This window comes from Bradyrhizobium sp. BR 10289 (assembly GCF_019455385.1).
Taxonomy (GTDB): domain Bacteria; phylum Pseudomonadota; class Alphaproteobacteria; order Rhizobiales; family Xanthobacteraceae; genus Bradyrhizobium.
Window position 1 is genome coordinate 1 of the sequence record NZ_JACOFR010000021.1, and the last position, 55,837, is coordinate 55,837.

General features: G+C 64.7%; 55 protein-coding genes and 1 tRNA gene (1 of these 56 cut by a window edge). 30 read left to right on the forward strand and 26 right to left on the reverse strand.

Annotated elements, in window-relative coordinates; translation table 11 throughout:
• A partial coding sequence (locus HYH08_RS27850; RefSeq protein ID WP_220013151.1) for an MFS transporter occupies window positions 1-702 on the reverse strand: 702 nt, incomplete at its 3' end.
• A 148-nt stretch (window positions 703-850) separates the two neighbouring features.
• On the opposite strand from HYH08_RS27850, the gene sthA reads away from it, so the two are divergent.
• The 3 genes from sthA (at window position 851) to HYH08_RS27865 (ending at window position 5,173) form a co-directional block, all read left to right on the forward strand.
• Window positions 851-2,242 (forward strand): Si-specific NAD(P)(+) transhydrogenase, encoded by a 1,392-nt coding sequence (gene sthA / locus HYH08_RS27855; protein WP_220013152.1) that lies wholly within the window; start codon window positions 851-853, stop codon window positions 2,240-2,242.
• Window positions 2,243-2,422: 180 nt separating this feature from the next.
• A complete protein-coding gene (locus tag HYH08_RS27860) occupies window positions 2,423-3,658 on the forward strand; it encodes an LLM class flavin-dependent oxidoreductase (RefSeq protein ID WP_220013031.1) in 1,236 nt (411 codons plus the stop codon).
• Window positions 3,659-3,799: 141 nt separating this feature from the next.
• Window positions 3,800-5,173 (forward strand): cytochrome P450, encoded by a 1,374-nt coding sequence (locus tag HYH08_RS27865; protein WP_220013032.1) that lies wholly within the window; start codon window positions 3,800-3,802, stop codon window positions 5,171-5,173.
• A 157-nt stretch (window positions 5,174-5,330) separates the two neighbouring features.
• Here HYH08_RS27865 and HYH08_RS27870 read toward each other — a convergent pair whose 3' ends face one another.
• Window positions 5,331-6,167, reverse strand: a complete 837-nt coding sequence (locus tag HYH08_RS27870; protein ID WP_220013033.1) for an SDR family NAD(P)-dependent oxidoreductase — start codon at window positions 6,165-6,167, stop codon at window positions 5,331-5,333.
• Between the two features lie 179 nt (window positions 6,168-6,346).
• Here HYH08_RS27870 and HYH08_RS27875 point away from each other — a divergent pair, with 179 nt between their 5' ends.
• The 10 genes from HYH08_RS27875 (at window position 6,347) to HYH08_RS27920 (ending at window position 19,219) form a co-directional block, all read left to right on the forward strand.
• Window positions 6,347-7,312 carry a sensor histidine kinase gene (locus tag HYH08_RS27875; protein ID WP_220013034.1) on the forward strand — a complete coding sequence of 322 codons (966 nt, stop codon included), beginning with the start codon at window positions 6,347-6,349 and terminating at the stop codon, window positions 7,310-7,312.
• 413 nt (window positions 7,313-7,725) lie between these two features.
• The gene (locus HYH08_RS27880) at window positions 7,726-9,462 is read left to right on the forward strand and encodes a putative bifunctional diguanylate cyclase/phosphodiesterase (protein ID WP_220013035.1); all 1,737 of its coding nucleotides are present in this window, start codon (window positions 7,726-7,728) and stop codon (window positions 9,460-9,462) included.
• 350 nt (window positions 9,463-9,812) lie between these two features.
• A complete protein-coding gene (locus tag HYH08_RS27885; RefSeq protein ID WP_220013036.1) occupies window positions 9,813-10,997 on the forward strand; it encodes a substrate-binding domain-containing protein in 1,185 nt (394 codons plus the stop codon).
• 158 nt (window positions 10,998-11,155) lie between these two features.
• Window positions 11,156-11,932: an ABC transporter ATP-binding protein gene (locus tag HYH08_RS27890; protein ID WP_220013037.1), complete on the forward strand. Its 777-nt coding sequence runs from the start codon at window positions 11,156-11,158 to the stop codon at window positions 11,930-11,932.
• Window positions 11,929-12,651, forward strand: a complete 723-nt coding sequence (locus HYH08_RS27895; protein WP_220013038.1) for an ABC transporter ATP-binding protein — start codon at window positions 11,929-11,931, stop codon at window positions 12,649-12,651. The genes HYH08_RS27890 and HYH08_RS27895 overlap by 4 nt, the downstream gene beginning before the upstream one ends.
• Window positions 12,648-13,658, forward strand: a complete 1,011-nt coding sequence (locus HYH08_RS27900) for a branched-chain amino acid ABC transporter permease (protein ID WP_220013039.1) — start codon at window positions 12,648-12,650, stop codon at window positions 13,656-13,658. Before HYH08_RS27895 ends, HYH08_RS27900 begins: the two co-directional genes overlap by 4 nt.
• Window positions 13,655-14,740 carry a branched-chain amino acid ABC transporter permease gene (locus HYH08_RS27905; protein ID WP_220013040.1) on the forward strand — a complete coding sequence of 362 codons (1,086 nt, stop codon included), beginning with the start codon at window positions 13,655-13,657 and terminating at the stop codon, window positions 14,738-14,740. Before HYH08_RS27900 ends, HYH08_RS27905 begins: the two co-directional genes overlap by 4 nt.
• A gap of 207 nt (window positions 14,741-14,947) precedes the next feature.
• Complete coding sequence (locus HYH08_RS27910) at window positions 14,948-18,025, forward strand: bifunctional diguanylate cyclase/phosphodiesterase (RefSeq protein WP_502788932.1); 3,078 nt, start codon at window positions 14,948-14,950, stop codon at window positions 18,023-18,025.
• 1 nt (window position 18,026) lies between these two features.
• A complete protein-coding gene (locus tag HYH08_RS27915) occupies window positions 18,027-19,082 on the forward strand; it encodes a sensor domain-containing diguanylate cyclase (RefSeq protein WP_220013042.1) in 1,056 nt (351 codons plus the stop codon).
• A 60-nt stretch (window positions 19,083-19,142) separates the two neighbouring features.
• Window positions 19,143-19,219, forward strand: a tRNA-Arg gene (locus HYH08_RS27920).
• A 93-nt stretch (window positions 19,220-19,312) separates the two neighbouring features.
• Here HYH08_RS27920 and HYH08_RS27925 read toward each other — a convergent pair.
• Window positions 19,313-20,611: a multicopper oxidase family protein gene (locus HYH08_RS27925; RefSeq protein ID WP_228748108.1), complete on the reverse strand. Its 1,299-nt coding sequence runs from the start codon at window positions 20,609-20,611 to the stop codon at window positions 19,313-19,315.
• A gap of 338 nt (window positions 20,612-20,949) precedes the next feature.
• Here HYH08_RS27925 and HYH08_RS27930 point away from each other — a divergent pair, with 338 nt between their 5' ends.
• Window positions 20,950-21,441, forward strand: coding sequence for a DUF305 domain-containing protein (locus tag HYH08_RS27930; RefSeq protein WP_220013044.1), 492 nt, complete (start codon window positions 20,950-20,952; stop codon window positions 21,439-21,441).
• A gap of 52 nt (window positions 21,442-21,493) precedes the next feature.
• Here HYH08_RS27930 and HYH08_RS27935 read toward each other — a convergent pair whose 3' ends face one another.
• From HYH08_RS27935 to HYH08_RS27960, 6 genes are all read right to left on the reverse strand, one after another.
• Window positions 21,494-24,667 (reverse strand): efflux RND transporter permease subunit, encoded by a 3,174-nt coding sequence (locus HYH08_RS27935; protein WP_220013045.1) that lies wholly within the window; start codon window positions 24,665-24,667, stop codon window positions 21,494-21,496.
• Window positions 24,664-26,091: an efflux RND transporter periplasmic adaptor subunit gene (locus HYH08_RS27940; protein ID WP_220013046.1), complete on the reverse strand. Its 1,428-nt coding sequence runs from the start codon at window positions 26,089-26,091 to the stop codon at window positions 24,664-24,666. The genes HYH08_RS27935 and HYH08_RS27940 overlap by 4 nt, the downstream gene beginning before the upstream one ends.
• An 82-nt stretch (window positions 26,092-26,173) precedes the next feature.
• Window positions 26,174-26,566 (reverse strand): FixH family protein, encoded by a 393-nt coding sequence (locus tag HYH08_RS27945; RefSeq protein ID WP_220013047.1) that lies wholly within the window; start codon window positions 26,564-26,566, stop codon window positions 26,174-26,176.
• Window positions 26,567-26,665: 99 nt separating this feature from the next.
• Window positions 26,666-27,034, reverse strand: a complete 369-nt coding sequence (locus HYH08_RS27950) for a hypothetical protein (protein ID WP_220013048.1) — start codon at window positions 27,032-27,034, stop codon at window positions 26,666-26,668.
• Between the two features lie 422 nt (window positions 27,035-27,456).
• Window positions 27,457-27,666: a hypothetical protein gene (locus HYH08_RS27955; protein WP_220013049.1), complete on the reverse strand. Its 210-nt coding sequence runs from the start codon at window positions 27,664-27,666 to the stop codon at window positions 27,457-27,459.
• Window positions 27,667-27,760: 94 nt separating this feature from the next.
• Window positions 27,761-28,204: a TspO/MBR family protein gene (locus HYH08_RS27960; protein ID WP_220013050.1), complete on the reverse strand. Its 444-nt coding sequence runs from the start codon at window positions 28,202-28,204 to the stop codon at window positions 27,761-27,763.
• Window positions 28,205-28,247: 43 nt separating this feature from the next.
• Between HYH08_RS27960 and dinB the strand changes: the two genes are divergently transcribed.
• Complete coding sequence (gene dinB, locus HYH08_RS27965) at window positions 28,248-29,348, forward strand: DNA polymerase IV (protein WP_220013051.1); 1,101 nt, start codon at window positions 28,248-28,250, stop codon at window positions 29,346-29,348.
• 57 nt (window positions 29,349-29,405) lie between these two features.
• Here dinB and HYH08_RS27970 read toward each other — a convergent pair whose 3' ends face one another.
• The 3 genes from HYH08_RS27970 to HYH08_RS27980 form a co-directional block, all read right to left on the reverse strand.
• Entirely contained in the window at window positions 29,406-29,699 is a 294-nt protein-coding gene (locus tag HYH08_RS27970; protein ID WP_220013052.1) for a hypothetical protein, read from the reverse strand.
• A 194-nt stretch (window positions 29,700-29,893) separates the two neighbouring features.
• Window positions 29,894-30,187 carry a DUF1330 domain-containing protein gene (locus HYH08_RS27975; RefSeq protein ID WP_220013053.1) on the reverse strand — a complete coding sequence of 98 codons (294 nt, stop codon included), beginning with the start codon at window positions 30,185-30,187 and terminating at the stop codon, window positions 29,894-29,896.
• Between the two features lie 20 nt (window positions 30,188-30,207).
• Window positions 30,208-30,900: a DNA-3-methyladenine glycosylase I gene (locus HYH08_RS27980; RefSeq protein WP_220013054.1), complete on the reverse strand. Its 693-nt coding sequence runs from the start codon at window positions 30,898-30,900 to the stop codon at window positions 30,208-30,210.
• A 208-nt stretch (window positions 30,901-31,108) separates the two neighbouring features.
• Between HYH08_RS27980 and HYH08_RS27985 the strand changes: the two genes are divergently transcribed.
• Complete coding sequence (locus HYH08_RS27985) at window positions 31,109-31,936, forward strand: metallophosphoesterase family protein (protein ID WP_220013055.1); 828 nt, start codon at window positions 31,109-31,111, stop codon at window positions 31,934-31,936.
• Here the strand turns inward: HYH08_RS27985 and HYH08_RS27990 are convergent.
• The 5 genes from HYH08_RS27990 to HYH08_RS28010 all read right to left on the reverse strand — a co-directional run bounded on the left by HYH08_RS27990 (window position 31,875) and on the right by HYH08_RS28010 (window position 34,835).
• Window positions 31,875-32,360, reverse strand: coding sequence for a Crp/Fnr family transcriptional regulator (locus HYH08_RS27990; protein ID WP_220013056.1), 486 nt, complete (start codon window positions 32,358-32,360; stop codon window positions 31,875-31,877). The genes HYH08_RS27985 and HYH08_RS27990 overlap by 62 nt on opposite strands.
• A gap of 82 nt (window positions 32,361-32,442) precedes the next feature.
• Complete coding sequence (locus HYH08_RS27995; RefSeq protein WP_220013057.1) at window positions 32,443-32,967, reverse strand: GNAT family N-acetyltransferase; 525 nt, start codon at window positions 32,965-32,967, stop codon at window positions 32,443-32,445.
• 118 nt (window positions 32,968-33,085) lie between these two features.
• Window positions 33,086-33,826 carry a di-trans,poly-cis-decaprenylcistransferase gene (locus HYH08_RS28000; protein ID WP_220013058.1) on the reverse strand — a complete coding sequence of 247 codons (741 nt, stop codon included), beginning with the start codon at window positions 33,824-33,826 and terminating at the stop codon, window positions 33,086-33,088.
• Window positions 33,827-33,856: 30 nt separating this feature from the next.
• Complete coding sequence (locus HYH08_RS28005; protein WP_220013153.1) at window positions 33,857-34,231, reverse strand: winged helix-turn-helix domain-containing protein; 375 nt, start codon at window positions 34,229-34,231, stop codon at window positions 33,857-33,859.
• Window positions 34,218-34,835: a hypothetical protein gene (locus HYH08_RS28010; protein WP_220013059.1), complete on the reverse strand. Its 618-nt coding sequence runs from the start codon at window positions 34,833-34,835 to the stop codon at window positions 34,218-34,220. The genes HYH08_RS28005 and HYH08_RS28010 overlap by 14 nt, the downstream gene beginning before the upstream one ends.
• A 201-nt stretch (window positions 34,836-35,036) precedes the next feature.
• Here HYH08_RS28010 and HYH08_RS28015 point away from each other — a divergent pair, with 201 nt between their 5' ends.
• Entirely contained in the window at window positions 35,037-36,293 is a 1,257-nt protein-coding gene (locus HYH08_RS28015) for a S1C family serine protease (protein WP_220013060.1), read from the forward strand.
• Between the two features lie 186 nt (window positions 36,294-36,479).
• Here the strand turns inward: HYH08_RS28015 and HYH08_RS28020 are convergent, their stop codons facing one another.
• The 5 genes from HYH08_RS28020 to HYH08_RS28040 form a co-directional block, all read right to left on the reverse strand.
• Window positions 36,480-37,217, reverse strand: a complete 738-nt coding sequence (locus HYH08_RS28020; RefSeq protein WP_220013061.1) for a DUF899 domain-containing protein — start codon at window positions 37,215-37,217, stop codon at window positions 36,480-36,482.
• A gap of 16 nt (window positions 37,218-37,233) precedes the next feature.
• Window positions 37,234-37,578 carry an SRPBCC family protein gene (locus tag HYH08_RS28025; RefSeq protein WP_249782298.1) on the reverse strand — a complete coding sequence of 115 codons (345 nt, stop codon included), beginning with the start codon at window positions 37,576-37,578 and terminating at the stop codon, window positions 37,234-37,236.
• Window positions 37,578-38,030, reverse strand: a complete 453-nt coding sequence (locus HYH08_RS28030) for an ArsR/SmtB family transcription factor (RefSeq protein ID WP_220013062.1) — start codon at window positions 38,028-38,030, stop codon at window positions 37,578-37,580. Before HYH08_RS28030 ends, HYH08_RS28025 begins: the two co-directional genes overlap by 1 nt.
• 118 nt (window positions 38,031-38,148) lie before the next feature.
• Window positions 38,149-38,427 carry a DUF3551 domain-containing protein gene (locus HYH08_RS28035; RefSeq protein WP_220013063.1) on the reverse strand — a complete coding sequence of 93 codons (279 nt, stop codon included), beginning with the start codon at window positions 38,425-38,427 and terminating at the stop codon, window positions 38,149-38,151.
• Between the two features lie 148 nt (window positions 38,428-38,575).
• The gene (locus HYH08_RS28040; protein WP_220013064.1) at window positions 38,576-39,550 is read right to left on the reverse strand and encodes a Bug family tripartite tricarboxylate transporter substrate binding protein; all 975 of its coding nucleotides are present in this window, start codon (window positions 39,548-39,550) and stop codon (window positions 38,576-38,578) included.
• Between the two features lie 108 nt (window positions 39,551-39,658).
• On the opposite strand from HYH08_RS28040, the gene HYH08_RS28045 reads away from it, so the two are divergent.
• Window positions 39,659-40,069: a VOC family protein gene (locus HYH08_RS28045; protein WP_220013065.1), complete on the forward strand. Its 411-nt coding sequence runs from the start codon at window positions 39,659-39,661 to the stop codon at window positions 40,067-40,069.
• A gap of 247 nt (window positions 40,070-40,316) precedes the next feature.
• Entirely contained in the window at window positions 40,317-41,897 is a 1,581-nt protein-coding gene (locus tag HYH08_RS28050; protein WP_220013066.1) for an AMP-binding protein, read from the forward strand.
• 19 nt (window positions 41,898-41,916) lie between these two features.
• Here HYH08_RS28050 and HYH08_RS28055 read toward each other — a convergent pair whose 3' ends face one another.
• Window positions 41,917-43,011: an HD-GYP domain-containing protein gene (locus tag HYH08_RS28055; protein ID WP_220013067.1), complete on the reverse strand. Its 1,095-nt coding sequence runs from the start codon at window positions 43,009-43,011 to the stop codon at window positions 41,917-41,919.
• Between the two features lie 388 nt (window positions 43,012-43,399).
• On the opposite strand from HYH08_RS28055, the gene HYH08_RS28060 reads away from it, so the two are divergent.
• From HYH08_RS28060 to HYH08_RS28075, 4 genes are all read left to right on the forward strand, one after another.
• Window positions 43,400-44,164: an alpha/beta fold hydrolase gene (locus HYH08_RS28060; protein ID WP_220013068.1), complete on the forward strand. Its 765-nt coding sequence runs from the start codon at window positions 43,400-43,402 to the stop codon at window positions 44,162-44,164.
• A 24-nt stretch (window positions 44,165-44,188) separates the two neighbouring features.
• Window positions 44,189-44,518 (forward strand): hypothetical protein, encoded by a 330-nt coding sequence (locus tag HYH08_RS28065; protein ID WP_220013069.1) that lies wholly within the window; start codon window positions 44,189-44,191, stop codon window positions 44,516-44,518.
• 41 nt (window positions 44,519-44,559) lie between these two features.
• Entirely contained in the window at window positions 44,560-45,234 is a 675-nt protein-coding gene (locus HYH08_RS28070) for a dienelactone hydrolase family protein (RefSeq protein ID WP_220013070.1), read from the forward strand.
• Window positions 45,235-45,440: 206 nt separating this feature from the next.
• Window positions 45,441-45,917, forward strand: a complete 477-nt coding sequence (locus HYH08_RS28075) for a hypothetical protein (RefSeq protein WP_220013071.1) — start codon at window positions 45,441-45,443, stop codon at window positions 45,915-45,917.
• A gap of 131 nt (window positions 45,918-46,048) precedes the next feature.
• On the opposite strand, the gene HYH08_RS28080 is transcribed toward HYH08_RS28075, so the two are convergent.
• The 3 genes from HYH08_RS28080 to HYH08_RS28090 form a co-directional block, all read right to left on the reverse strand.
• Entirely contained in the window at window positions 46,049-46,798 is a 750-nt protein-coding gene (locus tag HYH08_RS28080) for a polysaccharide biosynthesis/export family protein (RefSeq protein ID WP_220013072.1), read from the reverse strand.
• A 210-nt stretch (window positions 46,799-47,008) separates the two neighbouring features.
• Window positions 47,009-47,665, reverse strand: a complete 657-nt coding sequence (gene msrA, locus HYH08_RS28085) for a peptide-methionine (S)-S-oxide reductase MsrA (RefSeq protein WP_220013073.1) — start codon at window positions 47,663-47,665, stop codon at window positions 47,009-47,011.
• Between the two features lie 129 nt (window positions 47,666-47,794).
• Window positions 47,795-48,112, reverse strand: coding sequence for a hypothetical protein (locus HYH08_RS28090; RefSeq protein ID WP_220013074.1), 318 nt, complete (start codon window positions 48,110-48,112; stop codon window positions 47,795-47,797).
• 377 nt (window positions 48,113-48,489) lie between these two features.
• Between HYH08_RS28090 and rpsT the strand changes: the two genes are divergently transcribed.
• The 7 genes from rpsT to gyrB form a co-directional block, all read left to right on the forward strand.
• Entirely contained in the window at window positions 48,490-48,756 is a 267-nt protein-coding gene (rpsT, locus tag HYH08_RS28095; RefSeq protein ID WP_220013075.1) for a 30S ribosomal protein S20, read from the forward strand.
• A gap of 1,240 nt (window positions 48,757-49,996) precedes the next feature.
• Window positions 49,997-51,409, forward strand: a complete 1,413-nt coding sequence (gene dnaA, locus HYH08_RS28100; protein ID WP_220013076.1) for a chromosomal replication initiator protein DnaA — start codon at window positions 49,997-49,999, stop codon at window positions 51,407-51,409.
• Between the two features lie 259 nt (window positions 51,410-51,668).
• Window positions 51,669-52,787 carry a DNA polymerase III subunit beta gene (gene dnaN / locus HYH08_RS28105; RefSeq protein WP_220013077.1) on the forward strand — a complete coding sequence of 373 codons (1,119 nt, stop codon included), beginning with the start codon at window positions 51,669-51,671 and terminating at the stop codon, window positions 52,785-52,787.
• 48 nt (window positions 52,788-52,835) lie between these two features.
• Complete coding sequence (locus tag HYH08_RS28110; RefSeq protein WP_220013078.1) at window positions 52,836-53,123, forward strand: GIY-YIG nuclease family protein; 288 nt, start codon at window positions 52,836-52,838, stop codon at window positions 53,121-53,123.
• A 46-nt stretch (window positions 53,124-53,169) separates the two neighbouring features.
• The gene (recF, locus tag HYH08_RS28115; protein WP_220013079.1) at window positions 53,170-54,306 is read left to right on the forward strand and encodes a DNA replication/repair protein RecF; all 1,137 of its coding nucleotides are present in this window, start codon (window positions 53,170-53,172) and stop codon (window positions 54,304-54,306) included.
• A 120-nt stretch (window positions 54,307-54,426) separates the two neighbouring features.
• Window positions 54,427-55,170 carry a hypothetical protein gene (locus HYH08_RS28120; protein ID WP_220013080.1) on the forward strand — a complete coding sequence of 248 codons (744 nt, stop codon included), beginning with the start codon at window positions 54,427-54,429 and terminating at the stop codon, window positions 55,168-55,170.
• Window positions 55,171-55,450: 280 nt separating this feature from the next.
• A protein-coding gene (gene gyrB, locus HYH08_RS28125; protein ID WP_220013081.1) for a DNA topoisomerase (ATP-hydrolyzing) subunit B crosses the window boundary here: on the forward strand, window positions 55,451-55,837 show its start. Its footprint extends 2,049 nt past the window's final position; 387 of the gene's 2,436 nt are visible here — the first part of the coding sequence; its start codon is at window positions 55,451-55,453; its stop codon lies off the right edge, out of view.

Here is a 55,837-nt window from a genome sequence, read left to right on the forward strand (position 1 = left end):
CGCCCAGCCGACATCGTGGCCGAACAGCAGCGGCCCGATCAGGCACAGCAGGCCCGCGAACAGCACCACACTGCCCTTGATGTCGAGCCGTGTCCCAGCCCGCCGCGGCACCGACGGCATGATGCGCCAGGCGGCCGCCGCGATAACGAGGCCGCAGGGACCATTGACGAAAAACACCGCGCGCCAGCCGCTGCCGGCAAGATCGAGCGTCACGAGCAGGCCGCCGAGCAAAAATCCTGCGGCGCCCGCGAGGCCGAGCACGATGCCGTAGACGGCGAAGGCGCGGCTGCGGGTCTCGTCGGTAAAGAGCAGATGCAGCGTCGCCAGCACCTGTGGCACCATCAACGCTGCGGTCGCGCCCTGCGCCAGCCGCGCGACGATCAGCTCCGCGCCGGATTGCGCAAGACCGCACCACAGCGAGGTCGCGGTGAAGCCGAGCACGCCGGCGAGAAACACGTTCTTCGTGCCGTGGATGTCACCGAGGCGGCCGCCGGTCACCACCAGCGTCGCGTAAGCGATCAGATATATCGCGATGACGGATTCGATCTGCGCCGGCGTCGCCTTTAGGTCGACGGCGATGGTGGGAATGGCGACGTTGACGATGAAGGCGTCGACGCCGAACATGAATTGCGCGGCGACGACGATCGTCAGCACCCACCAGCGGCGGGTCGAATCGACTTGTTTTGTGACGGTTTGATGCATTTTCACGCGAGCCTTCAGCGATTTATTTGCGCGCAAGGCTGGCAGATCGGCGTCACCGGCGCGATTACCTCCGAGGTAGGACTTGCTGCCTTGGCCCGATTGCTGCATGGCAACTCCTGCTGGTTTTGCGGGCGCGGAAATCTTCCGGATGTACGACTACGACATGGTGGTGATCGGCTCGGGCCCGTCGGGGCGCCGGGCCGCGGTGCAATGTGCCAAGCTCGGCAAGGCCGTGCTGGTGGTGGAGAAGGGCCGGCGGGTCGGCGGCGTCTCGGTCCACACCGGCACCATCCCCTCGAAGACGCTGCGCGAGACCGTGCTGAACCTGTCCGGCTGGCGCGAGCGCGGTTTTTACGGCCGCTCCTACCGGGTCAAGCAGGACATCGCGGCGAGCGACCTGATGACCCGCCTCCAGAAGACGCTCGACCACGAGGTCGAGGTGCTGGAGCATCAGTTCAGCCGTAACCTGGTCCGCACCGCCAACGGCGAGGCCCGGCTGATCTCGCCGCACGAGGTCGAGATCACCAGCGCCCTCGGCGAGACCAAGGTGGTATCGGCCGCCTTCATCCTGATCGCCTGCGGCACGCGCCCGTTCCGGCCCGACTACGTGCCGTTCGACGGGACCAGCGTGCTCGACAGCGACGAGATCATCGAGCTGCCAAAACTGCCGCGCAGCTTAGCTGTGATCGGCGCCGGCGTGATCGGCGTCGAATATGCCACCATCTTCAGCGCGCTCGACGTGCCGGTCACGCTGATCGAGCCGCGGCCGACCTTTCTCGATTTCATCGACAAGGAATTGATCGACGAGTTCATGCATGAGCTGCGCGACCGCAATGTCGCGCTGCGGCTGGGGGCCAAGGTCAATTCGATCGAGAAGACCGCGCAGGGCCACATCGTCACGCATCTCGCGGACGGCCGCCACGTCACCACGGAAATGCTGCTGTTCGCGGCGGGCCGCGTCGGCGCCACCGACCGGCTCAACCTCGAGGCCGCGGGCATCGTCGTCGACCATCGCGGTCGCATCTCGGTCGATCCTGTCACCTTGCAGACCAGCGTGCCGCACATCTACGCCGCCGGCGACGTGATCGGCTTTCCGAGCCTCGCCTCGACCTCGATGGAGCAGGGCCGTGTCGCCGCCTGCCATGCGCTCGGCATGGAGCCCTTGGCGCCGCCGGAATTCTTTCCCTACGGCATCTATTCGGTGCCGGAGATCTCGACCGCCGGCCTCACCGAAGAAGAGGTGCGCACGCGCGGCATTCCCTACGAGGTCGGCATCGCACGCTTCCGCGAGACCTCGCGCGGCCACATCATGGGGCTGAACAGCGGCATGATGAAGATGATCTTCTCGACCAAGACCCGCCGCCTGCTCGGCGTGCACATCCTCGGCGAAGGCGCCACCGAGCTGATCCATATCGGCCAGGCGGTGCTGAACCTCAAAGGCACCATCGATTATTTCATCCAGAACACGTTCAACTATCCGACGCTGGCCGAGGCGTACAAGATAGCCGGGCTCGATGCGTGGAACAGGATGACGCGGTGATTTTTTCACCTCTCCCCGTAAGAACTGGGAGAGGGAGACGAAGCATCTCGCCTCGCATCGTATCGTATCCTCGCATGCCTGCATTCCGCTGCGCGGGACATCGCGCGATTGCGTTCATGCCAATGGGCACGTAGCTTCATCCCCACCAACAAACAGAAAATGACAGCCGGAGAGAACGCCATGGCGCGCCTGAAGTTCGGAGCTTTCCTCGCCCCGCATCACCCGATCGGGGAGCATCCGATGCTCCAGTTCCGGCGCGATCTGGATCTGGTCGAGCAGCTCGATTCGCTCGGCTATGACGAGTTCTGGTGTGGCGAGCATCATTCCTCCGGCTGGGAGATGATCGCTTCGCCCGAGATGTTCCTGGCCGCAGCCGGCGAGCGCACCAAGCGGATCAGGCTCGGCACCGGCGTGATCTCGCTGCCCTATCATCATCCCTTCAACGTCGCCCAGCGCATGGTGCAGCTCGACCACATGACCGGCGGCCGCGCCATCTTCGGCTCGGGTCCCGGCGCTTTGGCCTCCGACGCGCATACGCTCGGCATCGATCCGATGACACAGCGCGACCGCCAGGACGAGGCGATCGACGTGATCCGCCGCCTGTTCAACGGCGAGCGCGTCACCGCCAAGAGCGACTGGTTCACCATGAACGACGCCGCGCTGCAGATCCTGCCGTTGCAGGAGGAGATGCCGTTCGTCGTGGCCTCGCAGATCTCGCCGTCAGGCATGACGCTCGCCGGCAAATACGGCATCGGCATCATCTCGCTGGGCTCGATGACGACGCAGGGCCTGATGTCGCTGCAACAGCAATGGCAGTTCGCCGAGGACGCCGCGAAAAAGCACGGCACGAAGGTCAATCGCGCCGACTGGCGCGTGCTGCTGAGCTTTCACATCGCCGAGAGCCGCGAGCAGGCGCGCCGCGAGGCCGGCGCCGGGCTGATGCGCTGGCACAACGAATATAATGTCGGCACGCTGCAACGGCCGGGCCTCACCGCCTTCTCCTCGCCCGATGAAGCCGTGGACAAGACCGCCTTCGTCGAGGGCGCGGCCTCCACCATCGGCACGCCCGACGATCTCATCAAAACCATCAAGAACGTGATGGAGGTCTCCGGCGGCGTCGGCGCCGTCATCGGCTTCGTGCACGACTGGGCCAATCCGGAAGCCACGCGCCGCAGCTGGGACATGGTCGCGCGCTACGTCGTGCCTGAAATCAACGGCTATATCGACGGCCTGCGCAGGTCGCAAAAATTCGTGATCGAGAACCGCGCGATCTTCGAGCGTGCGGGGCAGGCCGTGATGGCCAAGATCATGCAGAACGAGAAGGCCGCCGAGGCGCTGAAGGTGACCGGCCCCGGCCGCGTCGCCATTCCCGCCGTCAACGCGCCGGATCTGCAGAAGGAAGCGGCGAAGCGGTAGACGTCATCGGGGCTACGCTTGTAACCACTCTCATGAGGACGTGATACCGGCCTGTGCTATGCTGACGCGATCAGCTTGCGTAGGCCGTAATAATGCCGCGGTGGCGCGATGTCTGTCGGTCGGACAACCGGAGCAATCGTCATGTCGATGCAGAATGTGGCCCCTGCGCTTCCTTTCACGGCTCCAAAGCGCAATGAGCTGACGCATATCCCCGGCGACGAGGGCTGGCCGATTATCGGCAAGACCTTTCAGGTGCTCGCCGATCCCAAGGGGCATATCGAGGCGAACGGCGCCAAATGGGGGCCGGTCTATCGCACCCATATTTTCGGCGAGACCAATGTCGTGCTGCTCGGGCCCGAAGCCAACGAGCTCGTGCTGTTCGACCAGCAGAAGCTGTTTTCCTCGACGCATGGCTGGAACAAGGTGCTCGGCCTGCTGTTTCCGCGCGGACTGATGCTGCTCGATTTCGACGAGCACCGCTTGCATCGCAAGGCTCTGTCGGTCGCGTTCAAGTCAGGGCCGATGAAATCTTATCTCAGCGATCTCGACCGCGGTATCGCCGCGCGCGTCGCGCAATGGAAGGCGAAGCCCGGCGAGATGCAGCTTTATCCGGCTATGAAGCAGCTCACGCTCGATCTTGCCGCGGCATCCTTCCTCGGCGCCGATATCGGGCCTGAGGTGGACGAGATCAACCGCGCCTTCGTCGACATGGTCGCGGCGGCCGTCGCGCCGATCCGCCGGCCGCTGCCCGGCACCCAGATGGCCGCGGGCGTCAGGGGGCGCAAACGCATCGTCGCCTATTTCCGCGAGCAGATTCCGCTCCGCCGCGGCAATCACGGCGGCGACGATCTGTTTTCGCATCTCTGCCGCGCCACCCATGAGGATGGCGCGCTGCTGTCCGAGCAGGACATCATCGACCATATGAGCTTCCTGATGATGGCGGCGCACGACACGCTGACATCCTCGCTGACCTCCTTTGTCGGCGAGCTCGCCGCCAATCCGGACTGGCAGGACAAGCTGCGTGACGAGGTCCAGGCGCTCGGCCTCGCCCCTGATGCGCCGAGCAGCTTTGACGATCTCGAGAAGATGCCGCTGTCGGAGATGGCTTTCAAGGAGGCGCTGCGGATCAAGCCGCCGGTGCCGTCGATGCCGCGCCGCGCGATGCGCGATTTCACCTTCAAGGGCTTTACGATTCCAGCCGGCACCGCGGTCGGCATCAATCCGCTCTACACCCACCACATGAAGGACGTCTGGCCCGAGCCTGATCGCTTCGATCCCTTGCGCTTCACGGAAGAGGCTCAGCGTGGCCGCCACCGCTTCGCCTGGGTGCCGTTCGGCGGCGGCGCGCATATGTGCCTCGGCCTGCACTTCGCCTATATGCAGGCGAAATGCTTCGCACGACACTTCTTGCAGAACCTCGAAGTGTCGCTGGAGCCGGGCTACAAGCCGCAGTGGCAGATGTGGCCGATCCCGAAGCCGCGAGATGGGTTGAAGGTGCGGGTGCGGGCGGTGTAGCCACAGCATCTCTCGTGTCCCGGACGCGCTGCAGCGTGAAACGCTGCTGCGCAGAGCCGGGACCCAGAATCTTGAGACATTGATCGCTCCGAGAGATGGGCCCCGGCTCTGCAGCGCACCGCTGAAGAAGCGCTGCGCTGCGTCCGGGGCACGAGACCTATCCCCCGTCAAACGCCTTGCGCAAGGCGCTCAACCCCTGCTGCTGCTGGGTCCAGTTGCGGCCGCCGGTGACGGCGCCGTCGACGACGAGATCATGGCCGTTGACGAAAGAGGACTCGTCGCTAGCGAGGAACACCGCGGCATGCGCGATGTCGTCGGGCAGGCCGGCACGCGGGATCGGCTGCGCGGTCTTGTAGACGTCGCGCAACATGGCGGGCGTCTGCTCGGCGGCGTCGGTGGTGAGCCCGAGCGCCTTGCCGAAGATGCCGGTCGCGATCGCGCCCGGTGAGATCGAGTTGACGCGCACGTTGGACTCGCCGAGTTCCATCGCCACGCATTTTGTCAGATGGATCACCGCCGCCTTGGCCGCGCCATAAACCAGCGAGGAGGAATAGCCGGCCAAGCGCCCGGCGATGCTGCCATTGTTGATGATGCTGCCCGACCCCTGCTTCTTCATGATGGGCGCGGCGTGCTTCATGCCGAGCATGACGCTGCGCACCAGCGTCGCCATCGCCGCGTCGAAGCGCTCGACCTCGAGGCCCTCGATGCCGCCGGTCTGCGCCGGACCGCCGGCATTGTTGAACAGGCAGTCGATGCGGCCGAATTTTTCCACCGCGAGCGCGATCAGCGCCTGCATCTGCACTTCGGCAGTCACATCGGTCTGACGAAACAGGCAATTGGCCCCGAGCCGCGATGCCAGCGCCTCGCCTTCCGGTATGCGCCGCCCCGCGATCACAATTTTGGCACCTTCGGCAACGAAGACTTCTGCAGTCCGCAATCCGATGCCGCTCGTCGCGCCCGTGATCACCGCCACCTTGCCGTCCAGCCTGCCCATGGAATGTCCCTGTTCTTGAATGATTTGACACCAAAATGCGGACACCGATCGATGGCGGCGCCGCGACGATCGGCGCCGCGACGCTCACTATTCCCGCCGGCTCCCGACAAGGCAAGCTTTGCTTGCGCTCTGGACATGCGTAACATTCACGGCGCAGGCACGCCGCGACCGGGCTACGCATGGAGAAGCTGATCGACGAATTCCGCAAGGGCTGGCAGGGCGTAGCACCGCCGTCGCTCGGCCTCAGCATCGCCTTTGCGATTGCTTGCGTGCTGGTTGCGACGCTGGCGCGCTGGGGGCTCGCCTATGTGCGACCCGACGTCTACTTCACCCCCTATTTCCCGGCCGTGTTCTTTGCCGCCGCCTTCGGAGGTTTCCGGATCGGCATCGTCACGGCGATCGCCGGCGGCGTGCTCGGCGTGGTCGTGAATTTCGGCGATGCCTTTGCCGATCGCGCCCGCTTTGCCTTGCTGGCGCTGTACTGGGCAGTCTGCGCGCTCACCATCTGGGGCGTCGAGCATTATCGCACGCTGCTGGTCGAGCAGCGGCGGATCTCGAAGCGCCTGATCGAGGAAGAAGAGTATCGCAAGCTCTTGGTCGACGAGCTCCAGCACCGGCTGAAGAACAAGCTGTCGACGGTGCACGCGGTGATTCACCAGGTGCTGCACGACCAGCCGCAGGTCTGGGCCCGGATCGATCCGCGGCTGCGCTCGCTGGCGACGACTGACGATCTGATCTCGCGGATCGACAAGGGGGGCTGCGACATCCGCGATCTCCTGATCGCGGAACTCGGGCCTTACGGCCATGTCCGCTTCACCCTCAACGGCGACCGGCTGTTCCTGCCGCCGAAGCTCGCGGTGACGCTGTCATTGATGTTTCACGAGCTTGCCACCAACGCCGGCAAATACGGCGCGTTCTCCGCACCGCGCGGATTGTTGCAGGTGTCATGGACCGTCAGCGGCGACCGCCTGACCATCACCTGGGACGAGACCGAAGGTCCAAGCATCGACAAGGTGTCGGCGCCGGGCTTCGGCACCAAGCTGCTGAAGTCGGCACTCTCGGCCTTCGACGGCAAGACCGAGGTCTCCTATCTGGCGACCGGCCTGCATTGCATCATGCAATGCCGCGTTCCCAAGGACGGGTGATCACCTCTCCCCAGCGGGGAGAGGTCGGATTGCCCCCGGCGATGCGAAGCATCGTCCGGCGCAATCCGGGTGAGGGGCCGCAGCGATCGGTGAGACTGTAACCCCTCACCCGGATCGCATCGTTCGATGCGATCCGACCTCTCCCTACGGGAGAGGTGACGACGACGGCTCATACCAATTTCTGTCGAAGCCATCGCGCAACGCCACTCGCAACAAACGAAAGCGATCCGCGCGCGTCGTTCGAGCTTTCGCAAGCGACGTTGACGCTCTGTTAATGACGATCGTCGGCGCGCGTCGCATCGCCGCAAAGCACCCCCGTATTTCTCCGTACCGCTTAACCAAACTTAAGAGGGAACCGCGCAAGATCGCGCCCATTGCAAAGGCGCGCCGAAACAACAAGATTCATGACTTCTATGAACGACAACAGATATTTCGGCGCGAGCGAAGCCGAGCTCGGATTTCTCAAGGAAATCGTTAGAATGCTGCCGGCTGGCGTGACCGTGCAGGACGCCGATGGCGAGCTTCTGCTGGTCAATGATGCCGCTGCCGCACAGCTCGGCATGGACGGCAGCCGGCCTTCGCCGGACCTGGTACCGCGCCGCGAAGCCTGCTGCCAGGCGCTGAGCGCCGGCCGGGCCGTGGTCACCGAGGAAGCGCTCCACGAGGGCGCGACGCGCCAGGTGCTGCTGACGACCCATCGTCCCGTTCGCCTTGCCGGACGCGAGCTGCTGATCTCGGCCTCCTCCGACATCACCGAGCAGAAGAATTTCGAGGACCAGCTGTTTCGCTCGGCCTATTTCGACGAGCTGACCGGCCTGCCCTCGCGGCGCGTGATCGAGCACCGCGCCAACAGCCTGCTCGCGGGGAGTCGCGGCGGCGACCGTTTCGCGCTGGCTTTCCTCGACGTCGACAATTTCAAGCACATCAACGACTATTACGGCCACGCCGTCGGCGACGCGCTGCTGGTCGAGCTGTCGAAGCGGCTCGGGCGCGATTTGCGCGAGACCGACATGCTGTCGCGCATCTCCGGCGACGAATTTTTGCTGCTGCTCTCGCCGATCCAGAGCCAGGAGGAGGTCGCCGAATTCGTGCAGTCGACGCTGGAGCGGCTGACCGCGCCGTTCTTCATCGACGGCTCGGAGCTGTTCGCCTCGACCTCGGTCGGCATCAGCCTCTATCCCGAGCACGGAAGCAGCTTCGAGACGCTGCGCCAGAACGCCGACATCGCGATGTACCGCATCAAGAATGACGGCAAGGGCATGGCCGCGTTCTTCGACGCCAGCATGGAGCGCGAGGCGCAAGCGCGGATGAAGATCGAGCAGTCGCTGCGGCTCGCGATCCTCGAAAAGCGCTTCTGCTGCGCCTTCCAGTCCAAGGTCGACATCCGCACCCAGGCGGTGAAGGGCATCGAAGCCCTGGTGCGCCTGCGCGACGACGAAGGCGTGATCCAGGCGCCGGGCTCGTTCATCAACCTCGCCGGCGAACTCGGGCTGATCGACGAGCTCACGCATCTGGTGCTCGCCGAGATCGTCAAGTCGATCGACCTGATCAACGAGACCTTCGGCGCGGAAGCGACCATCAGCATCAACGTCGCTGCGAAACAGGCCGGCAAGCCCGAGTTCATGCGCAACTTCGCGCGGGCACTGGAAGAGACCGGTTTTCCGCAGCGCTTCATGATCGAGGTCACGGAAGACGCCTTCGTCGCCAAGAGCCATTTCCAGTCGGAAATCCTGCCGATGTTCCGCAAGCTCGGCGTCGGCATCTCGATCGACGATTTCGGCACCGGCTATTCCTCGCTCTCGGCGCTGGCCGACATCACCGCCGACGAGATCAAGATCGACCGCTCCTTCATCACCGACATCCATAAGCGTCCGCGCAGCCAGGGCATCCTGCGCGCGATCGAATCCTTGAGCGAAGCGCTCGGCATGACCGTGATCGCCGAAGGTCTCGAATCCTACGAGGAGCTGGCCTACCTCCAGGCCGCAACCAAGATCCGCTACGCGCAGGGCTATTATTTCTCGCGGCCGATCTTTTTGGAGGAGCTGAAGCTGGCGACTCCAGCCTCCAGCGAATCCCGCGGCAGCGTCGCGAGCCGCCCGATGCAGCAAAACCGCCAGGGCTATTCCCGCGCGAGCGGGTATCGGCGGTAAGCGTCGTCCGATCATCCGACGAGCTATTCCCGTCATCCTGAGGTGCGACTGGCGCGATGCGAAAGCATCGCGCCGGGAGCCTCGAAGGATGTACGGCCGAGCTGCCAGCCGGGCCGTTCATCCTTCGAGGCCTCCGCTACGCTCCGGCACCTCAGGATGACGGAGAACAGATCGCGGCCGGGCTTGCGCCTGCCGAATTCTTCGGCAGGCTGAATCCATCACGCGTCAAGACACCGTCACACGCGACTCCCACAAGCCCGCCGTAAGGTGGAATTGCAATGTTCGTCAGGCTGTGCAAATCGCTATTGCCAAGACGGTCACTCAAGGCATTTCAATAGGGAGGGATTATCGTGCGTCGTTCACTCATCGTATCCACAGCCATCCTCGGCTTGGCCGCGGTCACCTCCGCGCATGCAGACGACCTCAAGGTCGCGCTGATCTACGGCAAGACCGGCCCGCTCGAAGCCTATGCCAAGCAGACCGAAACCGGCCTGCAGATGGGCTTCGAATACGCCACCAAGGGCACGATGACGCTCGACGGCCGCAAGATCGTGGTCATCACCAAGGACGACCAGGGTAAGCCAGATCTCTCCAAGGCCGCGCTCGCAGAGGCCTATCAGGACGACAAGGCCGACATCGCGATCGGCACGACCTCGTCGGCCGCGGCGCTCGCAATTCTCCCCGTCGCCGAGGAGAACAAGAAGATCCTGATCGTCGAGCCCGCCGTCGCGGACCAGATTACCGGCGAGAAGTGGAATCGCTACATCTTCCGCACCGCGCGCAATTCGTCGCAGGACGCGATCTCGAACGCAGTCGCGATCGGCAAGCAGGGCGTCACCGTCGCCACGCTGGCGCAGGACTATGCCTTCGGCCGCGACGGCGTCGCCGCCTTCAAGGAGGCGCTGGCCAAGACCGGCGCGACGCTCGCTGCGGAGGAATATGCGCCGACCTCGACCACCGACTTCACCGCGGTCGGCCAGCGCCTGTTCGATGCGCTGAAGGACAAGCCGGGCCGCAAGATCATCTGGGTGATCTGGGCCGGCGCCGGCAATCCGCTGGCCAAGCTCCAGGACATGGACCCGAAGCGCTACGGCATCGAGCTGTCGACCGGCGGCAACATCCTCCCGGCCCTCGCGGCCTATAAGGGCCTGCCCGGCATGGAAGGCGCGACCTATTATTTCTACGAGATCCCGAAGAACCCGGTGAACGACTGGCTGGTCGCCGAGCACCAGAAGCGCTTCAACGCGCCGCCGGACTTCTTCACCGCGGGCGGCTTTGCGGCCGCGATGTCCGTCGTCGCCGCCGTCACCAAGGCGAAATCGACCGACAGCGAGAAGCTGATCACGGCCATGGAAGGCCTGGAGTTCGACACGCCGAAGGGCAAGATGGTGTTCCGGAAAGAGGACCATCAGGCGCTGCAGAGCATGTATCACTTCAAGGTCAAGGCCGATCCGAACGTCGCCTGGGCCGTGCTCGAGCCGGTGCGCGAGCTGAAGATCGAGGACATGGACGTTCCGGTCAAGAACAAGCGGTAGGTGCTTCTTCACCTCTCCCATAGGGAGAGGTCGCGCCGAAGGCGCGGGTGAGGGGTTTCGCCTCTCGTGGGACCTGAGCCCCCTCACCCGATTTGCTGCGCAAATCGACCTCTCCCCTCCGGGGAGAGGTGTCACAACCACCCGACACGCTTGAACCCATGCCCCTCTCCCTCGAAACTCGCGACCTCACCATCCGCTTCGGCGGGCATGTCGCAGTCAACAACGTCACCTGCACGTTTCGGCCGGGCGAGCTCACCGCCATCGTCGGGCCGAACGGCGCCGGCAAGACCACCTATTTCAATCTGATCTCGGGCCAGCTGCGCGCCTCCAGCGGCAGCATCTTGTTCGACGGCACCGACATCACCCAGCACTCCGCGCCCTTACGGACCCGCGCGGGTCTCGGACGCGCGTTCCAGCTGACGAACCTGTTTCCGAACCTGACCGTCGAAGAGAACGTCCGCCTTGCGGTGCAGGCGGCCTCCGGCACGCATTACGACATGCTGCGTCCGTGGATGGTCCGCCGCGATCTGATCGCGCGTGCGGATGCCATCCTCGACCAGGTCGCGCTGGGCAATCGCCGCGGCGTCGCCGCGACCGCGCTGTCGCATGGCGACCAGCGCAAGCTCGAGGTCGCCCTGATGATCGCGCTGGAGCCGAAGGTGTTCATGTTCGACGAGCCGACTGCAGGCATGAGCATCGACGAGGTCCCGGTGGTGCTGAACCTGATCGCGCAGCTCAAGCAGGACAAGAGCAAGATCATTCTCCTCGTCGAGCACAAGATGGACGTGGTGCGCTCGCTCGCCGACCGCATCATCGTGTTGCATAACGGCCAGCTCGTCGCCGACGGCGTGCCGGCCGAGGTGATCGCTTCCCCGATCGTGCAGGAAGCCTATCTCGGCGTAGCTCCCAAGGCAGCTTCAGGGAGCGCGGCATGACAGACCTGCTCAAACTCTCCGGCGTGCACACACATATCGGCCGCTACCACATTCTCCAGGGCATCGACCTCGCCGTCCCGCAAGGGCAGGTCACGATGCTGCTTGGCCGCAACGGCGCCGGCAAGACCACGACGCTGCGCACCATCATGGGCCTGTGGCAGGCCTCCTCCGGCGAGATCACGCTGGACGGGATGCGCATCGAGAGCCGCGCCACGCCCGATATCGCGCGGCTCGGCGTCGGCTATGTGCCGGAGAGCATGGCCGTGTTCTCCGACCTCACGGTGAAGGAGAACCTCGTCCTCGCGGCGCGCGACGCGGCGATGGACGACAAGCAGCTCGAATGGATTTTTGGATTTTTCCCGGCACTGCGGCGGTTCTGGCTGTCGCGGGCGGGAAGCCTGTCCGGCGGGCAGAAGCAGATGCTCTCGATTGCGCGCGCCATCATCGAGCCACGAAAACTGCTGTTGATCGACGAGCCGACCAAAGGCCTCGCGCCCGCCATCGTGATGGCGCTGATCGAGTGCCTGAAGGAGATCAAGCGCAAGGGCGCGACCATTCTCCTCGTCGAACAGAACTTCTTTGCCGCCCGCGAGCTCGGCGACAGCGTGCTGGTGATGGACAACGGCACCATCGTCCATCGCGGCGAGATGGCGGCGCTCGCCGCCGACGTGCCGCTGCAGGAGCGGCTGCTCGGCCTGAGCCTGGAGGCGCATCAGTGACAGACCTTGCCGCAACCGATCCGCTGCCGAAGCCGAGGCGCGATCTGGCGCCGATCCTGCTCCCGATCGCGCTCGCGCTCGTCATGATCCCGCTGGTCGGCTCGCCCTCGACCTGGCTGACCCTGACCGCCGCGAGCCTCGCTATGGGCATGATGATCTTCATCATGGCCTCGGGCTTAACGCTCGTATTCGGCCTGATGGACGTGCTGAATTTCGGCCATGGCGCCTTCATCGCGGTCGGCGCCTATATCGCGACGCTGGTGTTCGCGCCGTTCGTGGCCTCGGTGCAGGCCGACTCGCTGTGGGTGAACCTCGCCGTGCTGGCCCCCGCGGCGCTGCTGTCGATGGCCGTGTCCGGCGCGCTCGGTCTGGTGGTCGAGCGCGTGCTGATCCTGCCGGTCTACGGCCAGCATCTGAAGCAGATCCTGATGACCACGGGCGGCCTCATTGTTGCAGAACAGACGCTCTATGCGCTGTGGGGCCCGCAGATCATTCCGATGCCGCTGCCGACCTCGCTGCGCGGCTCCTTCATCCTCGGCGACGTCGCGATCGCCAGATACCGCGTGCTGGCGATGCTGATCGGGCTTGCCGTGTTCATCGCGATCCAGCTCGTGCTCAACCGCACCAAGCTCGGCCTTTTGATCCGCGCCGGCGTCGAGAACCGCGAGATGGTCGAGGCGCTCGGCTATCGCATCCGCCGCCTGTTCCTCGGCGTGTTCATGACCGGGTCGGCGCTCGCCGGCCTCGGCGGCGTGATGTGGGCGCTGTATCGCGAGCAGGTCCACGCCTCCATGAGCGACGAGCTCACGGTCCTGATCTTCGTCGTCGTCATCATCGGCGGGCTCGGCTCGATCGGCGGCTGCTTCATCGGCGCGATCCTGGTGGCGATGGTCGCCAATTACGGGGGCTTCCTGGTGCCGAAACTCGCCCTCGTCTCCAACATCCTGCTGATGGTCGCCGTTCTGATGTGGCGCCCGCGCGGCCTCTATGCGGTGACCAGCCGATGATGATCCTCTCCGGCGATCCCCCGAAGAGCCGCGTGCTCACGCTCATTCTCGTTGTCATCATCCTGGCGCTGGCGGCGACGCCGTTCCTGTTTCCCGGCGCCAAGGCCCTGAACGTCGCAGCGAAAATCTGCGTGTTCGCCGCGCTGGTGGCGTCCTACGACCTGCTGCTCGGCTACACCGGCTCGGTGTCGTTCGCCCACACGATGTTCTACGGCATCGGCAGCTACGCCATCGCCATTGCGCTGTACGGGATGGGGCCGAACTGGGCCGCGGTCGCCACCGGCATCGTCGTCGGCCTGCCGCTGGCCGCATTGCTGGCGCTCGCCATCGGCCTGTTCTCGCTGCGGGTGGCCGCGATCTTCTTTGCCATGATCACGCTCGCAGTCGCCTCCGCCTTCCAGGTGCTGGCCTCGCAGCTCTCGTGGCTCACCGGCGGCGAGGACGGCCGCAGCTTTCAGCTCCCGGAGCTGCTCCGCCCCGGCACGGTCCTGATCTCGAAAAACCTGTTCGGCTTCGAGATCAACGGCCGCATCCTGACCTTCTACCTGGTGTTCGCGATCTCGGCCCTGATGATCCTCGCGCTGTTGCGTGTGGTGAACTCGCCATTCGGCCGCGTGCTGCAGGCGATCCGCGAGAACCGGTTTCGCGCCGAGGCGCTCGGCTTCCGGACCGTATTTCACCTCACCTATGCCAACTGCATCGCCGCCCTGGTGGCTGCCAGCGCCGGCATCCTGAACGCGCTGTGGCTGCGCTATGCCGGCCCGGACACCTCGCTCAGCTTCTCGATCATGCTCGACATTCTCCTGATGGTCGTGATCGGCGGCATGGGCACGATCTATGGCGCGATCATCGGCGCCACCATCTTCATCCTGGCCCAGAATTATCTGCAATCTCTGATGGGCGTGGCCTCCAAGGCGGCGTCTGAGGCCGGCCTGCCGCTGCTGCCGGGGCTGCTGCATCCCGATCGCTGGCTGCTGTGGCTCGGGCTGCTGTTCATCGCCAGCGTCTATTTCTTCCCGACCGGCGTGGTCGGACGACTGCGACATGGCCGCGCTGACAAGAGCGCGGGCGCCTCGCATTAAGCATTGATTAATGATGCACCGCAGCTTTTGTTGCGCGCGCAGCGCAACCAGAAGGCTGCTCCCGCTGCACTGCATACGGGCCGGATCACGCAACCGGATTAACCCTCAGGTAACTGGCTTTCCTAAGGTTTGCGCCATTTGTGAGGTGTATTCCTGTTCCGCCAGGGAGGGGGAATGCGCCAGGCCTTTACAGGAATCGCAGCCGGAATGTCCCTAGCCGCGAGACGCGGTTGGGAGGCAGCGATGCGGCGCGGACCCGTGCTGTGGCTGACCCTGAGCGGCGTGTTCCTGGTGATGGGGATCTTCGCCGTCACCGCAATGGCCATCGGCGAGTTTCGCGAGCGGACCCTGGCCAACCGCGAGCGCGAGCTCGAAAACACCGTGCAGCTGATCGCGCGGCACTTCGATCAGCAGTTCGAGGATTCCGACGTCGTCGCCGCCGATCTGATCGGGCAGATGAAACTGCCGGAAATCACTTCGGCCGCAATGTTCCGCGAGCGAATGTCGGGACCTGCTGCCAACGAGATGCTACGCGGCAGGATCAGTCCCGTGTCCTACCTCGGCGACATCGCGATCTATGATGCCGACGGCGAGATCATCAACTGGTCGCGGTCGCAGCCACTGCCCAAGATCAACGTCTCAGCGCGCGCCTACTTCCAGAACTTCAAATCGAATCCGATGGCCGAGCCGGTCGCGCTGGAATCCGTGCGCAGCTATCTGATCGGAAAATGGACCACGATCGTGGCGCGGCGGCTGAGCCTGCCGGACGGCACCTTCGTCGGCGCGCTGGTCCGCCGGATCGATCCGGACAGCTACCAGAACTATTTCGCGTCGATTGCGCTCGCCGAGGGTACGGCGATCTCGCTGTTCGACCGCGAAGGCAAGATGCTGGCGCGCTATCCGCATGTCGAGGAGCTGATCGGCAGGAGCTTCAAGGACGCGCCGCTGATGCGCAAGATGCTGGCCGAAGGCGGCCGGCACACGCTGCGCGTCAAGGGGCCCATTGAAGGCGAGGACCGACTCGGCTCCGCGGCATCGTTGAGCCATTTTCCCCTGGTGATCGTCGCAACCAGCACCATGAGCGCCGCACTCGCGGACTGGCGGCAACAGACCGGCTTCATGGTCACGACCGCCGCGCTGGCGGCCACTGTGATCGCACTGATCCTGTTCCTGATCGTTCGCCAGATCAACCGGCAGAACCGCGAGGCCCAGCAACGGCTGGAAGCCGAGCGATCGCGGCTCGACACCGCCTTGAACAACATGTCGCAAGGACTGATCCTGTACGACGCGAACGGTACCATCGTCACCTGCAACCGCCGTTACGCCGACATGTTCGGCCTTTCCCATGACGTCATCAAGCCAGGCTGCCACATCCTCGATGCCATGCATCACCGCAAGGAGCGTGGCGCATTCGGTGGCGACGTCGAGGCGTTTTGCGCCGACGTGATGCGGGTGGTGGCCGAAGGCACGGTCTCCACCAGGCTCCATGAGCTGCCGAACGGCCGCTGCTTCCAGGTCATCAACACACCGCTCGCGCAGGGCGGCTGGGTCGCCACGATCGAGGAGATTACCGAGCGGCGCAATCTGGAGCAGGAGCGCGACCGCAACTACATGTTCCTGCGCGAGATCATCGATCACATCCCCTCCCAGATCACGGTGAAGGACGCCAGGACGCGGCAATATCTGCTTATCAACCGCTCCGCCGAGGAGCAGTTCGGCCAATCCAGCGAAGCGATCGTCGGCAAGACCCCGTTCGACATCTACCCGGATCACGCGGCCAGGGTCGTCACCGACGACGACAGCAAGGCGCTGCAAGCCGCCGGGGGATTGTTCCAGGACGAGCATGCCTGGCAAAGCCAAACCAAGGGTCTGCGCTATATCACCTCGACCCGGATCGGCATTCCCGACAAGTCCGGCGAGCCGCGCTATCTCATCAGCGTCGTCGAGGATGTGACCGAGCGGCGGCGCGCCCACGAGAAGATCGCGCATATGGCGCATTACGATGCGCTGACCGACCTGCCGAACCGCACGCTGTTCCGCGAAGAGATCGAGCGCGAGCTCGAAAAGGTCGCGGATGGCTGCCAGTTCGCGCTGCTCTATATCGATGTCGACGAATTCAAGGGCATCAACGATTCGCTCGGCCACCACGTCGGCGACGAGCTCTTGAAGGCGATCGCGACGCGCCTGCGCGGCTGTCTCAAGAAGGGCGATCTGATCGCCCGGCTCGGCGGCGACGAATTTGCGGTGATTCAAACGGCAATCCAGTCCCCGGCCGACGTGCTGTCCTTCGTGACGCGGATCTACGAGGCGATCCGGGCGCCCTATCATTGCCTCGGCCACCAGCTCTCCACCGATGCCAGCATCGGCATCGCGCTGGCGCCGCAGGACGGCGGCGATCTCGACCAGCTCATCAAGAGTGCCGACCTTGCGATGTACGGCGCCAAGGCTTCCGGACGCCGCACCCACCGCTTCTTCGAACCCGAGATGGACGCGAGCGCCAAGGCGCGCCTGTCGCTCGAGCAGGATCTGCGCCAGGCCCTCATCAACGGCGGCTTCGAGATCCACTATCAGCCGCTGGTCGATCTGCGCACCAACGCGGTCTCGGGCTGCGAGGCGCTGCTGCGCTGGCGCCACCCCGATCGCGGCATGGTGTCGCCGGCGGAGTTCATCCCGATCGCCGAGGACACCGGCCTGATCAACGAGCTCGGCGACTGGGTGCTGCGCACCGCTTGCAACGAAGCGGCGACCTGGCCGGCGCATGTGCGCGTCGCGGTCAACGTCTCCCCGGTTCAGCTTAAATGCGATACGCTGGCGCTGCGGATTGCCGGGGCGCTGGCCGCCTCCGGCCTCGATCCGCGCCGGCTCGAGCTTGAGATCACCGAGGCCGTGCTGATCCGCGACGACGAGGCGGCGCTCTCGATCCTGCACCAGCTCCGCGCGATCGGCGTGCGCATCGCACTCGACGATTTCGGCACCGGCTATTCCTCGCTGAGCTATCTGAAGCGCTTCCCGTTCGACAAGATCAAGATCGACCGCTGCTTCGTCGCCGACATCGCGGAAGAAAGCGGCGCGCCCGTCATCGTGCAGGCGGTGGTGAACATCGCCGCCGCGAGCCACATGACCACGGTTGCCGAGGGCGTCGAGACCGAAGCCCAGCGCGAGCTGCTGCGCGCGCTCGGCTGCACTGAGATGCAGGGTTATCTGTTCAGCAAGCCGAAGCCGGCTGCCGAGGTCCGCAACCTGTTCAGCCCGAAAGACGCCGCGCCCGTGGCCGCGGTGGCCTGAGATGGCGAAGCGGGCGAAACCTTCAGCCAAAGCGGTCGACATCGCCGATTCCTATGCCGTGCGGCTGATGCAGCATCTGGTCGTCCCGACCTTCGTGATCGACCCGAGGCGACGCGTGGTGATCTGGAACAGAGCCTGCGAGCGCCTGACCGGCGTTGCCGCCGCCGAAGTGATCGGCACCACAAAACACTGGCAGGCCTTCTACGAGACCAGACGCCCGTGCCTCGCGGACCTCGTCGCGCTCGATCGTCCCGAGCAGCTGCCGGAATATTATTCGGAGTACGCCGCACGCGGCCATAACGGGCTCGGCTTCAGCGCCGAGAACTGGTGCGTGATGCCGAAACTCGGCAGCCAGCTGTATCTCGCCATCGACGCGGGCCCGATCCATGACGAGGCCGGCCATCTGATCGCCGTGGTGGAGACGCTGCGCGATCTCACCGACCAGAAGCGCGCCGAGACCGCGCTGAAGGAGCTCGCCACCAAGGACGGGCTGACCGGCCTCTCCAACCGCCGTGCCTTCGACCAGATGCTGATGACGGAATGGGCCCGCGCCCAAAGGACGCAGAAGCCGATGGCGCTGCTGTTCGTCGACGTCGACCATTTCAAGCTGTTCAACGACCGGCACGGCCACCAGAGCGGCGACGAGTGCCTGCGCGCGGTCGCCGATGTCGTCAGCCGCCACGCCGTGCGCCCGCTCGACCTTGCCAGCCGTTATGGCGGCGAGGAGTTTGCGCTGATCCTGCCTGACCTCGATTGTGACAGTGCCTGCGCCATCGCCGATGACATCCGGCGCGCGGTAATGGCCTTGGCGATCGCCCATGGCGCCGTCGGTGCCGGCGAGCACGTCACCCTCAGCGTCGGCGTCGCCAGCCACATTCCGGGCGAAGCCGACGGCAACCCCGACCGCCTGCTGGGCGCGGCCGACGAGGCCCTCTATGCGGCCAAACGGCTCGGCCGCAATCGCGTCATCTGCGCCGAGCGCATCCTCGCCGAATTCGCCGGTCTCGGGCGGGAGGCAGCGCCGGTCCCTGGCCGTATGGCCCGCAAATCGGCCTGACCGAGGACAGCGGAAGCGGTTGCCCGCTCCCTACCAATCGGCTAAATGAACCCTCGGTCAGCACCCGTAGCTCAGCTGGATAGAGCGTTGCCCTCCGAAGGCAAAGGTCACACGTTCGAATCGTGTCGGGTGCGCCATTTCGGTACAAAACTGGACACTCCAAAACCTGCGGTTTTGCGCCGGACGCGGCGACGAGCGTGCGCAGGTCATCGCGGCGATAGCCGGCCGCGTCATGCGTAGGCGATCAGTCCGGCGAAGCCTTCGTCCATGTGGTCTTGGTGATGGCAATGGAAGAAGGTCGGTCCGGGGTCGTCGGCGACGAAATCGACCTCGGCCGTCGAATATCTGGGCAGGCTGATCGTGTCCTTGATCACTCCGGACGTCGGCTTGTCGCCGACCTTCGTGATTTCGAACGAGTGGCGATGCAGGTGTACGGGGTGTTCGTCGCCGCTGTCGTTGTTCAGCACCAGGCGGTATCGCTTGCCCTTGACGACGGTGAAGAGCGGATTCGTGTCTGGCCAGGATTTTCCGTTGATGGTCCAGCGGTTGTAGCCGCCTCTCCCGCCAGGGATCTTCTCGAACTTCAGTCCGATCGTCTCGTCGGGTGCAGTGGCCGGAACGTCGTGACGTCCGAAAGCGGTGTAGTCCCATTTGGACGCAGCCGGCGCCGCCCAGGTCGGCTCGCCGCTCCGGCCGGCGTATTCGACGACCACGCCCATGCCCATGTTGCGGTCCTCGTCCTCCGTCGAGCCGAAGACCCAGATTCCCGGATTGTTCATCTCCACGATGACGTCGGCGCGCTCGGCGACGTCGAGCTTCAGGATGTCGACCGTCGCGGACGTCGGGACCGGATTGCCGTCCAGCGCCAACACCCTGAAGCGATGGCCCGCCAGCGCCAGCGAGATGCCCATATTTCCGCTCGCGTTGAGCACCCGGAACAGCACGCGTTCGCCCTCGCGTACGCGGATCGGCTCGCCATGACCGAGCATGCGGTCGCCGAGGGTCGCCGCGTGATACATGACCTCCAGTCCGTTGTCCGGCGGCGGCCCCTTCTTGATGTCCTGCATGCTGACCCAGTGACCGTCCCAGTGATGGGCAGCAAGCAACACTTCGCGGTCATAGCCGCCGGGGTCGCCGCCGGCCGGCTCCACGATGAGGAATCCGAACTCGCCCGTATAGGTGCTCTTGTTCAGATCGGTCATGGCCATCGCGTGGCTGTGATACCAGCGCGTCCCCGCCGGCCTGGCGACGTATTCGTAGGTCAAGGATCTGCCGGGCTCGATGATCGGCGAGCCTTCTTCCGTGGCTCCATCCTGCTCCGACGGAATCATCAGGCCGTGCGAGTGGATCAGATTGGGGTAGCCGGAATCGTTGGTAACCTCGATTCGGACCGGCTGACCTTCCTTGACCCGTAGCGCCGGCCCGGGAACGGTCCCGTTATATGCGGTGGTCCTGATGATCTTTCCGGGCGCGATCTCGAGCGAAACTGGCGCGATCCTGATCCTGTGATCGGGTGCCGTTTGCAGCATCTGAGCACGAACGAGCGGAAGGGCCCTGGCCGTCATCAGCGACACTGCACCGGCCTGTGCGCCGCGAAGTAGTGTCCTCCGGCTGACGAACGGTTGGTTCCGAAGGCTCTCTCCACGTCGATCGATCTTCGCCATCGCTTTACCTCTCCGTCGGACGCCATGGAGTAGCACCGGTTGATCTCTTCGCGACAGACGAACGAGAGGACCAGGCCAACAAAAGAAATTGAGTTCGACCGCTCCCCCACATGCTGCGGCCCGCCGCCGTCGGACCGGTCGCAGCAGGAACCAACCCGTTCGGTCTCCATTGAGACTCGATCAACCAACCGGGAGCACCGGCGATGTCTTATGCCCGTTTCGCCGCTATGATCGCGGTCTCGACGATCGTGATGTACGGACTGATGTACCTGAACACGTGGGCCCTCGACCACGTGTTCTTCAGCCAGACCAGGGCGTGGATGGCCCTGCTGATGGGAGCCGTGATGGCCGTCATCATGCTCGGCTTCATGTGGAGCATGTACAAGGATTCGCGGACGAACGCGGCGATCGTGCTCGCGGCAGCCGTCGCGTTCGCCGGGTCGCTGTGGCTGGTGCGAAGCCAGGAAACGGTGGGCGACGTCTCCTACATGGAGGCGATGATACCGCACCACTCGATTGCCGTCATGACGAGCGAACGGGCGCACATCAAGGATCCGCGGGTGCGCAAGCTCGCGGACGGAATCATCGAGGCCCAGGTCCGGGAGATCGGTGAGATGAAGCAACTGATCGCCGAACTCGAATCCAAGCCGGCGCCTGGCGACGCCAAGGACCTTCCTGCCCGGCCGGCGCAGTGAGGAACGGCCCGGCCGGCATTGCTGCCCTCGATGTTGTCGTTCGATCTGCCGTTCAAGCGGCCCTGGGGACGTCGGGCGAAGCGACCGTCGACTGCGCGTCGGCGGCCTCGCCATCGCGGGGAAGTCCCCGCCCCTTGACCAGGCCGAAGATGGCCGGGATGACGATCAGGGTGAGCAGCGTAGACGAGGTCATGCCGCCGATCATCGGCACCGCGATGCGCTGCATGATCTCCGATCCGGTCCCGGTGCTCCACATGATGGGCACCAGGCCCGCCATGATGGCGACCACCGTCATCATCTTCGGCCGGACGCGTTCGACGGCGCCCTCCATGATGGCGTCGTGGAGATCCCGGCGGGTCAACGGCCGGCCCTCGGCACTGCGCCTCGCCCGCATCTCGGCCAGCGCGTGATCGAGGTAGATCAGCATCACGACGCCGGTCTCGGCGGCGACGCCGGCAAGCGCGATGAAGCCGACGGCGACGGCCACCGACAGGTTGAAGCCGAGCCACCACATCATCCAGATGCCGCCGACCAGCGCGAACGGCAGCGACAGCATCACGATCAGGGTCTCGGTCATGGCCCTGAAGTTCAGGTACAGCAGCAGGAAGATGATGGTGAGCGTCACCGGCACCACGATCTTCAGGCGGGCGGCGGCCCGCTGCAGATATTCGTACTGGCCGCTCCAGACCACGTAGTAGCCGGCGGGAAACTGGATGCTCTCGGTGACGGCGCGCTGCGCGTCGGCGACGTAGCTGCCGATGTCGCGGTCACGGATGTCGACGTAGATGTAGGTCGCGAGCTGTCCGTTTTCCGTCCGGATCGAGGTCGGGCCCCGCGCCGGCTCGACCCTGGCGACTTCGCCGAGCGGTACTGCGCCGCCGGCCGGCATCGGCACCAGGATGTCGCTGGCGATCGCCTTCGGATTGTCGCGCAGGTCGCGCGGATAGCGCATGTTCACCGTGAACCGCTGCCGGCCTTCCACGGTCGTGGTGACTGTCTGGCCGCCCAGAGCCGCCGCGATGGTGTCCTGAACATCCTGGATCAGGATCCCGTAGCGCGCGAGCGCCTCGCGGTCCGGCACGATCTCGAGATAGTACCCGCCGATGCCCCGCTCGGCGTAGGCCGACGACGTGCCCGGCACCGTCTTGATGACACGTTCGATCTGCTTGGCCAGACGGTCGATCTCGACCAGGTCGGTGCCCATCACCTTGACGCCGATGGGCGTGCGGATGCCTGTCGAAAGCATGTCGATGCGCGCCTTGATCGGCATCGTCCATGCGTTGGAGACACCGGGAAACTGCAGCGCCTTGTCCATCTCCGCGATGAGGCTGTCGACGGTCACGCCGGGCCGCCATTGCTCTTTCGGCTTCAGGTTGACCACCGTCTCGAACATCTCGGTCGGCGCCGGGTCGGTCGCGGTCGCAGCCCGTCCCGCCTTGCCGTAGACGGAGACGACTTCCGGGAACGACTTGATGATCCGGTCCTGCGTCTGCATCAGCTCGGCTGCCTTGGTGACCGACATGCCGGGCAGCGTCGTCGGCATGTACAGCAGCGTGCCCTCGTTCAGGCTCGGCATGAATTCGGTGCCGAGCTGGCGCGCCGGCCAGACCGTGACGGCGAGAACGGCGAGCGAGGCCAGGATCACCAGCGTCTTGGCCCGCAGCACGCCCTTGATCACGGGACGGTAGATCCAGATCAGGAAGCGGTTGATGACGTTCCGGTGCTCGGGGACGATTTTGCCGCGGACGAAGATCACCATGAGCGCCGGCACCAGCGTGACGGACAGCAGCGCCGCCGCCGCCATCGAGAAGGTTTTTGTGAATGCCAGCGGGCTGAACAGCCGTCCCTCCTGCGATTCCAGCGTGAAGATCGGCATGAAGGACACGGTGATGATCAGCAGGCTGAAGAACAGCGCCGGTCCGACCTCCGAGGCCGCATCGACCAGGACCTGGACGCGCGACTGATCGGGCTTGGCACGTTCGAGGTGCTTGTGGGCGTTCTCGATCATGACGATCGCGGCGTCCACCATGGCACCGATAGCAATCGCGATGCCGCCGAGGCTCATGATGTTGGAGCCGAGCCCGAGCAGCTTCATGGCGCCGAACGCCATCAGCACGCCGACCGGCAGCATCAGGATCGCCACCAGTGCGCTGCGGACATGCAGCAGGAACACGATGCAGACGATCGCGACCACGACGCTCTCCTCGAACAGCGTGTGCTTGAGCGTGTCGATCGCGGCGTAGATCAGGTTGGACCGGTCGTAGACCGGTACGATCTCGAGCGATTTCGGCAGGCTGGTCGCAATCTCCTTGAACCGCTTCTTGACGTTCTCGATGACGTCGAGCGCGTTGACGCCGAAGCGCTGCAGCACGATGCCGCTCGCGACCTCCCCCTCGCCGTTCAGCTCGGCAATGCCGCGCCGCTCGTCGGGACCGAGCTCGACATGGGCGACGTCCCGCAGCAGCACCGGGGTGCCGCCAGAGGTCTTCAGCACGATGTTGCCGAGATCGTTGATGTTCTTGATGTAGCCCTTGCCGCGGATGACATATTCGAACTCGGCGAGTTCGACGGTGCGTCCGCCGACGTCGGCATTGCTGGCGCGGATCGCCTCCCGGATCTTCTGCATGCTGATGCCGCGGTCGCGCATCCGCTGCGGGTCGAGGACGACGTTGTACTGCTTGACGAAGCCGCCGATGCTGGCGACCTCCGCGACACCTTCGGCCTTGGCCAGCGCGAACTTCAGATTCCAGTCCTGGATCGTGCGGGTGTCCGCCAGGTTCAACTCCCTGGACATCACTGCGTACTGGTAGACCCAGCCGACGCCGGTCGCATCCGGACCAATCGTCGGGGTCACGCCGGCCGGTAGCCTGGACGTCGCGCTGTTCAGGAACTCCATGACACGAGAGCGCGCCCAGTAGATGTCGGTGCCGTCCTCGAAGATCACGTAGACGAACGACACCCCGAAGAACGAGAAGCCGCGCACCACTTTCGACTTCGGCACGGTCAGCATCGCCGTGGTCAGTGGATAGGTGACCTGGTCCTCGATCACCTGCGGCGCCTGGCCGGGATACTCGGTGTAGACGATGACCTGCGTGTCCGAGAGGTCCGGAATCGCATCCAGCGGAAGGTGGATGAGCGCGTACAGGCCCGCCGCGGCGGCGAAGCCGGTGCCGAACAGCACCAGCAGCAGGTTGCGGGCGGACCAGGCGATGATGCGGGCGATCATTTGTGCTCTCCCATCGCTTGGCCGGGACCGGCGTCGGAAGCTTGCGGCGCCGCCTCTGCGAAGCCCTTCAGCGCCGCTTTCAGATTGCTCTCCGCATCGATCAGGAAGTTGGCCGAGGTGACCACCGCCTCGCCGTCTGCAAGGCCGTCGCGCACCTCGATATAGCCGCCGCCGCGACGGCCGAGTTTCACCTCACGCGGCTCGAAGCGCCCTTCTCCCTTGTCGATCAGGACAGCCTGGCGCGCACCGGTGTCGAGCACCGAACTGTCGGGTACGGCCAGAACCGGCGCGGAGTCCGCAGTGTCGATCGCGGCATCGACATACATGTCGGGCAGCAGCGCGAAGTCCGGGTTGGCCAGTTCGATCCGGACGCGCGCGGTCCGCGTGTCCTTGTTCACCTGGGGATAGACGACTGCGATCTGTCCGGAGAAGGTCCGTCCCGGGAAACTCCTCGCGCGGATCGTCACCGGCTGGCCGACCGAGATGTTGCCGAGGTCGCGCTCGGCCACGTCGACGAGGGCCCAGACCAGCGAGATGTCGGCGATCCGGAACAGCACGTCGCCGGGGTTGGCGCGCATGCCCTCGATGGCGTTGCGCTCGAGCACGATGCCGTCGCGCGGCGCCGACCACTGCACGGTCACGGGAGCGACATGGGACTTCTCCATCTCGGCGATCACCTGTTCGGGGACGTCGAGATTGACCAGCCGTTGCCGCGAGCCGCGGCCGTACATCTCGACGCCGCCGACCGTCTTGGACGTGATGGTCGCAAGATACTCGGCCGCGGCGGAAGCCACCGCCGAACTGTAGATCTGCATCAGGGGCTGTCCGGCCTTCACGCGCGTGCCGGTGGTCACGTCGGCGACCTTCTGGACGAAGCTTTCGGCCCGCATCGCGATCACCGACACGCGGCGTTCGTCGAGTTGAATCGTGCCCGGCGCCTTGACCGAGACGCGGATCGGGCGACGCTCGGCCATCTCCGACTTCACGCCCGTACGCTGGATCTTGCCGGGCGAAAGCTTGACCGTACCGTCGTCGGCGTCGTCGCCTTCGTAGACGGGGACATAGTCCATTCCCATCGGGTCCTTCTTCGGCACCGGGGAGGTGTCGGGCAGGCCCATGGGATTGCGGTAGTAGAGGATCTTGCGCGACGAATCCGCCTGCTGCTTCGGTTTGGCCGGCTCGGAGAAGGCCTTGTCGTCCTCGTAGACGGGCACGTAATCCCGCCCGCGCTCGTCCTTCTTCGGAGCCGCCGACCAGAGGGCCGCTCCGCCCGGATCGCGATAGTAGAGCGGCGTCCGGTCCGCTCCTGCGGGGCTGGTCGCCTCGGCACGGACGGACCAGCGCTCGCCGGTCGCGTACCAGGTGGGGCCGAGGGCCAGGCCGCCCGTCAGCGCGAGTGCCGTCAGAAGACGCTGCATATTCATGATGTGCACCTGCGCGCCCGGAGCGCGCGTCCATGGGAATGGGAAAGAGGAGTTCGGGCGCCGGCTGACGACGCCCGACGGCTCACTTCGTTGCCTTGACGATCACCTTGCCGGTGACGGTCTCGGCCTCGCCCTGCACCTTCGCGGATAGCGTGACCTGATAGCGGCCGGCCATCGGCAGGTCCGTCTTGAAGGCGTAGACGCCCGGCTCCTTCGAGGGCAGCGGTGCGACCGCCGATTCCATCTCGGCCATGCCGTCCGGAGCCATGTCGACCCGGGTCTTGAAGATCACGGCGTCAGGCACCGGCTTGCCGGTCTGCTTGTTGGTCAGGCGGACGGCAAGCGTGACGTCGTCGCCTTTTTTCATCTCCGGATTGACGGGCTCGAAGGCGTAGTCGCCGGCGCCCGCCATGGCGGCGGAAGCGGCAAGCGAAAGGGTGGCGGCGAGAGCCGCGGTCGTAACCTTGGAAAGCATTGTTCTATCCTCATGAATTGATCTCGGCCGTGGCGCTAGTGGCGCGCGCACGTCAGTCGTCGCCGCGAGCAAGCGTGCGCGCGGCGGGCTTTTACGAGATCAGCTTCGAGGAGGCCGGAAGGGCGGACTGCCGCCGCGGTACAGGACGACCTGGTCCGCGGGAATGGCGATCTTGCTGGCGGCGATGGCAAGAATCCCGAACACGACGGGGCGAACGTCGCCGAGCGCGAGCGCTCCGCCGATGCAGCAGAGACCCATCCCGCACTTGTAGCCGTCCTTGTCGGGCGTCGATCCCTTCATGTCGTCCGGACAGCATTCGTCCATCGACATGTCGCCGTGATCCGCCATGTGCATGGCGGTCTGCATGTCATCCGGCGACATTGCGCGGCCGCCGGCGGACGCGCCAAGCGGCAGCATTGCCAGCGAGACGGCGATCGCGAATGCCAGGATGGTACGGACGAGCCGCATCGATTTCGACTTACCTCTCGGGCCGCAGTACGGCTTGGGTAACATATTCCGATCCCGAACGCAGTCCTTGATCTCGCTCAAGCATTCGTGACCCCCGGCCGGCTATCTACCCCCCGGCTGACGACATCCATCAGTTCCGCGATCCGGCGGCGCTGACCGGCATGCTGCTCAAGTCCAACGCGCAGGCGCGCGGGACCCGCTCGCGGCACTGGCCGCCAGGGTCACCGACAGCTACTACCTGGTCGGACTGAGGCCAGGGGGACAGCGCCTTTACATCGGCTTTCTCCGCCTGGGGCGAGACCGTGCACGCGGTGGAAACGGAAGGTCAACCTCCGCCCGCAATCTCGCAGAGGCCCCGGGCATAACTCAGGCCCCGTCGAGCGATCGGGCACTCGGTTAAGCTTGCCTCCCGGAGCAAGCGCTCACGTCAGCATCGAAATGATCGACTGGACTTGATCGGACGCCGACGACACCAGAGCGTCATACGACGTCTGGCCATGCGAGGCAGCTTTCAGAATGCATTCGGCGACCGCGGCTTTCAGACCGAACACCGACTGATGAGCTGGCACGCTCGCCATCACGGTCTCGAGGGCCTGGCGCATGGTCTGAACGAGTTCGGAGCTGTATTGCATCGGCTGTCCTCTGCACGCTGATATAGGATCGCATGCCTGAGCCCGCCACTCACAAGCCGGCGACTGCTCTTTGATGAGCTCTAAACCGAACGCCTCAATTCAACCGCCAGATGGCCGCATTGAGCACGCCGGCGAAGGCGACCCAGGCTGCGTAAGGCACGAACAATGCGGCGGCCAGCCTGTCGCGCGGTCGTTCGAGACTGATGTAGGAAACGATCGCGACAAACAGACAGATGAGGATGACGAGCGCGGCTCCGATCTGGTGCATCGTGAACATCACAGGAGACCAGGCGAAATTCAGGGCCAATTGCGCATACCAGGCCAGCATCGGCTTGCCTGATGGCTCACGGCGAAAGGTTCGCCAGCCCGCCACCGCGATCAGGACGTAAAGGATAGTCCACGCCACCGGGAATGCCCAGTTCGGCGGAACGAAACCCGGCTTGGCGAGGCCCGCATACCAATCTCCGGGGAGATTGGTCGCGCCGATCAGCCAGCCGGCGCCGACGACGCCCACCACGAAGACCAGTAACTGAAACATCCATCACCTCGCGCTTCACATCGCGCAATTGTATCATCATTCCATGAGCGAATCCGACACGGTGACCGGCGAATCCCAGCCCGTTCGCAAGATCATCCATATCGACATGGATGCCTTCTACGCGTCCGTGGAGCAGCGCGACAATCCGGAGCTGCGCGGCAAGCCGGTTGCGGTCGGAGGCTCGGCGGAGCGCGGCGTCGTCGCGGCCGCCAGCTACGAGGCGCGCAGGTTCGGCGTCCGCTCGGCGATGCCCTCAGTGACCGCGAAGCGGCAATGTCCCGACCTGATCTTCGTCAGACCGCGCTTCGAGGTCTACAAGGCGATCTCGCGGCAGATCCGCGACATCTTTGCCGAGCACACGCCCGTGATCGAGCCGCTGTCGCTGGACGAAGCCTATCTCGACGTGACCGAGAATCTGCAGGGCATTCCGCTGGCGCGCGACGTCGCGCTGCGCATCCGCAAAAAAATCAAGGCCGAGACCGGGCTCAACGCGTCGGCGGGCATCTCCTACAACAAGTTTCTGGCAAAACTCGCCTCCGATCATCGCAAACCCAACGGCCAGTATGTGATCTCGCCGGAGATGGGGCCCGCCTTCGTCGAGACGCTGCCCGTCGGCAAATTCCACGGCATCGGCCCGGCGACGGCTGCGAAGATGAACGCGCTCGGCCTGTTCACCGGCCTCGACATCCGCAACCAGTCGCTGGAATTCATGAACGCGAATTTCGGCAAGTCCGGTGCTTATTACTACTGGATCTCACGCGGCGTCGACGAACGGCCGGTCCGGGCCAACCGCATCCGAAAGTCGATCGGCGCGGAGACGACGTTCTCGGCCGATCTCGACGCGTTCGATGCGCTGTCCGCCGAGCTCAAGCCGCTCGTCGACAAGGTCTGGCGCCATTGCGAGACATCAGGCAATCGGGGCCGCACCGTCACGCTCAAGATCAAATTCGCCGACTTCGAGATCATCACGCGCAGCAGATCCGTCACGGCGCCGGTTGCAGGCCGGGACGAACTGGAGCGGCTAGCCAGCAGCCTGCTCGAAATCGAGATGCCGCTGCCCAAGCGCGTCAGGCTGCTCGGCGTATCGCTGTCTGCCCTCCAGATCGGGGATGACGCGGAGCCGCAGCTGACGCTCGGCATTTGAATCGGTGGCGGACTGTTTCAGATCCGCCACGGATTCAGGTTGGTCCGTTCGGCCCCATCAATGCCTGACGTGCTCGAACACCACGATCACCCCTGTCGGCTCCGGCTCATGCGCCATCAGTCGCGTCAGCTCAGCATCGCTCCAGTCGGCGAGGCTGACGACTTCGCCGGTCTCACGTTCAGCGCCGAGTGACGGGGTCGGTTCGAGGACCTTCAGGCCCATCTCGTCGACAAAAAAAGTGTGTTCGCCGAACATGCTGTTGAGCTGCGGCATGGCGGGATGTTCGTCGGGCAGCACCTGGGCGCCGAGCTGGTTGACGGCCTGCTTCACTTGTTCGGTCGAGAGCTTCATGCGCTGCTCCGTTTCTCGCGTGTCGGGTTTCATTGGATTGAACCAGCCGGGTGGTTCCCCTGCGCCCGTGCGGCCTGGCTCAATGTCCCGAACAGGTGCTGCGCATAAATGTTCCGAAAAAATGTATTTCGTGATCGCGCGCGGCAACCGCCGCGCTCACGGCGCGGGATAGCCACACGATGTCCACGATCCCGCTACTCGGCGGCCTCGACGATCCGGATGTCGCGATCGGCGCCGTCCCCGAGCAAATCGTGCGCTTTCTTGTAGGCCGGGCTTTCATATGCCGCCTTGGCGCTCGCGACGCTGTCGAACTCGATGAGCACGACCCGCTCCATCTGGCCGTGCTCAAAGGCGGCGGCCGGCATCCCGCGCGCCAGCACGCGGCCGCCGGCGGCCTCGATCGCCGGACGTGACAGTTTTGCGTAGGCCGCCATTGCCTCGGGGTTCTTGATGGCGCGATAGGTCGCGACCCAATAGGCTTTGGCCATTGTTCTTCTCCTGGTTGTTGTCAGTGTTGCTCGCTGCTGTTCTCGCCCACCGAGAGCGCGCAGATGCGCGAGAGATAGCTGTAGGGCAGGCCGGTCTCCTCGGCCCAGGCGTTGAACTGCGCCTGCACTTTTGCGAGATCGCCTTTCGACTTCACCTCTTCGGCGATGTCGAGGCCGGCATCGCGCAAGGCAGCGACCACGTCCTTCGAGGTGACGAAGCCGTCCCAGCCGACGAAGCGCAGCAGCATCTGGCCGGTGTTGCCGCCGAGACGGCTGCCGCGCTTGGCAAGGAGATCGAGCAGGCCAACCTCGTTGGACGGCGGCCATTTCGCGAGAAACTTGCCGAAGCTGCCGTGCTCTTTCGCGATCTCCTGAACGAAGGCGGCGTTGTCGCGCACCGACATGATCTTGGCGCCGTTGCGCACGATGCGCGCGTCGCGCAGGAGGCCTTCCCAATACTCCTCCGGCTGGAAGCTGAGCTTGGCCGGCTTGAAGTTCAGGAACGCCGCTTCGAAGCCGTCCCATTTCGAATCGATCACGCTCCAGGCAAAACCGGCGCAAAACACCCGCCTGGTCATCTCGGCAAGGATACGGTCGTCGCCGAGCTTGGCGAGGCCCTTCAAATCGGGTTTGTCCGGCATCAGTTTGTCCAACGCCTTGGGGCCGCCCTTGCGTTTCTCGGCGCGGGCACGAATGGTCTTGAAGGAGGTCATGCGGACACCGCGTTGAAGGTGCGCCACGACATCAGAATTCCACGATCGGGTCCAGCCTTGCGATATCAGGCCACTTGCGCGCGCAGGCGCGCCGCAGCATGCTGCGGCCATTGGCGTGACCAAGAGAGGCGGCCGTGCTGGTCTGCTTCTTGCTTTATAAGTTTTTGGAATTCCCCAACATTTTCGATCTTCCGCGAACGGATTCTCAATGCGCTGCCTGGTCGTGGCCGACCTGCATTATTCGCTGCCGCAGCTCGACTGGCTGGTCAGCGCGGCGCCGAACTTCGATCTCGTGATCTTCGCCGGCGATGCGCTCGACATCGGCTCGATGGTGGATTTCCGCGCGCAGATCGTCGTGGTGAAGAAATATCTCGCGCTGATCGCAGCCAGGACCCGCGTGATCCTCTGCTCCGGCAATCACGACCTCGACGAGCGCAATGCGGAAGGCGAAAAGATCTCGCGCTGGATCTCGGAGGTTCGCGAACTGGGGATTGCCTGCGACGGCGACAGCCTCACCATCGGCGACACGTTGTTCACGGTGTGCCCGTGGTGGGACGGTCCGCTGGTCAAGCAGCGCATCGTCGAGCAGCTGCGCGATGCCGCGGTGAGCCGCCCGCCGCGCTGGATCTGGGCGCATCATGCGCCGCCCGCGAACTCGCCGACCAGCTGGGGCGGCAAGCGCTTCTTCGGCGATGTCGAGCTGGTGCAGTGGATCATGCAGTATCAGCCGTCGATGGTGATCTCCGGCCATGTGCACCAGTCACCCTTCATCACCGACGGCTCGTGGTTCGACCGGCTGGGCCAGACCTGGGTGTTCAACGCCGGCCTGCAGCCGGGCCGGCCCCCGACGCACATCGTGCTCGATCTCGACGCCGACAAGGCGTTCTGGCTGGCGGCGGGCGAAGCGCAATGGATCGACCTCGACGCGCCGTTGAAGCGGCCCGCAAACTATATCGAGGACCCGCCGGACTGGCTCACATCCTTGGGTCGGATTGCCGATCCGAGCCTGGCGAGACCTCGAGCGGCGGCAGGTTGATCATGCTCTGGAGCACCTCGCCGACCATGGCCAGATGGGTGCCGTGGCCGGCATATTGGCGCTTGAGATCGGCCAGATAAGTATTGGCGACGTTGAGCCGCTGCGCCAGCAGCTTTGCGATCAGCAGCGCTACCTCGGGCTCCTGCTTCAGGAACGAGGCGGCGTCCTCGAACTCGTAGACGACGGCATCCGAGCAGGCCCGCACCGTCGCGGTGTGCGGCTGCCCCAACAGCACGGACATCTCACCCAGCACCGCGCCGGGCTCTGTGACGGTGGCCACCACCATCTCGCCCTTGAGCACCTCGAGCTTGCCTTGCATCAGCACGTAGAGATGGCCGGTGGTGCCGCCCTCGGTGACGACGAGCGTGCCGGCCTTGACCTGCCGCTCGGTTCCGCCAGTGCAATAGTCCAGGACTGCGCGCATCTTGCGAAAGCTCCCATCGCCGGGGATCACCGGCGATGGGACACTAGAGCACGATCCATGCCAGGCGGCAACGCGCGGAATTCTAGCGCCACAGCCGCTTGGCGAGGTGGACCGATTGCCAGTCGAGGTCGGTGTCGCTGAACCCCGCCTTCTTCGCAAGACCGCGCATTTCGGCGTTGGCCCGCGCAGTCTCGGCCGCGATCATCTCGTGCCCGAGGTCGCTCGCGCGGCGCTCCATCGCGGTCATCATCTGCAAGCCGAGACCGGTGCGCTGAAAGGCATCGGCCACCGAGATCGCGAACTCGCCATGCCGGGCGGCGGCATCATAGGCATAGAGTGTCTCGCCGATGATCACGCCACGCCCCTCCTGCCTGAGCTCGGCGAGCAAGGTGAAGTGGCCGGGGTGGCTGGTCCTGGCGACGCATTCGGCCGCGAGCGCCGCGATGTCCGCCCGCGCGCCCATGAAGCGTCTGTTGCGCGCCCTCGTGGAAAGACCAGTGAAATAGGCCGAGAGGTTCTCCGCATCGGATGCATCGGCCGCCCTGATGCAGACAATGGCTTTCGTCCCGTTGGACTCGACAACGACATCCGAAGACAGCTTTGACATGCATGACGCTCTCGGCAGGTTGCGTGAGCCGCACACCTAACCGGGACCGCACGCCGGCGGCTTGGACATCGCTGCCAATCACGCTGCTGAAAACGAACAGCGCGCTCTCTGCGCTCCGTCACACACGGGAGAGTGACGGCACGTCCTCGGGCATGATGGCCTGAAGGCCGCCGAAGCGGCGCTCGCGGCCGTGGAAGGCGGCGAGCGCTTCCGCAAGATCGCTCGCCTCGAATTCCGGCCACATCCGCTCGGTAAAATGCAGCTCGGCATAGGCGCCTTCCCAAAGCAGGAAATCCGACAGCCGCTTCTCGCCGGAGGTCCGGATGATGAGATCGACGTCGCGAAGGCCTGCTTCGCCGGTGACGAGCTGCGAAAAGGCTTCGCGGGTGAGGCTGGTCAGCGCCGCCGCCTTCGCCGCTGCGTTGAGGATGGCATCGCGTGCGGAATAGTCGACGGCGATGCGCAGGTGCAGCGTGCTGCCGAATGCGGTGGCCTCTTCCGCACGCGCGATCGCGCTGGCGATGCCGTCAGGCAACCGGTCGCGGCGGCCGATCACGGTGAGGCGCACGCCGTTCTTGACGAGGCTCTGCACCTCGTTAGCGAGATAGAAGCGCAGCAGCGTCATCAGTGCGGCGACCTCCGCTTTCGGACGGCGCCAATTGTCGGTGGAGAACGCGTAAAGCGTCAGCGTGCCGATGCCCTGCTTGGGCGCGGCTTCGACGATGCGGCGGATGGTCTCGACGCCGGCCTCGTGGCCGCGCAAGCGCGACAGGCCGCGCCGCGTCGCCCACCTGCCGTTGCCATCCATGATGATGCCGACGTGAAGCTTCTCGTTGCGGGAGGTGATGTCACTTTGCATTGCAAAGTCTCCGATCAAAAAGGGGGAGGATCAGGTCGAGGCGATGCCGAGACGGCCGAGCGGCGGCGCTTCGCGGCCGGCGGCTTTCGCGGCGTCGCGCACCAGGCGTTCGAGCACGGCGAGATAATCGAGGAAGCGGCGGCGGCCGGCCTTGGTCAGGCGGCAGGTGGTGTGCGGGCGATTGCCCTCATAGCCCTTGGTCACCTCGACGAGGCCGGCTTCCTGGAGCACGGCGAGATGCCGGCTGAGATTGCCGTCGGTGAGGCCGCAGAGCTGCTTGAGATCGGCGAATGCCAGCCCCTTCGGATGCGCCATCAGGGAGGTCAGGAGCCCGAGCCGCGCCTTCTCGTGGATGACGCGGTCGAGCCCTTCATAGGAGAACGGGGCACTGTCAGTCTTCGACATCATGGTCTCCGGACGCAAAGTATAAGATGGCCGCCATCACCGACTGCCCGATCACGAAGGGCAGCCCCATGGTCCATGGCGACAGCGTATGGGTCCGGCTCGCCAGCACCACGACGGCGAAGCCGGAGATGAAATACCACGCCCCCGCCAGCGCGACGGTGCGCGGCAGCGAGCGGACGGACGCAAAGATGCCGAGCGACACCAGGACCTGCCACAGACCCGGCAGCAGCCACAGCGTCTCGCTCGCGAACTTCCACATCACCACCGCAAGCAGCACACCGGCAACGCCGGCGGGCAGGAACTGCTCGACCGCCTGGTGGATCATGGCATCGGCAAGACCCGAATGATGGCGGCGCGAGCGCGCGCGCATCTCGATGCCAATCATCAGGCCCGAAAGCGCGGCGGCGGCGAACCAGCCGCAGAAGAAGCCGAGCGGCTCATTGGCGGGATCGCCGAGCAGCCAGAATTGCAGGATCGCGGTGATCAGCGCGACAGCGCCGGTGGCGGCCATCGTCGCCGGACCGTAGCCGCGGAACGCGGTGCCCGCAGCAATCTGGCTGCGGATCGCCCCGATGTCCGCCAGTGCCTTGTCGAGATCGCGCATCGGCAACGCCAAAGACCCGCTCCACCCAAATCGCCCGGGATTATCCATCCCGTTACTTTGTGTTGCAAAGTATATCGCATTGCAAAGTAAAGGCAAGGCCTCGATTGCGGCAGCTGGAAGGCTGCGCGCGCGGACAACTGCCGGTTGCGCCGCGCCTGCTCCTACGAGTAAGATGGATCGAAAGGCGTTCCGGGGGAAAGTATGTGGCTCAAGTCATTTGTCGTTGCGCTCTTGTTGCAGTTGGGTGTCGCCGGCATCGTGCATGCGAAAGGACCATTCGGCACGGTCAATGTCGGCAACTGGATCGGAGGCGCCTTCAGCAATGACGAGACGGGCGTCTTCTCCCATTGCGCCGCGACGACGCCTTATGCGAACGGCGTCATTCTCGTCGTAAGCCAGAATGCCGCCGGCATATGGTCGCTCGCCTTTGCCAGTCCCAGCTACAACTTCAACAAAGGCGAGAACGCCGCAATCGACGTGACGTTTGACGGGCAGGAGCAAGCCAGACTGTACGCCACGGCGTACCAGTCCAACATGCTCACGGCCGTCATGCCGGTCAATGTCGTGCGCGCGTTCCAGAAGGCCAGCCTGATGGTGGCGACGGCCGGCCGGGCCGTCCTGAATTTCGACTTGACCTCGACCGGGCCCGTGATCGCGGCCTTGGCCAATTGCGTGACCAAGGTGAAGGCCGACGGGCTCGACAAGGCCGGCGACTTCACCAAAGGGGCAGCGAAGCCGGCAGCTTCGGCGGACAAGCAGGGTGCACCGCCAGCCAGCAAATCCGGCAAGGCAGCCAGGACCACCGGCGGCTTTGGCACCGGCTTCGTGGTCAGCGCCAACGGGCACATCATCACCAACAACCATGTGATCGACGGATGCAGCGATCTCAAGGGCAATCTCACCGGCGAGGCCGCCATGGTGTTGCGCGTCGTGTCGAGCGACGCGAACAATGATCTTGCTCTCTTGCAGGCGCCTTCGACCGCCACATTCAAGGAGTTTGCGCGGATCCGCGACCGCTCCATTCGCTCCGGCGATTCCGTCGTTGCGATCGGCTTTCCCTTTCACGGGCTGCTGACTTCCGACTTCACCGTGACAACCGGCATCGTGAGTTCGCTCAGCGGCATGCGCAATGATTCGCGCTTTCTCCAGATCAGTGCACCGGTGCAGCCCGGCAATAGCGGCGGCCCGCTATTCGACACCACCGGTCAGATTGTAGGCGTGGTCACGGCAAAGATCCCCGCACTGCGCGTCATCGCCGCGACCGGCAACATTCCGGAGAACATCAACTTCGCCATCAAGACTGGCGCACTGCGCGACTTCCTCGATAATTCCGTGGTGCCCTATCAGACCACCGAGCCCAAAGGCGAGCTCAAGACCACCGATATCGCCGCCAATGCGCGGCCCTATACGATGCTGATCTCGTGCAACGTCACGGAGCAGGCGGAGGCGAAAAGGTAGGTAGGGGCGACGCCATCAGTTCCGCCATCCTGAAGCGCGGGGCCATGCGACGCAAAGCATCGCCCGGAGAGCCTCGAAGGATGAGTGGCCCCGATGCAGCCGGGCCGTCATCCTTCGAGAGCCGCTTCGCGGCCCTCAGGGTGACGGTGATGGTACGAGTTTGCGGCTGGGCACACACTCGTCCTCTCACCCGTGGCAGCACGCCCCCTTCGACGCCTCCGGCTCGTACTGATCCCGCAGACGGACCCAGTCCATCGGATAGGGCAGGCCGTCCTCGTGACGGCCGAGCGGAGTGAGGTCGAGATATTGATAGGCCGCATTCATCATGTCGAGGCCGCGGGCGAAGCACGAATAGGTGTGAAAAATCTCGCCGGCCTCATTGCGGAAGAACACGCTGATGCCGGGCAGCTCGGGACCATAGAACGGCGTGGTGCCGAAATTGTACTTTGGCACGCCCTTGTCGATCTCTTCGCGGGTAAAGGAAACCCCGTAATCATGGTTGAAGTCGTTGCCGCCCGACGAGACCCAGTCGAAACTCCAGCCCATCCGCGCCTTGAAGGCTTCGAGCTTTGCAACCGGCGCCAGCGAGATCGCGACCGTCGCCGTGTCGCGCGCGGCGAGATGCGGCACCATGCGATCAAGACCGTCGGCCCAGAACGAGCAGCTCTTGCAGGCCGCCTCCCAATCGGGCGCGAACATCACATGCTGAACCACGAGCTGCGGACGCCCCTTGAAGAGATCGGCGAGCGTCACCTTGCCGTTTGGTCCGTCGAACACGTAGGCCTTCTCGACCTTGACCCAAGGGAGCGCGCGGCGCTCCTCGACGAGGCGCTCGCGGGCCTGCGAAAGCTCCTTCTCATGTGCCAGATGGACCTTGCGGGCCGCTATCCACTGCTCGCGTGAGACGATCTGATGTTGCTGCATGGCGTCCTCCACGGGGTCAGGCGACAAAGGCATCGAGCTTGTCGAAGAACGAGGTCCAGCCGCGCTGATGGTTGTCGCGCGCGGTCTCGTCGAAGAACTGGGCGTGGTGGAAGACCATCAGCGTGCCATCGTTGTCCGGCTTCAGCGTGATCGTCACCAGCGATTCGCGCTCCGGCGTCGAGTGCCATGCCCAGGTGAACACCAGGCGCTCGTTGGGCACGACCTCGCGGTAGATGCCGCCGGCCTCGAAATATTCGCCGTCATCTCGGGTGAAGCTGATGCGATAGCGGCCGCCGGTGCGGACGTCTAGCTCGGCGTTCAGCGTCGCCGGCTTCATGTTCGGCGGCCCAAACCATTGCATCAGCTGCGCGGCTTGCGTCCAGGCGGTGTAGACCTTTTCCGGCCGCGCGCGGAGCCGGCGCGTGAGCGTGAGACTTGGTGCTTCGGCGGTGCGGGGATCGGCGGTGACGGCTGCGTTGGCCATGTCTCTTCCTCCACGAAGGCGGCAAGGCGATCGAAACTCTCGGACCAGAACTGCGCGTAGCGATTCAGCCAGTTCATGGCCTGCTCCATCGGCTGTGCCGTGAGCCGGCAGGCGACGGTACGCCCGGTCTTCTCCCGCACGATCAGGCCGGCGTCCGTGAGCACGTCGAGATGCTTCATGATCGCCGGCAGCGAGACCGCGAACGGCGCCGCCAGCTCGCTCACCGACAGGCTGTCCTGCTCGCCGAGGCGGGCAAGAAGCGCACGCCGCGTCGGATCGGCGAGCGCCGAAAAGGTCCGGTCGAGGGCTTCGTCCTGATACTTAACCATATGGTTTAGTATATGTGCAAGCAACAGCGCGTCAAGCAGGAACCCGCCTTCGCGAGCCTGCACGAGGACGTGATCGGGACGGACGATGCCCGACCGTCGCTGCGGTGAAGGGCAGCGACTAGTAAGGCGCGACGGGTCGTACGCGGCGGCGCGGCTGCGGCTGACGTTGCGGCGCCTGGCCGTAGGCGACAAGCGGATTGGGGCCGCAGAACAGCAGCCGGCCGGAGACGCTGGCCTGACATTGCTCATAGGTGCTGTAGGCGCATTCGCCGGGATAGTCGAACTCCCCGCCCTGCGCGCACCAGGGATAATCGCGGGCTGCGGCGGGCGAGACGGTGGCGAAGCCGGCAAGGACCGTCGCGCCGAACGTCAGCAGCGCCAATTGCATCTTGCGCATGTTCTCAACTCCTCTGTTGATGACGCGAGATGCGCGCCATCTCTCATCAGGTTTCGCCGCGCCGTTTTAATCCAGATCAACGGGACAGACATCCAAGAAAAAAGCCCTGCCTGACGGCAGGGCTCCAATCATGGCCATCACAAGATCGCTATTCGACCTTCAGGCCGGCGAACTCGACGACCTTCTTCCACTTCGCGGTCTCGGCCTCGATTTCCTTGCCGAACGCTTCCGGCGTCTCCACCAGCGGATCGCCGCCAAGCTCGACCAGGCGCTTGGTCATGTCGGGCTCCTTCATCAGCGCGTTGATCTCGGTGTTGAGCTTGGCGATCAGGTCCTTGGGCATGTTCTTCGGCGCGCCCATGCCGAACAGCGCGCTCGCCTCGTAATCCTTCACGGTCTCGCCGATCGCGGGGACGTCGGGCAGTTGCGGCGAGCGTTGCGCAGTGGTGACGCCGAGCGCGCGCAAGCTGCCGGAACGGATGTGCTGGATGATCGAGGGCATGTTGTCGAAGATCACCTGCACCTGGCCGCCGAGCATGTCGGTGATCGCAGGCGCAGCGCCGCGATAGGGCACGTGCTGCATCTTGCAGCCGGTCATCGCCATGAACATCTCGCCGGACAGATGCACCGAGGTGCCGTTGCCGGAGGAGGCCATGTTGACCTGGCCCGGATTGGCCTTCACGTATTCGATGAACTCGGCGACGTTCTTGGCCGGCACGTCCTTGTTGACGGTCATCACGTTCGGCACGCGCTGGAACGAGGCGACCGGCGCGATGTCGCGGACGAAGTTGAACTTGAGATTGGCGTAGAGCGTGGCGTTGATGTAGTTGGCCGGATTGACCAGCAGCACGGTGTAACCGTCCGGCTCGGCATTCACGACGGATTCGGTGCCGATATTGTTGCCGGCGCCCGGCTTGTTCTCGATCACGAATTGCTGGCCGAACTTTTCCGACAGCCGCTGGCCGATCAGCCTTGCCAGAATGTCGGTGGCGCCCCCCGGCGGATAGCCGACCACGAACTTCACCGGCCGGGACGGATAGTCGGCGGCAAAGGCTTTCGACAGCGGGCTGGCTGCAAGAGGCGTGGCGGCAAGCAGGCCCAGCGCGGAACGGCGAGTGATCATCTCAAGGGTTCTCCCAGGTGTGTTCTTGAAAGTGTCGTCGGCGCGGTTGTAACAAAGCTTGCCGCAGGCGGATAGAGTGCGGGGCGCATCACGACGAAAGGATAAGGCATGCCGGTCAAGGTCGAAGCTCTCGATCATCTCGTGATCAACGTCGCCGATGTCGCTGTGACCGCCGAGTGGTACCGCAAGATTCTCGGCATGGAAGTCAAGGTGTTCGATCCCGGCGGCGGCAAAGCGCCGCGGACTTCCCTGCAATTCGGTAACCAGAAAATAAACGTCCGGCCGCGCGATGCCGACAAGATCGAGTGGTTCACGGCCGAGCATCAGACCGCAGGCAGCGAGGATCTGTGCTTCCTCACCTCGGCCGCGCCCGACGAAGTGGTGGCGCATCTGAAGGCACATGGCGTCGCGATCGAGGAAGGCCCGGTTCCCAAGCAGGGCGCCCGCGGCACGCTGCGCTCGGTCTATTGCCGGGACCCGGACGGGAGCCTGATCGAGATTTCATCCTACGCGGATTGAGGCTGACAGGGCTCCCCTGCCGCCCTCAACCGCCGTCATTGCGAGCGAAGCGAGGCAATCCGGAATCCCTCTGCGGAGAGACCCTGGATCGCTTCGTCGCAAGGGCTCCTCGCAATGACGGGGAGAGAGCGTGGGGCTGCCACACACACGCCTCCCCCCGATTTGCGCCCCGTGCCATCCGGTGGCAGGAAGACGCAATCAACAAAAGGCAGCCGCCGGCAAGATGCAGGCTGCACGGGGAGGATTCATGTCTATTCAGCAGAGCGCAGCCGGAATCGTAGGCCCGTTCGACGGGCTCGACGTGCCCTGGCTCCTGAAGATGCGCGCCGAGGTCCGGCGTGATCATCCGTTCCTGATCTGGGCGCCGTTCGATGCGCCGGCGCGGCGCTGGAGCTACGGCGCGTTTCACGAGCGGGTCGGCGCGCTGGCGGCGGGGCTGGTCAAGCGCGGCGTGAAGCCGGGCGAGTACGTGCTCATTCATCTCGACAATTGCATCGAGGCACTGCTGGCCTGGTTTGCCTGTGTCGAGCTGGGTGCGGTCGCCGTCACCACCAACACCCGCTCGGCACCGGCGGAGATCGAATATTTTGCCGATCATTGCGGCGCGGTCGCCGCGATCACGCAGCCGGCCTATGCCGAGATCGTCGCGCAGAACTGCCGCAACATTCGCTGGCTGGCGGTGACCTCGCATGACGCGGGCGCAGCGCCTGCGCAGGCGGTCTCACGCGGCGACAGTTTTGATGCTCTGTTCGCCGACAGCGCCGATCGCCCAAAGCGCGCGACCGATCCGCTGGCGCCCTGCAGCGTGCAGTACACGTCCGGCACGACATCGCGGCCAAAGGCCGTGCTGTGGACCCACTCCAACGCGCTGTGGGGCGCCAAGATCAACGCTGCGCATGAGGACCTTCACGCTAATGACGTGCACCAGACCTATCTGCCGCTGTTTCATACCAATGCGCTGGCCTATTCGATGCTGGCGGCGCTGTGGGTCGGTGCGACATGCGTGATCCAGCCGCGCTTCTCCGCGAGCCGCTTCTGGGGCGTCGCGCGCGAGCACGGCTCGACCTGGACCTCGACCATTCCGTTCTGCATGAAGGCGCTGCTCGAGCAGGAGATCCCGAAGGACCACACATTCCGCCTGTGGGGCACCGCGATCAGCGAACCGCCGGCCTTTGCCGCGTTCGGCGTCAAGATGATCGGCTGGTGGGGCATGACCGAGACCATCACCCACGGCATCATCGGCGAGGTCGATCAGCCCAACGTCCCGATGTCGATCGGCCGCGCCGCCCCCGAATATCAGATCCGCATCACCGACGACGACGGACGGCCGACCGAAGTCGGCGGCACCGGCAATCTCGCGATCAAGGGCATTCCCGGCCTGTCGCTGTTCGCCGAATATCTGCACAATGAGAAAGCCACCCGCGAGAGCTTTGACGAACACGGCTTCTTTCTCACCGGCGACCGCGTCGAGCGGCTGGAGAACGGCTTCATCAAGTTCGGCGACCGCGCCAAGGACATGCTGAAGGTCGGCGGCGAGAACGTCGCGGCCTCCGAGATCGAGCAGGTGATCGCGCTCGTTCCCGGCGTGCGCGAGGCGGCCGTGGTGGCGAAGAAGCATCCGATGCTGGACGAGGTGCCGGTCGTCTTCATCATCCCGCAGGGCGGCGTTGCGGGTGCTGCGCCGGATTTGCAGGACAGCGTGATGGCGGCCTGCCGCAAGGGCCTCGCCGACTTCAAGGTGCCGCGCGAGATCAGGCTGGTCGACGACATGCCGCGCTCGACGCTTGAGAAGGTGGCGAAGGCGGAGCTCAGGAAGATGGTAGGATGAGGCGGCGGAGAACGCCGCGTCAGAACGAGCCCAGCGCCACGGGCCTGAACGCCTGCAGCAGTTGCTGGTCCAGCTTGCCGCCCATGCCTTCCATCATCGCGAACGCACGGGAGTGCGTGAACGGCATCCGGTAGGCGCGCTTCTCGACCAGGGCTGCATAAATGTCGACGATCGTCGTCAGGCGCACGATGTCGCTGATCTGGTTCGACGACAGCCCGTTGGGGTAGCCGGAGCCGTCGAGGAATTCGTGGTGATGCAGCACGACGTCCAGCATCTCCGGCGGGAAGCCGCCTTGGGCTGCGAGCGCGTCATAGCCGCGACGCGGATGCTGGCGGACTTCGGCCATCTCCTCGTCGGTGAGCTTGCCGGGCTTGTCGAGCAGCACGGAGGGAACGAAGGCTTTGCCGACATCGTGCAGCAGTGCGGCGCGGGTCAGGCGGCGCTGGTCGTCCTCGCGCATGCCGAGGTGCTGCGCGAAGGAGACCGCAAAGCCGGTGACGAACAGGCAGTGGCGGTAACTGCCGACATGGTGGCAGCCCACCGTCGTCAGCCATTCGCGCAGCGAGGAGTGCTTGATCGCTTTCAGGATCTTGCTCTCGGCGGCGATGACGTCGTCGAAGGTCAGGGGCACGCCGAGCGGCAGCTTCTCGAACATCTTCTTCAGCACCGCATGCGCCGCCTCGACGCCGCGATTGAGCGTCTTGCCGCGATCGGTCGCGTCATAGGTGGCGGTGTCCGGGAACGCGGCGCGGATGCGCTGCAGGATGTCCTCGGGCTGGAGCGGTCGCGAGATCGTGTCGGTGGCCCCGAGCGCCCAGGCCTGCATGGTGCCGTGATGAAGCGCGTCGGCGAGCACGAACAGCCGCGGCATGGCGCGATAGGCATCGCCGCGCAGCTTGTTGCGCACGCGCTGCACGCTCTCGGGCGAGCGCAGGTTGATGTCGACGACGAGACCGGAGAGATCGCGCGCGGGCGCTTCCGGAATCTCCTGCGTCGTCACCGTCGAGACGTCGCCGACCGCCTTCAGGATGCTGGCGAGCTCCGTGCTCGCATCGCTCCGGTCGGAGGCGAGCAGAAGCCGGCGTTTGGCGGCGGATTTGGCTGGCGCGTTCATGGCTTCCCCAAGAGCACTGATGAAGAGCACGGGACGGGATTTGGCGTCAGCCTAAGCCGGATCAGGTTCTCCGGCCCTTAAGAGGCGTGCTCAATGGAAGCTTCCCGTAATGAGTTGAATTTTACGGAAATCGGTTCCCGGAAGGAACCGCATAGAGGGTGAAAACAACCCCATGCACAGTACAATGGGCATTGATGGATAAGGGGAATTTAGGACGGGCTCGCCCCCTCCAAAACAATTCCGCCGAGGCGAGCCTCCGGCGGAATGTCTCAAGCAGCCTTCGACCGCCTTACGGTGCGCCTTTGCCTACCCTACGATTTCGAGCAGAGATACCTTCACCCGTCTCGCCGCCCGGGCGGCGAGAAGAAAAAAGAAAGGGGCGGAAACAATGCCGAAGATCAATCGGGACGGCGTCGCGATCTATTACGAAGTTCACGGCAATGGTCCGCCGCTGCTGCTGACCCACGGCTATTCCTCGACATCGGCGATGTGGCACGGCCAAGTCGAGGCGCTGTCGAAGAAGCACAAGCTGATCCTGTGGGACATGCGCGGCCACGGCCAGTCCGATTATCCCGACGATCCCGGCGCCTATAGCGAAGCGCTGACGGTCGGCGACATCGCGGCGATCCTCGATGCGGTCGGCGCGGAGCGCGCCATCATCGGCGGGCTTTCGCTCGGCGGCTACATGTCGCTGGCGTTCTATCGCGCTTTTCCGCATCGCGCCCGCGCGCTGCTGATCATCGACACCGGCCCGGGCTTCAAGAAGGACGATGCGCGCGAAGCCTGGAACGCGCGGGCGCTCGGCACCGCCGACAGGCTCGAACAGGAGGGACTGGCGATGCTGAAATCAGCGACGCGCGAGCGCGCCACCGCGAGCCATCGCAACGCCAAGGGGCTTGCGCTCGCCGCACGCGGCATGTTGACCCAGCGCGACGCGCGGGTGATCGAGCTCCTCCCCGACATCAAGGTGCCGTCACTGATCGTGGTCGGCGCCGACGACACGCCGTTCCTGGCCGCAAGCGACTACATGGCGGCAAAGATTCCCGGCGCACAAAAGGTCGTGATCCCCGCCGCCGGACACGCCGTCAACATCGATCAACCACAGGCTTTTGTTGACGCGGTCGAGCCTTTCCTGAAGAACTTGCCGGGTTAACAAGGCCAGACAGGAACACAGGCAATGAAGCGGGCGATGTTGGCTGCGGGCGTGGTGTTGCTCTCGATGTCGGCGCAGGCCGAGCCGTTCGGCGGCATGCGCCAGCCTTTCGTCACGACCTTGTCGAACAACACCCCGCTCGCCTTCGGCATGGATGCCGAACAGACGGCGCGCGCCCTCGGCCAGCCGCTGCAATATGTGCGGGGCCGGCCCGGCAACGAGATCTATCTGGCGCTTCGTAACCTCGGCGGCAGCGGGCTGATCCCCTATCGCCACCGCCTGTTCCTGCAATTCCGTCACGGCCGGCTGGCCGGATGGAAGGAGGATTTTGGCGAGAACTGGATGTGGCAGTAAGAGAGCTTCCCGATCGACGATCAACAAGAAGGACAACCCGCGTGGGACAAGACATCAAGCTGACGGCTTCCGACAATTTCCAGCTCGGCGCCTATCGCGCTGATCCCTCAGGCGCACCGAAGGGCGCGGTGGTGGTGATCCAGGAGATTTTTGGGGTCAATCATCACATCCGCTCGGTCTGCGATCGTCTTGCCGGCGAAGGCTATGTCGCGATCGCGCCGTCGATCTTCGACCGGACCTCTCCGAACTTCCAGTCGGGCTACACGCCCGACGAGATTGCCGAAGCGCGCAAATTCGTCGCCAATCCCGACTGGGAGGCGATGCTGCGCGACACGCAGGCTGCGATCGATGCGGTGAAAGGCGTCGGCCCGGTCGGGGTCATCGGCTTCTGTCTGGGCGGCAGCATCGCCTTCGTCGCGGCGACGCGGCTATCGGGCCTGAAAGCCGCGATCGGCTATTACGGCGGCGCGGTCGTGCGCTTTGCCGACGAGAAACCGAAAGTGCCGACGCAGCTGCATTTCGGCGAGAAGGACGCCGGCATTCCGCTCACCGATGTCGAGACCGTCAAGGCGAAGCGGCCGGATGTCGAAGTGTTCGTCTATCCCGGTGCCCAGCACGGCTTCCATTGCGACGAACGGCCGAGCTATGACAAGGCGAGCTCGGAGATCGCCTGGCCGCGCTCGATGGAATTTTTTGCGCAGCATTTGACGAAGTAGCGCCCGACTCTCTCCTCCGTCATTCCGGGATGCGCCGCGAGGCGGCGCAGGCCCGGAATCCATTGGGCCGCAGAGATTGTAGCGCCATGGATTCCGGGCTCGCGCTACGCGCGCCCCGGAATGACGAGAGCAGGAATCGGGTGGCTGCCCCCTCACCTCCGGCGATAGATCTGGCTGAGTTTGCCAACTCACGCCGGGAACCCGTCATGCAGCAAGCCGACACGAACATCATCATCCGCAATCCGTTCGGCACGATGGACGTGCCCGCTCCTGACGACGCGGATGTCATGGACTACGCCGCAACCGCCGCCCTTGCCGGCGATGCTGATGACGCCAACGCGGCGCATTGGGCATCCATTCCCGCCGCCGATCCACTCGAAGGCGGCTGGGCGAGCCGCTGGAATGGCGGCGCCGATCCGACCGTCTCTGGTGATACGCCGGAGGCATGGAAGGACGGGCGGGCGGAATTGCGCCTCGCAGACGAACGGATCTATCTGCGCTTCGACTGGGATCACGGCAGGCGCCACGGCCTGATCGATGCGGCGCGCGAAGGCGCGCGCCTGGTCGGGAAGTACATCAACCTGACCAACCCTGCGATCACGCGGCCGTGGGTCGGCCTCGTGGTCGACGATGCACGGATCGACGGATGTTTTCCGAACGGGCGGCTGGATTTCAGGAGGTAGACGGGGCGGCCGACATCACCTCCGCTGTCATTCCCGGGACGCGCATAGCGCGGGCCCGGAATCCATCGGGCGCCAGAGTCGATGGAGGAATGGATTCCGGGCTCGCGCGGCGCGCGCCGGAATGACGGGGCCTAGAACCACCGCTCGCCGACGAACACCGTGTCGCCGGGCGCAAGCGGGGTGCCGAGCGGAACGATGGCGCGCATGGCGCCGCCGTTCTCGGTGTGCGTGACGGTGACGACGTCGCGCTTGGCGCGCGGCGAGAAGCCGCCTGCGATCGCAACCGCGCTCTCGACGGTCATGTTCGGCACGTAAGGATATTGGCCGGGCGCGGAGACTTCGCCGAGAATGAAGAACGGGCGATAGGCGTCGATCTCGACGGCGACCGAAGGCTCGCGGATATAGCCGTTGCGCAGGCGCGCGGCGATCTCGCCGGCAAGGCCCGCCGTGGTGCGGCCGCGTGCGGGCACCGCGCCGATCAGCGGCATCGTGATCGAGCCGCCGGCATCGATGGCATAGCTGTTGGTGAGGCCTTCCTGGCCGTAGACCACGACGCGCAGCTTGTCGCCGGCATCGAGGTGATAGGAGGAATCGTAGCGCACCGGCGCGGCCATCGGCGCAGAGTAGCCGACCGGCATCGGCGCAGGCGCGGAGGCGAAGGAATTGCTCAGCGCAGCGATTGCGCCACCGCCATTGTTGGCGACGACGACCGGTTGCGGCGCGGCATAGGGCTGGCCATAGGCCATGGAATCGAGATCGGGCCGCGGCTGCACATAGGCAACCGGGCCGGCGGTCTGCATGCAGCCGCCAAGGCTCAGCGCGGCGGACGCTGCCAGGGTGACTGCCGAGATCGACGATCGAAACGCGCGTGCAACAGGCACCGGACCCATCCCTCGAAACGAGACAGCTCCAGTGATGCACCATTTATGGTTAATAAAGCGTTGAGGAGGTGGATCGCGACGACGCGGACGCGATAGCATCCCCACACTCCGTCATGCCCGGGCTTGTCCCGGGCATCCACGATCTTCTTTCGCGCGACCAAGAACGTGGATGGCCGGGACAAGCCCGGCCATGACGAACTTCCGGTGAGACTACGCGCTCACGCCGACGCCGATCGGGCAGGACACGCCGGTACCGCCGAGACCGCAATAGCCGGCGGGATTCTTGGCCAGATATTGCTGGTGGTAGTATTCGGCGAAATAGAACGCGCCGGCGGGCGCGATCTCGGTGGTGATGGCACCCAGACCCTTGGCGGCAAGCGCCTTCTGATAGAGCGCCTTCGATTCATCAGCCGCCTTCTTCTGCGCATCCGAAGTCGTGTAGATCGCGCTTCGGTACTGCGTGCCGACATCGTTGCCCTGACGCATGCCCTGGGTCGGGTTGTGGTTCTCCCAGAACGTCTTCAAGAGCTTCTCGTAGGAGATCTTCTTGGGATCGAACACGACCAGCACCACTTCGGTGTGGCCGGTGCGCCCCGAGCAGGTCTCTTCGTAAGTGGGATTCGGCGTGTGGCCGCCGGCATAGCCGACAGCGGTCGTGTAGATGCCCTCGCCGAGCTCCCAGAATTTTCGTTCGGCGCCCCAGAAGCAGCCGAGCCCGAACACCGCCTGCTCGAGGCCGGCGGGATAGGGCGCGTGCAGCTTGCTGCCGTTGACGAAATGCGTGGTCGCGGTGGGGATGGGTTGCGCACGGCCGGGCAGCGCTTCAGCTGCGCTCGGCAATGCGGTGGTCTTGCGCATGAACAGCATGATCAAGTCTCCGCAACGAGCTGCGCATCGCCTGAACCAGGTGCTCAGGCGGCGCGCTCGCGATCAGGGGGGAATATAGGTGTTTACGCGGCAAGGGGCAGCGTTGTTACGCCGCTGCCGGCACGGCGCTTAGTCTCTGGAGTAACCGATCAGGGGCTTGCGCGGGCGGAACAGGATCATCAGCAGGATGCCGAGAATGCCGAGAACGGCGAACACCGGCTGGTCCAGCACGAGGCGGATCACCGAGGTCCAGAGCCAGGGCGCCTTGGCCTCGACCCAGGTCCGGAACGCGGCCTGGCTGGTCTGGTTGATGTCGTTCCAGAACTGGCCGAACCGGGTGAATTTGAGGGTCTGGTCGGCCACCCAGCGGGCGCCGTCATAGACCATGAAGATGAACCCGCCGGCCAGCAGCAACAGCCCAATCAGTCGGAAAAAGCCGCGGATCATGCCCCACCTTCTATGGTCGTCCGATCGGACGACCCGTCAAACGCCGCCAGCCAATAGCCGGGCGACGGCAGAAATTCAACCTCTTCAGGGCGTTACGGCACCCATCCGAGCCGCCTGAGGCCGGTTTTCCGCGCCCGAAAGCGTTGACGGTGCCACAGACCCTCTCTATAAGGGCGCCAACTGGCGGCGGGCGCAATCCTGCCGCCGCTGTTCTTTGAGCAGTTGCAGGCTCCCTGGGCTTTGAGCTCTTTCGGGCCTCATGCTCCGGGAACGGCCCAGCAACCGAACACCCTAAATCCAAGCGTCGATTCCGCGGTCCAGCAAGCCGGCGCTACCCGACCCAGACGCGACCGGTATCGCAAAAGGATATTGAGACCATGGCCAATACCACTTCCGCCAAGAAAGCGACGCGCAAGATTGCGCGCCGCACCGCCGTCAACAAGTCGCGCCGCACCCAGATGCGTGGCGCCGTGCGCACCGTCGAGGAAGCCATCAAGACCGGCGACCGCGCCGCCGCGCTGAAGGCGATGGCGACCGCCGAGCCCGCCTTGATGAAGGCCGCCCAGCGCAACATCGTCCACAAGAACAACGCCAGCCGCAAGGTCTCGCGCCTCACCGCGCAGATCGCCAAGCTCGCCAAGTAATCTTGCAAGCAAGAACGCGGTATCATCTGATCGGTTGACACGATCAGCACGACAAACAGCCCGGCCCCGTGCCGGGCTTTTTTGTTGCCTGTCATATTCACGCAAGCAGTCGCGCGACGTCGCATCTTCGCCTGGAAGATTTGCATCGTCGCACTATGATGCGTCCCGTAGTTTTACCTGCAGGTGATTTTGCAACAGCGGAAACTTTCACTGCGCTGCGAAAAACCCCTGCGGGACGGGGCTAACTCGCATTTGCACACGCACGAGTTCTGCACACCGTAGTTTCACAGGCACGCATCGCGCGATGGAGTTACCCTGTGAAACGAGACTCAAAAAACGATGTCTCGCTAATCACTTATCGACATAGCTGCGGCAAGCATTTGGAAAATTTGCCGACGCGTCGTGTGCGTGACGCTTTTGTAAAAAATTTTTGGCAGTGGCCGGGAATTGTCACACGACGCGGCGCGTTTTCGAATCTGTGCACGAATCCAAACTCTTGCTCCGAGACCTGTGCACAACTCCGGCGCGGCGTTAACGCTGGTCAAGATTTTAAACGCCTCAACTGTGAATCAATTTCGTTGCGAGTCTTTCCGCTTGGTGTATTCCTTAAGTCGTTCGCGGCGCCCACGATCTTGAGACCAGCGCGGTTTTGGAAACGGGGCGAGCGTGCAAATCGGCGGCGGTGTGCACGTTGGCGACGCTTCAACAAGCGATTGTCGGTTCAAAACCCATAGCAATATGGGAACGGTAGCTCTTTGTCTTGATGTCTCCAAGCGGGATCTTTCGCATCCCGCTCGCGCCAGGCGCACAAGAGAGACACCTGCTGCTACCCCCGACACGCGAGATTGGCGACGCCGAACGAACGAGCAGTGCAGACGGGCAGACATCCGCGACGCGGCTGTCTTTTACGCAGGAGCTGCCGTGAGCGATCACGGCAGGACGGGGAGGTATCATGTCCTACGGATTCAACGCGGTATTGACTTTGATTTCATCGTCCTACGATGCCGTTTCCAATCCGTCCTGCGTTCAGCCTCCGGCGTGCGAGGGCACGTCGAGTACGCGCTGACCTCGCGAACTCTCCATCCCAGACATCGCTGATCTGACCCGCGGCGTTCGCGCCGGGCGGCGGAGCTGCGCCTGAAGATGGACTCGCTTGAGGTCGCGTCATCCCGGGATTCCGGCAGGAACCCTGCATGGCGCTCACAACGCAACCCAATCTCTCAAGAGAAGTTTGATAGTGATGACGACATCGGAACAGGATCGCTGGTCACGCGTGAAGAGCCGGCTGCGCTCGAACGTTGGCGAGGACGTTTACACGAGCTGGTTTGCGCGCATGGATCTCGAAGGCGTGCAGGACGAGAGCGTGCGGCTCTCGGTCCCGACCCGCTTCCTGAAGAGCTGGATCCAGGCCCATTATGCCGAGCGCGTGCTGTCGTGCTGGCAGGCCGAGATGCCGGAAGTGCATCGCATCGATCTCACCGTTCGCTCCGCTGTCCGCCCGGTCGTTCAGGCGAAGGAAGCGCCCGCGCCGGCCGAAACGCGCCGCGCGCCTGCGCCCGAGCTGCGCTCGACGGCGACCGCGCCGGTGTCGGCCAATCATGACGCGCTCGGCGGCTCACCGCTCGATCCGCGCCTGACCTTTGCAAGCTTCGTCGTCGGCCGCTCCAACACGCTGGCCCATGCCGCCGCGCGCCAGGTTGCCGAAGGTCGCCGCGGCGATCCCGTCATGTTCAACCCGCTCTACATTCATGCCGGCGTCGGCCTCGGCAAGACACACCTGTTGCAGGCCGTGACCTGGGCCGGCAATTCCGGCAACGAGCGCAAGGTGCTTTATCTCACCGCCGAAAAGTTCATGTACGGCTTCGTCGCCGCGCTGAAGACGCAGACGGCGTTGGCCTTCAAGGAAGCCTTGCGCGGCATCGACGTGCTCGTCATCGACGATCTCCAGTTCCTGCAGGGCAAGTCGACGCAGGCCGAGTTCTGTCACACGCTGAACGCGCTGATCGACGCCGGCCGCCAGGTCGTGATCGCGGCCGACCGTCCGCCGTCCGATCTCGAAAGCCTCGATGACCGCGTGCGCTCGCGGCTGGCAGGTGGTCTCGTCGTCGAGATGGGCTCGCTCGGCGAAGAGCTGCGACTCGGCATTCTCAAGTCGCGCGTCGCAGCCGCCCGCACCCATCATGCGACCTTCGACGTGCCGGAGGAGGTGCTGAACTATCTGTCGCGCACCATCACGCATAACGGCAGGGATCTCGAAGGCGCGATCAACCGGCTGCTGGCGCACTCGAAACTCAACAACCAGCCGGTGACGCTGGAGATGGCCGAGCGCGAGGTGCGCGATCTGATCCGCCCCTCGGAGCCGAAGCGGATCAAGATCGAGGACATCCAGCGCGTGGTGGCGCGGCAGTACAATGTCAGCCGCTCCGACCTCCTGTCCTCGCGCCGCACCGCCAATGTGGTGCGCCCGCGCCAGGTGGCGATGTACCTCGCCAAGACGCTGACCCTGCGCTCGCTCCCCGAGATCGGCCGCCGCTTCGGCGGACGCGACCACACCACGGTGCTGCATGCCGTGCGCAAGATCGAGGCGCTGGTGTCCAAGGACAATGCGCTGTCGGAGGAAGTGGAGTCGCTGAAGCGCCAGCTTCAGGAATAAACGCCTAAGGTGCTCCCGCCATTCTGCCGCCGCCCCGGCCATGCCCGGGCGGCGGTTTTCGTTTGGGCGGTAAATCGTGGGAATCGTGCGGAACTGTCCCCCGATCCCTTGAATCCGGGGGCCATCCGCGCCACCTTGCGCGACCCTGACGGCTTTGGTCATATCGGCTGGATGACCCGGCTGTCCGGGGTCTTCGGTGCCGTGGCGCGCGTCCCGCCGCCCGGCTTTTTCATCGTTTTGGGGATCGGCGAGTAGTGCAATGAAGGTTACGGTCGAACGCGCGCAACTCCTGAAGTCGCTGGGCCATGTCCACCGCGTGGTCGAGCGCCGCAACACGATTCCGATCCTCGGCAACGTGCTGGTCCGGGCCGAGGCCGCCAAATTGTCGCTGAAGGCGACCGACCTCGACCTCGAGGTGACGGAGACGCTGCCGGCGGAAACCGCCACCGCCGGTTCCACCACCGTGCCGGCGCACATGTTCTACGACATCGTGCGCAAGCTGCCGGATGGATCGCAGATCGTGCTGGAGGCCGACGGCGACCGCGCGGTGCTGGCGATCCGCGCCGGCCGCTCGCGCTTCACGCTGCAGACGCTGCCGGAGAACGACTTCCCGGATCTCGCAGCCGGCGACATGTCGCATTCGTTCAATCTCGCCGCCAAGGACGTCAAGCGGCTGATCGACCGCACCCAGTTCGCGATCTCGACGGAGGAGACGCGCTACTATCTCAACGGCATCTATCTGCATGCCGCCGGCACCCCGCAGGCCGCGACCTTGCGCGGCGTCGCCACCGACGGCCACCGCCTCGCCCAGCTCGACCTGGTGCAGCCCAAGGGCGCCGAAGGCATGCCGGGGGTGATCGTGCCACGCAAGACCGTCGGCGAGGTGCAGCGCCTGATCGAGGACACCGAGGCCGAGATGACGATCGAGCTGTCGCAGGCCAAGATCCGCTTTACGATCGGCAACGTCGTGCTGACCTCGAAACTGATCGACGGCACCTTCCCCGACTACGGCCGCGTCATTCCGCAAGGAAACGACAAGGAGCTGATCGTCGACAAGAAGGATTTCGAGAATGCGGTCGACCGCGTCTCGACCATCTCCAGCGAGCGCGGCCGCGCGGTCAAACTGTCGCTGTCGACGGGCAAGCTGGTGCTGTCGGTGACCAATCCGGATTCCGGCAGCGCGACCGAAGAGCTCGAGGTCGAATACGCCTCCGACGCCCTCGATATCGGCTTCAACTCCCGCTATCTGCTCGACATCGCCGCCCAGATCGAAGGCGACGTCGCAACGCTGCGCCTCGCCGACCCGGGCTCGCCGACCCTGGTGCAGGACAAGGACGACAAGAGCGCGCTGTACGTGCTGATGCCGATGCGGGTGTGAGACCCTTCTCGTCATGGCCGGGCTTGACCCGGCCATCCATCAAACAAAATGACCTATTGGGTGTACATCCTCGCAAGCAAGCCCGGTGGAACACTCTACATCGGCGTCACAAACAATCTGGTCCGCCGCGTTTACGAGCATCGCGAGGGCTTAGCCGACGGCTTCACCAAACGCTACGGGGTGAAGACACTGGTTTATTTCGAGGCGCATGACACGATCGCGGCAGCCCTCCAGCGCGAAAAGAATATGAAACACTGGTCGCGTGAGTGGAAGATCGATCTGATCGTGAAGAGCAATCCCACCTGGCAAGACCTATATGATGAAATTGCCCGCTGACGCGGGCGATGGATTGCCGGGTCAAGCCCGGCAATGACGAGTTGAAATGACCCCCTCCCGCATTCATCGCCTGACGCTGACGCATTTTCGGAATTATCGGGCGGCGGGGCTCGAGACGGCGGCTGACATGGTGGCGCTGGTCGGGCCGAACGGGGCGGGCAAGACCAATTGCATCGAGGCGATCTCGTTTCTGTCGCCGGGACGCGGCCTGCGGAGGGCCACGCTCGAGGACGTCGCCGACAACCAGGGCGACGGCTCCTGGGCGGTGTCGGCGCAGGTCGAGGGCGCGCTGGGCCTCGCAACGCTCGGCACCGGCATCGACCCGCCGCGCGCGGACGCCGCGGTGAGCCGGCGCGTCCGTATCGACCGCGAGCCGGTGAATTCCGCCGCCGCCTTCGGCGACCACATCCGCATGGTCTGGCTGACGCCGGCGATGGACGGGCTGTTCATGGGCGCGGCGTCCGAGCGCCGGCGCTTCTTCGACCGCCTGGTGCTCGCGATCGACAACGACCATTCCAGCCGCATCAACGCACTGGAGCGTTCGCTCCGCTCGCGCAACCGCCTGCTCGAGACGCGCAATTACGACGACCATTGGTGTGACGCGATCGAGCGCGAGACCGCCGAGCTCGCGGTCGCGGTCGCCGCCACGCGCGGCCAGACCGCGGCACGCCTGACCGGCATGTTGAACACGCGCGCGCAGCAATCGGCCTTTCCCTCCGCGCAAATTGCACTCGACGGCTGGATGGAGAACGCGCTGCTGACGGAGACCGCGACGTCGGTCGAGGACCGCTACCGCCAGATCCTGCGCGACAACCGTCCGCGCGATGCCATCGCCGGCCGCACCACCGACGGCCCGCATCTCACCGACCTCCAGGTGATCTATGCGCCGAAGAGCATGCCGGCGCGCGATGCCTCCACCGGCGAGCAGAAGGCGCTGCTGATCGGCCTTGTGCTGGCGCATGCGAGCCTGGTCGCCGAGATGACCGGCATCGTGCCGCTGCTGCTGCTCGACGAGGTGGTCGCGCATCTCGATCCGAACCGGCGCGCCGCGCTGTTCGAGGAGCTGCGCAAGCTCGGCGCACAGGTATGGCTGACCGGCGCGGACCCGGCTGCGTTCGCCGAGATTGGCGCAGGCGGCGAGGTGTTTGACGTCGAGAGCGGACGGGTTTCGGCCCGCCGGTAGCCGCCGCGCTTGAACCGCTCTCTTTTCCGTCGCGACTAGTTCGCCAGAGGCCGCGCCGACGCTGTCGCAGCCGTGACCCATCGCGCGATGACACGATGCGCGACATTCCTGGAGAGTGAGATGCGGACGGTAAGGCCCGGGGCGCAAGCCTCGGCACGATGGCGGGCTTTCGCGTGCGGCCTCGTCTTTCTCGCAAGCTGCATGCTAGCGGCAACCGCCAGTGCCTGGGTGCCGCATCTCTCGATGCTGTTTTCGGCCGAGCTGACGCCGGACCCCGAAACCAAGCTGCCCGCGCCGACCCGTTACAGCTACCGCGGCATCCACACCACCGTCGTGCAGGGCGTCGAGACGCCGCTCCGCAGCAGCCTGCAGGCCACCGTGCCCGCCGAACTGGGCAATGTGCTCGCGTTCTATCGCACCGAGCTTGCAAAGCTCGGCTGGCAGGAGCAGCACGACGGCGCGGTGGTCTCCACCGATCACGTCCAGCTCGCCTTCGTCTCCCCGCTCGGCCCCGGCACGCTGGCGCTCGACCGCAAGCCAAGCGGGACCGCGGTCAACCTCGTGCAGAAGAACGCCGCCGTCGCGACCCGCGCGAACGTCTTGCCCGAGCCCGGCCAGGCCAAGCTGGTGTTCTCCAATATCAGCGAGACCGACGCCACGCTCGTGATCGACGGCCGCAGCGTCAATCGCGCCGCCGGCAGCCGCGCCGTGTCTCTGGATCTCGAGCCCGGCCAATATTCCTATGAGGTGAGCGTCCCGGGCCATCCAGCCACCACGAACACCCTCACCTTCGCTGCCGGCGAGACCTGGGAATTCACGGTCGGGCGCAACGGCGAGGCCTGGTCGCCGCTGCTGCTGTATTGAGTCCCCTTCCGAAAAGACGTCTCCAAGGCTGTCGCAACCACGTCGCCACACCGGAAAAATGCGGTCGTTTTCGGCGTGCAAAATGGCTCCCGAATCGACCTTTTCGCGCCCCTTCGAATCGGCCTTCAAAGGCCTTGAAAACTTGCTAAAAAATCCCATCTGATCAAAGGGTTGCCAGGAGATACTTTGCGCTAGGCGCCCAGCGTCTTTCATGGCACAAATAGCCTGCAAATCAGCGCCTTTTGCGCCGCTGATTCGGGCGACATCTCGAAGGCCTCTCATGACAGAACCTGCTCGGCAGACGCCTGCCGAAAACGAGCCCTCAAATCCGAGCGAATACGGCGCGGAATCGATCCGCGTGCTCAAGGGGCTCGATGCCGTCCGCAAGCGTCCGGGCATGTATATCGGCGACACCGATGACGGCTCGGGCCTGCACCACATGGTCTACGAAGTCGTCGACAACGCCATCGACGAAGCGCTGGCTGGCCACGCCACGCGCGTTGAGGTCGTGCTCAATGCCGACAATTCCGTCACCGTGCGCGACGACGGCCGCGGCATTCCCGTCGACATCCACAAGGGCGAAGGCATTTCGGCGGCCGAGGTCATCATGACCCAGCTGCACGCCGGCGGAAAATTCGACCAGAACTCCTACAAGGTCTCCGGCGGT

Excerpts from the sequence above, each read along its gene's own strand:
- sthA (WP_220013152.1), top strand. The coding sequence starts at position 851 with ATGTACGACTACGACATGGTGGTGATCGGCTCGGGCCCGTCGGGGCGC.
- HYH08_RS27860 (WP_220013031.1), top strand. The coding sequence starts at position 2,423 with ATGGCGCGCCTGAAGTTCGGAGCTTTCCTCGCCCCGCATCACCCGATC.
- HYH08_RS27865 (WP_220013032.1), top strand. The coding sequence starts at position 3,800 with ATGTCGATGCAGAATGTGGCCCCTGCGCTTCCTTTCACGGCTCCAAAG.
- HYH08_RS27870 (WP_220013033.1), bottom strand. The coding sequence starts at position 6,167 with ATGGGCAGGCTGGACGGCAAGGTGGCGGTGATCACGGGCGCGACGAGC.
- HYH08_RS27875 (WP_220013034.1), top strand. The coding sequence starts at position 6,347 with ATGGAGAAGCTGATCGACGAATTCCGCAAGGGCTGGCAGGGCGTAGCA.
- HYH08_RS27880 (WP_220013035.1), top strand. The coding sequence starts at position 7,726 with ATGAACGACAACAGATATTTCGGCGCGAGCGAAGCCGAGCTCGGATTT.
- HYH08_RS27890 (WP_220013037.1), top strand. The coding sequence starts at position 11,156 with ATGCCCCTCTCCCTCGAAACTCGCGACCTCACCATCCGCTTCGGCGGG.
- HYH08_RS27895 (WP_220013038.1), top strand. The coding sequence starts at position 11,929 with ATGACAGACCTGCTCAAACTCTCCGGCGTGCACACACATATCGGCCGC.
- HYH08_RS27905 (WP_220013040.1), top strand. The coding sequence starts at position 13,655 with ATGATGATCCTCTCCGGCGATCCCCCGAAGAGCCGCGTGCTCACGCTC.
- HYH08_RS27910 (WP_502788932.1), top strand. The coding sequence starts at position 14,948 with ATGTCCCTAGCCGCGAGACGCGGTTGGGAGGCAGCGATGCGGCGCGGA.
- HYH08_RS27915 (WP_220013042.1), top strand. The coding sequence starts at position 18,027 with ATGGCGAAGCGGGCGAAACCTTCAGCCAAAGCGGTCGACATCGCCGAT.
- HYH08_RS27925 (WP_228748108.1), bottom strand. The coding sequence starts at position 20,611 with ATGCTGCAAACGGCACCCGATCACAGGATCAGGATCGCGCCAGTTTCG.
- HYH08_RS27930 (WP_220013044.1), top strand. The coding sequence starts at position 20,950 with ATGTCTTATGCCCGTTTCGCCGCTATGATCGCGGTCTCGACGATCGTG.
- HYH08_RS27935 (WP_220013045.1), bottom strand. The coding sequence starts at position 24,667 with ATGATCGCCCGCATCATCGCCTGGTCCGCCCGCAACCTGCTGCTGGTG.
- HYH08_RS27940 (WP_220013046.1), bottom strand. The coding sequence starts at position 26,091 with ATGAATATGCAGCGTCTTCTGACGGCACTCGCGCTGACGGGCGGCCTG.
- HYH08_RS27945 (WP_220013047.1), bottom strand. The coding sequence starts at position 26,566 with ATGCTTTCCAAGGTTACGACCGCGGCTCTCGCCGCCACCCTTTCGCTT.
- HYH08_RS27950 (WP_220013048.1), bottom strand. The coding sequence starts at position 27,034 with ATGCGGCTCGTCCGTACCATCCTGGCATTCGCGATCGCCGTCTCGCTG.
- HYH08_RS27955 (WP_220013049.1), bottom strand. The coding sequence starts at position 27,666 with ATGCAATACAGCTCCGAACTCGTTCAGACCATGCGCCAGGCCCTCGAG.
- HYH08_RS27960 (WP_220013050.1), bottom strand. The coding sequence starts at position 28,204 with ATGTTTCAGTTACTGGTCTTCGTGGTGGGCGTCGTCGGCGCCGGCTGG.
- dinB (WP_220013051.1), top strand. The coding sequence starts at position 28,248 with ATGAGCGAATCCGACACGGTGACCGGCGAATCCCAGCCCGTTCGCAAG.
- HYH08_RS27970 (WP_220013052.1), bottom strand. The coding sequence starts at position 29,699 with ATGAAGCTCTCGACCGAACAAGTGAAGCAGGCCGTCAACCAGCTCGGC.
- HYH08_RS27975 (WP_220013053.1), bottom strand. The coding sequence starts at position 30,187 with ATGGCCAAAGCCTATTGGGTCGCGACCTATCGCGCCATCAAGAACCCC.
- HYH08_RS27980 (WP_220013054.1), bottom strand. The coding sequence starts at position 30,900 with ATGACCTCCTTCAAGACCATTCGTGCCCGCGCCGAGAAACGCAAGGGC.
- HYH08_RS27985 (WP_220013055.1), top strand. The coding sequence starts at position 31,109 with ATGCGCTGCCTGGTCGTGGCCGACCTGCATTATTCGCTGCCGCAGCTC.
- HYH08_RS27990 (WP_220013056.1), bottom strand. The coding sequence starts at position 32,360 with ATGCGCGCAGTCCTGGACTATTGCACTGGCGGAACCGAGCGGCAGGTC.
- HYH08_RS27995 (WP_220013057.1), bottom strand. The coding sequence starts at position 32,967 with ATGTCAAAGCTGTCTTCGGATGTCGTTGTCGAGTCCAACGGGACGAAA.
- HYH08_RS28000 (WP_220013058.1), bottom strand. The coding sequence starts at position 33,826 with ATGCAAAGTGACATCACCTCCCGCAACGAGAAGCTTCACGTCGGCATC.
- HYH08_RS28005 (WP_220013153.1), bottom strand. The coding sequence starts at position 34,231 with ATGTCGAAGACTGACAGTGCCCCGTTCTCCTATGAAGGGCTCGACCGC.
- HYH08_RS28010 (WP_220013059.1), bottom strand. The coding sequence starts at position 34,835 with ATGCGCGATCTCGACAAGGCACTGGCGGACATCGGGGCGATCCGCAGC.
- HYH08_RS28015 (WP_220013060.1), top strand. The coding sequence starts at position 35,037 with ATGTGGCTCAAGTCATTTGTCGTTGCGCTCTTGTTGCAGTTGGGTGTC.
- HYH08_RS28020 (WP_220013061.1), bottom strand. The coding sequence starts at position 37,217 with ATGCAGCAACATCAGATCGTCTCACGCGAGCAGTGGATAGCGGCCCGC.
- HYH08_RS28025 (WP_249782298.1), bottom strand. The coding sequence starts at position 37,578 with ATGCAATGGTTTGGGCCGCCGAACATGAAGCCGGCGACGCTGAACGCC.
- HYH08_RS28030 (WP_220013062.1), bottom strand. The coding sequence starts at position 38,030 with ATGGTTAAGTATCAGGACGAAGCCCTCGACCGGACCTTTTCGGCGCTC.
- HYH08_RS28035 (WP_220013063.1), bottom strand. The coding sequence starts at position 38,427 with ATGCGCAAGATGCAATTGGCGCTGCTGACGTTCGGCGCGACGGTCCTT.
- HYH08_RS28040 (WP_220013064.1), bottom strand. The coding sequence starts at position 39,550 with ATGATCACTCGCCGTTCCGCGCTGGGCCTGCTTGCCGCCACGCCTCTT.
- HYH08_RS28045 (WP_220013065.1), top strand. The coding sequence starts at position 39,659 with ATGCCGGTCAAGGTCGAAGCTCTCGATCATCTCGTGATCAACGTCGCC.
- HYH08_RS28050 (WP_220013066.1), top strand. The coding sequence starts at position 40,317 with ATGTCTATTCAGCAGAGCGCAGCCGGAATCGTAGGCCCGTTCGACGGG.
- HYH08_RS28055 (WP_220013067.1), bottom strand. The coding sequence starts at position 43,011 with ATGAACGCGCCAGCCAAATCCGCCGCCAAACGCCGGCTTCTGCTCGCC.
- HYH08_RS28060 (WP_220013068.1), top strand. The coding sequence starts at position 43,400 with ATGCCGAAGATCAATCGGGACGGCGTCGCGATCTATTACGAAGTTCAC.
- HYH08_RS28065 (WP_220013069.1), top strand. The coding sequence starts at position 44,189 with ATGAAGCGGGCGATGTTGGCTGCGGGCGTGGTGTTGCTCTCGATGTCG.
- HYH08_RS28075 (WP_220013071.1), top strand. The coding sequence starts at position 45,441 with ATGCAGCAAGCCGACACGAACATCATCATCCGCAATCCGTTCGGCACG.
- msrA (WP_220013073.1), bottom strand. The coding sequence starts at position 47,665 with ATGCTGTTCATGCGCAAGACCACCGCATTGCCGAGCGCAGCTGAAGCG.
- HYH08_RS28090 (WP_220013074.1), bottom strand. The coding sequence starts at position 48,112 with ATGATCCGCGGCTTTTTCCGACTGATTGGGCTGTTGCTGCTGGCCGGC.
- rpsT (WP_220013075.1), top strand. The coding sequence starts at position 48,490 with ATGGCCAATACCACTTCCGCCAAGAAAGCGACGCGCAAGATTGCGCGC.
- dnaA (WP_220013076.1), top strand. The coding sequence starts at position 49,997 with ATGACGACATCGGAACAGGATCGCTGGTCACGCGTGAAGAGCCGGCTG.
- dnaN (WP_220013077.1), top strand. The coding sequence starts at position 51,669 with ATGAAGGTTACGGTCGAACGCGCGCAACTCCTGAAGTCGCTGGGCCAT.
- HYH08_RS28110 (WP_220013078.1), top strand. The coding sequence starts at position 52,836 with ATGACCTATTGGGTGTACATCCTCGCAAGCAAGCCCGGTGGAACACTC.
- recF (WP_220013079.1), top strand. The coding sequence starts at position 53,170 with ATGACCCCCTCCCGCATTCATCGCCTGACGCTGACGCATTTTCGGAAT.
- HYH08_RS28120 (WP_220013080.1), top strand. The coding sequence starts at position 54,427 with ATGCGGACGGTAAGGCCCGGGGCGCAAGCCTCGGCACGATGGCGGGCT.